The sequence below is a fragment of the Streptomyces sp. NPDC054794 genome (assembly GCF_053611585.1).
The window spans coordinates 1-57,671 of record NZ_JBSHAQ010000056.1; the positions used below are offsets into that span (position 1 = coordinate 1).

Below are 57,671 nucleotides of genomic sequence, written 5' to 3' on the forward strand. Positions count from 1 at the left end.
CCATCGCGCTGCGCGCGATGCAAGCGAACCTCCTTGCTGCGCAAGGAGGTTGCGCTCCCGCTCCGCGGGAGCGCACGCAGGACGCTTCGCGTCCTGCCCAGTCCTGGTTCATGGAACCAGGACTGACGCTCCGTCCGCTCCGCTCCCGGAGCAGCGGGGCAAAGCCCCGGCCGGCCCTCCGCTACGCTCCAGGCCTCACGCGGGTCCGCTCCGCTCCCCCGCACAAGGTCCCTTCGGGCCCGCACCAACCAGAGGCAGGGGGTGACTCCTGTTCTACCTCTGAATGATGCACTATGTAGTACTGGCAAAAATATGGGTACTCCTGGAAAGGATCCCGAGGCAATCCGATCAGAATTTTCCAAACAGGCCTGACGGTGATGTGAGATGCCCACCCTTGCAGGGGGGAAGACCGTGATTAGAGAAAATATCTTCTCGATTAGGGCGTCTGAGTTTCCGCTGTCGTATCAGAAGTCACTAGGAGAGTGTCAGGTCCGTCGTGATGGTTTCCCAGAGGGCGTCGAACCACTTCTGCGATTGCTCCACGAACGCCACGTCACGCCGGCCCCGCCGCTCCTCGAAGGAGAAGAGGAAGGACTCGGGGCCCACAGCGTCGTGCATCCCCAGCGTTCCGCTGCTGGTGGACTCCTCCCAGCGGGTGCCCATGTAGTACGCGAAGAACACCTCCGCGCCGTTGAGCAGGTACAGCTTGACCGCCAGGGTGAACTGCAGCGCGCGGACGGTCGTGTCGTGTGCTGGGGACAGCTGGCCGGTTCAAAGGAAACCAGGTGGGCGCTGCCCGTGGTCGGAACAGATCATGGGGCCCGGAAAGACTTGCATCGTTCAACCAAGTTGGCAACCAACTCTGACTAAGTTGTCTTCACTTGGTACCTCCTCATAAACAACTTTCACTCAACTTCCCTTAGCTGTGGTGGAGTTGTAGTGGTTGGTCGTGGCCGAGGAGGTCATCAGGCAGTCTCCGCACAACCGGCGCTGGCTCGTGACGAATCCCAGCCGGCGATGGTCGGCCTGGCCTCCGGCTCACAGGGGCCTTCTCGGCCCCGTACATGAGCATCTATGCGGCCTGCCTGACCACGGAGACCTGATGCTGGCGGGCAAGCGACCTCGCCTGCCCGGTCCCGGTCGGGGCCGCGGCAACGACGACCCCGTCCACCAGCGTTGGCTGGCCATACGCAACGCTCAGGACCAGCTCCTTCAGCACAATCTGTCGGGCCAGCGCTCCACCCACGACGTCGACGTGAGCGTCATCTTCCGCGCGCCGCCCTCACTGCACCAGCCAAGCTGTACCTGCTCAACGGCACTGAGGCCGGAAATCGTGGCTGCCTGGGTGCGTGAGCATCAGCTCGAACTCGCCTTCCTCCACGTTCAGCAGATTGATGTCGCTCCTGTCGAGCTCGCCGATCAGCAGCACGTGCGGGGGTGCCGGACGGCAGCAGCGCGGTGCCGAGCGGAGCGAGGTGGATGTAGCTGCCGATGGCTTCGACGGCTCCGGGACTGCCAGCTGCCGCCCCGTGCCGCCCTGCGCGGCTTATCTGGACATCCTGCAGTTGGGCAATGGCGTCGTAGTGGTACAGGCCGTCCTGGAGCGTGAAACGGCTGACGATGGACCAGCGCAGGACGTCACCCCGTCCGTGCTCGTACGCCACGGAATGGGCCAGCGTCCTCCTGCCCGCGCCGGGGCTGCCGGTGACGAGCAGAGGGCGGCGCAGGTACAGCGCCGCATTGATCATCTCCAGCTCCTCGGACAAGGGTCCGCCGACATGGGGACGCAACACCGCCTCGTCGAGGATGAAGAAGATCTGAACGCCGCCGTCTCGTTCTGCAGGGGACCAGGGACGACGTTTAACTGGTAGCCGCGGATGATGTCCGTCGCGCTCTCGTAGCCGAGGTGCTGCAGGAACGGTTCGCGGATGCCCTCGCCGAACTCGCACCGCCAGGACCGGCTCTGCTGCCCCAGGGGCCTGTTGCTGTTCCATGACGACGTGCTGGTTGTCGCCTCGTAATCCTGGAGCATCAGCCGGAGACGGGTGACAGAGACGCTGACCGCAGCCGTTTCGATGCGGATCAGCTTCGAGAGTGACCATTCCAGTGCTCCTGCGACCTTGCGCTGGCTGAGGCACAGCGGATCGGGGGCTCGCCTCGGTCCGCGATGTGCTAGATCAGCCGCTCCAGGTCACCGCAGTACACCGACGGATTGCGGAAGCCCTCGCCGACGCGGTACCGGTGGTCGTAGCTGCCGTCTCCGCATACGCCGACCATAGGGCACTCGCAGCACTGCCGGACGAGCCCATCGAGTTCCAACTGCCGGACGACAACGCCCGGATGCTCCAGGACGCCGCCGAAGAACCGCCGGAAGACGGCAAGGCCCGTCGTGACGCACCGGCGTAGGCCGCCTTCAGCCAGTCCACCTGCTCGATAGCACCGTCGGTCTCCACGACCACCGCGATCACCGGCGGTCTGCCCACCGCCTCATCTCATCCCGGCAGTCCCAGCAGCAGGCCGATGATCTCTCGGACGGCAGCAGCGCGCTGCCGAGTAGGCCGCGAACCTGACGCTGCACCGGAAGACCAGGGCCCCGCAGACGCGACGGAGGCGGACGGGGCCGACAAGGCGGGCGCACTGCCGATCCTCAGGCCAAGTAGCACGGCGAGTTCAGAAACGGCCCCGCTGGGTGTGCGATCCAAGTTGATCCACCACACCAGGTCGTAGTCGGTTCCGAGGCGGTAGACGTACTCCGCGGCGACCTGCGTCTTCCCGACGCCGGACATGCCGAGCAGGGTGCAGGCGGAGGCTCCGCGCCTGAGTCGGAGAGGCCCCATGGAGCTCGGTGAGCAGGTCGTTGTGGCTGGTGAAGTGCAGTTGTGGCGCAGGCCCCGCAGGTGCCCCCGGATTGCCGGCCGCAGCGAACTGCCCGCTGCGCTGCACCTGTTCCAGGACAGTCGGCGTCGCCCGCTCGGTTCGTCGAGCGCGCATGACCCTGCATGAACAAGGGTGTGCTGGGCGACGACGGGCCCGCCCCGCATCAGGGCTCGCCCTCCGCCGTTGGCTGCTGGTCCTCGACAACGCCGGGAGGCTGGAGGAACAGACGACGGGGTGACTGGTGACAGTCCCCGTGGCGGCCCGGCCTGCGTCGGCTGGGGTTCTCAAAAGGTTGTATGTGCTCCGCTGCGGTGCGCCCCTGGCGTGGTCCGGTGCTGGCCCCGCCGTCGTCGAGGGCGAGTAAGGACGTCCCTTCCCATTCCGAAGGCTCGTTGTAGGCCGTCTTCAGCGAGTCCGCCTGCTCGAAGGCGCCGTGGGTCCCGACCACGACCAGATCGCTCAGCGCGAGCCCCACCTCCCCAGTGAGGCTCGACCCGCCGCGCAGCGTGCCGAGCACCGGGTCGAAGACTGGCACCGGAAACCTGCAGTCCTGCTCCTCCCGCGCCTCAAAGGCCTCGAGCGGCAGGTCGGCGTACGGTGGCCGGGCGCCGGACAGGTTCGGGGCGTCCCAGACACGTCGACGTCCCGATGACGTCTGCTGATAGACGCAGCCTTGGTGTGAAAACGCAGATCGAGCATGGTGACGGGGCCTGGATGGGGGCGAGAAGCACGCCGATGCCCTGAACCAGGGAGGCCCCTTCCAGCAGGGGCTCGCTGCCGTGCAGGATCACGTGGACGGGCTCAAGGGCATGCAAGGCGGCGTGCTCCGCGATCCGAGCGGCGACGGAAGGTAGTTGGCGGCCGGATGAAGGTGGCCTCGACCGCCGCCTCTGATCGGCGTGCTGATACGTAACAGTGGTCGCACGATAGATCGCACCTGCTGTGGATCTCGAGGACGTGCTGACGGGGCGCCGCGTTCTGCGTGTAGACATGCGTCTGGCCTCAACCTCCGTGAATACTACGGAGGTTGAGGCCAGGGGGACTGCCTGCCTAGTGCTGTGAGGCGGGGTGGAAGCCGTCTTGCACCAGGCTGTCAGTCATCAGTCACTGCGCCGTTCGGCACGCTGCATGCGGGCACGGTGCATCCGCAGGAGCACGAAGCACCCCACCACTCCGCCGCTGGCCACCAGGGCCAGCGTCCCGTATGCGCCGGCGCCAGGTGCATGTGGATCCTTGGCCACCGCGCACAACGCGCACAGAGCCAGAACGATGACCGCCAGGACGAGGACGACGAGCGTCACGAGCAGGAGCTTCTCGAGAAGCTTCGCGCTACGCCGCTGGTCAGCGGGTGTCTGGAGGAATCGGTTCCAGCGCTTGAAGCCTCGTCCGCTGCTCAGCGCTTCCTTGATCATTTCCCGCAGGGCCGGGTCGTCGAGATCCACGGCGTGGGCACCGCTCATCCGCTCTTCTCCTCGCTACTGATGTCATCTGGCTGCTGAAGGACCAATCATTGGTTGTCGTGAGTGGACTGCGGGCGAGCTAACGGCATCCCATGCCGGGTGGAAGACCAGCACGGGACACCCGCTCCGCAGACCGGGATTGAAGGGGAACCTAGCGCACAGGACGGCTCTGCACCGCCTAGAGCGTGACGATCCCTCGCTGGAAACTCTAGCGGTCCAACTCACCATCGAGTGCTCACTTCTGACGCTGTCGCAGCATGACACAGGACTTCCCGCCGCGGGATGCCATCCCCCCGCGGCAGGTGTACTTCGTCAACCTTCTTCAGGGCGCACAGGAATATGCCGCGCTGTCGCTGACAAATAAATGCAGCACGACCTGAAAGACAGGCCTCTAATTTCTCACCAGATTTCGAGGCATAGGAAATTGAAGCACCTCAATTCCTCGCAAAAGGAAAGCGCTTACCTTCAGGTTCGTCCACTGCGCCACACACAGGCGGAGACCCCGGCCGCGAACGCCTTCCACCGCGCCCCGCCAGGGTCTCCGCAACGCCCTGTCCCAGACCATCGTTGAGCCTTCAGCAGCCAGATGACGCAGGGACGAGCACCCCCGACAATACAGCCCGCACAACCCCGAAGAGGCCCACTCCGAGGCCCCTTCGACCCCAACACCTCAGCCAGTCGCGAGTGGTTCGATCGCGATGGCTCACCGGACTACCTGCCGCGGCACTTGGATGCGCAGCGGCGTCCGGCACCGAGTGCTAGGGGTGCGCTACCCGAGTCTGGCCATGTGCACAGAGCGACGACACACAGGGAAAGACTGCAGTCGGTCATGGCTCTGGCACCAGTGCGGTGCGGTACCGGCACGTGATGATCATGCTGGCCTCGGGCGGCGAAAATCGGGTCCCCGTGATCGCACTCCTGGTGCAGGCCCGACGAAAGCCCCTCCGCGACGCGAGCACCTGTGCGAAGGACACGGACTCTGATGCATGGACAGGCCCGGTGTTCCCGGCATGGGAGAGATGTGGTCTGGGAGAATTTCTCCATGCAGGAGATTCAGCTGCGGGAGCACCAGGTGGATGCGGTCGCGCAGATCCGCACCTGGGCAGGCTTCCCGACGCGATCAACCGCTGGTGAGGAGGGGCGGCGGGCGACGCTGGTGTCTGCGACCGGGTCGGGGAAGACGATCACGGCTGCCGCGGCCGCGCTCGAGTGTTTTCGGGGCGGGCGGATCCTGGTGATGGTGCCCACACTCGACCTGCTGGTACAGACCGCGCAGGCGTGGCGGCGGACCGGCCATCACGGGCCGATGGTTGCGGTCTGCTCCCTGGAGGGCGACGCCGTCCTGGATACCCTTGAGGTGCCGACGACGACCAATGCGATCCAGCTCGCGCTGTGGGCGGGATCCGGGCCGGTATTGGTGCTGGCGACGTATGCCTCCCTGGTGGACCGTAACGACCCCGACGACCCCACGGGCCGGGCAACGATGCCGGGGCCACTCGAGACGGCTCTGGCAGGCGGGCCCCGGCTGTACGGGCAGCGAATGGACGGCTTCGACCTCGCGGTCATCGACGAGGCCCACCGTACGGCCGGGGAGATCGGCCGACCATGGTCGGCGATCCACGACCAGGCCCGCATCCCGGCCGACTTCCGGCTCTACATGACCGCCACTCCCCGCATCCTCGCCTCCCCCCAGCCCGTGCGCAGCGCAGACGGCCAGGAGCTGGAGATCGCCTCCATGACCTCCGACCCCGCCGGGCCTTACGGGGAGTGGATTTTCGAGCTGGGGCTGTCGGAGGCGATCGAGCGGGGCATCCTCGCCCCCTTCGAGATCGACGTCCTCGAGATCCACGACCCAGACCCAGTCTCCGAGGCATCCATGGGCTCGGAAGAGGCGGTGCGCGGCCGGCGGCTGGCGCTGCTGCAGACCGCGCTGCTCGAGCACGCCGCGAAGCACAACCTGCGCACCGTCATGACGTTCCATCACCGGGTCGAGGAAGCCGCCGCGTTCGCCGACAGCCTGCCGAAGACGGCTGCCGCGGTGTACGAGGCGGAGGTGCCGGAGCAGGCTCTGGCCGCGGCGGAGCGGATGCCGCCGTCCTCGATCGACGCCCGCTTCTACGACCTCGACGAAGGCCGGCACGTGCCGCCAGGGAGGGTGTGGTCGGCGTGGCTGTGCGGCGACCACCTCGTCGCCGAGCGCCGCGAGACCATCCATCAATTCGCCAACGGCATCGACACCGACGGGCGGCGGGTACACCGCGCCTTCCTCGCCTCTGTCCGGGTCCTGGGAGAAGGCGTCGACATCGTCGGCGAACGCGGCGTGGAAGCCATCTGCTTCGCCGACACCCGCGGCTCACAAGTCGACATCGTCCAGAACATCGGCCGCGCCCTCCGCCCGAACCCCGACGGGACGACAAAGACCGCACGGATCCTCGTCCCCGTCTTCCTCCAGCCCGGAGAAAACCCCACCGACATGGTCGCCAGCGCCAGTTACGCCCCGCTGGTCGCCGTTCTTCAGGGGCTGCGATCCCACTCCGAGCATCTCGTCGAAGACCTCGCCTCCCCCGCCACCACCAGCGGACAACGCACAATCCACCTCCAGCGCGACGCCGACGGACGCATCACCGCCACCGGCACCGAGGGCGGGGGCTCGGCCGATGAGACCGGAGGCGGTACACAGTCGGCCCTGCTGCACTTCTCCACCCCCCGCGACCCTGCCACCATCGCCGCGTTCCTCCGCAACCGCATGTACCGACCCGACTCCACCGTCTGGCTCGCCGGCTACCAAGCCCTCAGACGCTGGCGCGCCCAACACCACATCACCGGCCTGCACGCCGTCCCCTACGACACCGAAGTCACCGTCGGGATCACCGACACGTTCCCCCTCGGACGGTGGATCCACCAGCAGCGCAAAGCACGCCGCACCGGCGACCTCGACAACCACCGCATCCAGCAACTCGACACCGAAGGGATGATCTGGGAACCCGGCGAGGAAGCATGGGAGAACCGGCTCGCCGTCCTGCGGTCCTACCACCACGCCCACGGACACCTCGCCCCGCGACAAGACGCCCTGTGGGAAGGCCCCGATCCAGACGGACCGGACGGCACCACCGCGCCCATCGGCCAGCTGATGGCCAACCTCCGCAGGAACGGCGGCCTGGGCAAGAACCCTGAACGCGCCGCCGCCCGGGCCGCCCAGCTGGCCGGTATCGACCGGGACTGGGACTGCCCCTGGCCGCTCGACTGGCAGCGCCACTACCGCATCCTTGCCCTCCTGGCGGCCGACGAACCCGGCGGTCGGCTCCCCGACATCGCACCCGGCGTGACGTACGACGGAGACGACCTCGGGACATGGGTCCTGCGGCAACGCCGCAACTGGGCGCAGCTTTCCGAGGAGCAGCAGCAGCGACTGGCCGAACTGGGCGTCACACCCGCCCTGCGGCCCACCCCAGCCCCAACCAAGGACAGCGAGAAGACGTCCAGCAAGCTCTCAACCGCCTTCCAAAGGGGCCTCGCCGCACTCACCCAATACATCACCCGCGAAGGCCATCACCGCGTACAACGAAGCCACACAGAAGAGATCACGCTAGAGGGCGAGACCACACTGGTCCGGCTAGGGGTGTTTATGAGCAACGCCAAGACGAGGCGCGACAAACTCACACCATCCCAGCGGGCTGCGCTCGCTGAGCTGGGCGTCGAATGGGCATAGCTCACTTACTGCCAGGCGCCGGATCACCTGTCAGTGGAGGGGCCGGCCAGTGGACTGGAGCCCTGTGATCACCACCCTGGTAGGCGCTGTTGTCGGCGTGGGATCGACGACAATCGCGGACCGAGGCCGCTGGCGCCGCGAAGAACAGCGTCAGATGCGAGTAGCCCGTGGCGAGACGTACAGCCAGTTCCTCGCTGCCCTGCATGACGCAGGAGAGCAGCTCCGCGCTGTAGCGGTTGGCGATCTGCTCACCGATCTGCCACCAGCAACCGCCGCGCGCGAAGCATTCCGGGCCAGCAACCTCCCCGTGGCACTGGAGCGTATCCGCATAACCTGCCCGCCAGACGTAGCTGAGGCAGCAGGCGTCGCATTCCACACCATGCGCAAGTTACGAAACTGCGTCGCCAACGGAGCCACAGTCGGCACGCCTGAGCATCGAACGGCAGAGCTGGCCTGTAAGGAAGCAAACCGCCGCCTCAGACACTCCATGCGAGCAGACCTAGGGCCCTTCTGAAGGCCCTTGTTTTGCACGCTTAGCAACGACGTGTAGGGGATCTGGCACGATGGACCAGATCTCGCAGGCAAGGGGGCGATGTGACAGGGCGGGCCCAGGCATGGATCGGTGGCGCGACTTTTGTCGTGACCACGGTCGTGATGGCGGTGTACTTGGCCATGGTGAGCCTGGAGAAGGCTGCCACGTGGGCCAACATTTTGGGGCTGTTCGTGGGCTTGGCCTCTCTGGCGGTCGCTGTGATCGGGATCGTGCGTGACCGCCGCACGCCCAGCGGGCAGTCGGTGCACGGGAGTGCTGTGGGCGGAGGAATCGCCCAGGTGTCCGGGACGGGTGGGAACGTTCGTATCACCCGCCGCGGCCCCGCTGTCCCGCCCCCGGGTCCCGTGTCTCCCACCACGCCTTCCGGTGCGGTGGCACCGGAGTCGGATGGGCAGTCGGTGCGTGACACGAGCGCGACGGGCCCGGTCGATCAGGTGCAGAACACTGGTGGAAACGTCGACATCGAGGGCCCATGAACCTCCCGGCCCGTGTGCCATGGCGGCTGGCGCTTCGGCGTTCACGGGTCACGGCTGCTCCGGCGGCACCTCTGGAGCGCCGCCGCGGGCAGTGGGTGGCCAGTTCGGTGGTGCACGGCCCCGTGGTGCAGGTCGGTGACACGACCGGCGACGTGAACATCGCGGTCGGCACCGAGCAGGCCCTGTACAGGGTGGATGCCTTTCCTTTTGACCGCCCCTCGCTGACGGTGGAACAAGCCCGCGCGCAGCCGGGCCGACTGCTGCAGGCTCGCTACGCAGTGGCGGACTTCATCGGGCGCCGTACCGAGCTGGAGCAGCTGGCAGCCTGGCGCGACGACACGAGTACGGCCTCGATTCTCTTGATGCACGGGCCGGGCGGGCAGGGCAAGACCCGGCTCGCCTCCCACTTCGCCCGCCTCACGAGGCAGTGCGGCTGGGAGGTGCTCCAGGCCCGGCATACTGGCGGTTCCGCCCCGATTCCCGCAGGTCGGCTGGGCCCGGCGGCTGCCGACCTGGACGAAGGCGGACCTGGGGCTGGGGTGTTGCTGGTGGCCGACTACGCCGAGCGCTGGCCGACGGCGGAGTTGTTGGCGATGCTGGCCGACGTGACCTTGCAGGAGCAGCGGGCCCGGGTGCTGCTTTTGGCCCGTCCGGCCGGTGTCTGGTGGCAGACCCTCGCCTACCGTCTGGACCGCTTCGATCTGCCCGTCGCCACCTTGGCGCTGGGTCCGCTCGCCGATGCCCCGGACACAGATTCCGAGACGTTGTTCACCACTGCCCGGGACCGTTTCGCCGCAGCTCTGGATCTGCCTGGTAGCCAGAACGTCGCTCCGCCCAAGGCCCTACGGGATGGTCCCGGGTTCCGGCAGGCCCTGTCCATACATATGGCCGCCCTCGCCGCTGTCGACGCCCACCACAGCGAGGCGCCCGCCCTTCTGGATACCCCGGAGCGGGTCTCCGCCTACCTACTGACCCGGGAACGCGACCACTGGCAGACCCTGCACGCCAGCGGCGGTGTGCATACCTCCGCCGACACCCTCGCTCACGCCACCTACACCGCCGCCCTGACCGGTGCGATGTCCTACGACCACGGCCAGGACGCTCTCATGGCGAGTGGAACATGCAGCCCTGACCAGGCCGGCCAGGTCCTCACCGACCACGCGGTGTCCTACCCAACCGGGGCAGCAGACCTCGTGCTGGAGCCTCTGCACCCCGACCGGCTGGCCGAGGACTTTCTCGCCCTGTCCACCCCCGGCCACACCGTGGACAGCTACACCCCCGACCCCTGGGCCACCACGGCCCCCCAGCGTCTCCTCACCGCCTCATCCCCCTCTGAACTTTCGGTCGGCCCAAGTGCCACAGTGGAACCGCCCCCGTGGACTCGTGCCGCCCTCACCGCCCTGATCGCCGCAGCCGCCCGCTGGCCCCATCTCGCCACAGGCCAACTCGCCTCACTGCTCATGGCACACCCGCAGCTGGCAGTCCACGCCGGCGGCGCCGCACTGACTGCCCTTGCCGACATCGAGCACCTGCCCACCCACGTCCTTGAAGCGGTCGACGCCCACCTGTCGCAACACCGGCAGACCGGCCTCGACCCTGGTTCGGCCGCTGTCACCGCACGCCTCACCCCCCACCGGCTCGCCGCCACCAATGAACCCGCCGAACGCGCCCGCATCCTGGGTGCACTCGAAGCTCGCCAATGGCACGCCGGCCTCCACCCCGAAGCTCTTGCTACCGGCCAGCAGCTCGTCAATATCTGGCGGGACCTGGCCCGGACCGACCCCACCACCGAATCCAATCTCGCCACCACTCTGTCCAACTTCGGACTCCACCTGAGAGCAGTCGGACGGCACGCCGAAGCTCTGGCCACCGAGCAGGAAGCGGTGGCCATCCGCCACCGCCTCGCACAGGACAACCCCACCGCCCACGGACCAGACTTCGCTGAGTCGCTGATCAACCTCGCCTTGTGCCTGGATTCGACAGGGCGACGGGCTGAGGCCCTGGCGACCACCGAACAGGTCGTACCCGTCTACCGGAAGCTCGCCGAGACCGACCCCGGCGCCTACGAGCCTGGCCTCGCCACCGCCCTGAACAACTTCGGAGCCTACCTCGCGAAAGCGGGGCGACACGAGAACGCCTTGGCGGCCTTCGGAGAGGCCATCTCCATCCGCCGCCGCCTCGCACAGGACAACCCCACCGCCCATGAACCCGATCTCGCTGCGTCCCTGTCCAACATCGGCGGGGTCCGGGCTCTGGCCGGAGAACGGCAAGGAGCGTTGGAAGCCGAGCAGGAGGCGGTATCGATCCGCCGCCGCCTCGCCCAGGACAATCCCGCCGCCCACGGCCTCGCTCTCGCCGACAGCCTGATTAACCTCGGCATTCACCTGGCAGCAGTCGAAAGGCGAGCCGAGGCCCTCGCCACCGCCTCAGAAGCAGTGCGGATCTGCCGGCAGCTTACCGAGGCCAACCCTGCCACTTACGAGCCTGACCTAGCGACGGCGCTGCACAACCTCAGCATCCACCTCGCGGGGGCCGGGCGGCACGAGGACGCACTGCACGCCACCGAAGAGGCAGTCACCATCCGCCGCCGCCTCGCCCGACGCCTCCCCGCAGCATACGAACCCCATCTCGCCCGGTCACTGGGAATGTTCGCCGGTGTACGGGTGGAACTGCGGCGAGACCTGCCCGCCGCGTTGGAAGCCGCCCAGGAGGCCGTGGAGATCTACCGCCGACTAGCCCAGGGCGAGCCCGTCGCCTACGACACCGAACTGCATACCGTCCTAAACGTCCAAGCCGACATCCTCAACCAGCTCGGCCGCACCGAAGAAGCCGCCCACATCCGCCCAGCACAACCATGACCCACAGGGCTCGCCAGACGGTGCTGACACGCACCGCACTCGAGACGCCAGGCCTGCGCATGACGTACCACCCCGGCCCGGCAGGCACCGGCACGTACAGGCCAGTCAACTGCGACCGCTGTCGCAGCGATCGCCTCCATAGCGTGGTGGCCGTACCGACCAGTGGGTAGACAGCTGTGGGCTCCTTTTCGGCGCGGTCCGATGCACGGCATCAGCTCAACCCGACGGCGGCGTCGGGGTCTCGACTATCGCCCAGCCCCAGTCCGACTGTGATTCGGTGAGTTTCACGGCGTGCACGAAGGGCAGCCCCTGCAAATACTCCCGGCTCACACAGTTCACGCCAGCAATGGCTCGGATCACCCGCAGCAGATTCGTCTCTACCCGTTCCGGTTGGCGGATCGGCACTGATACCCAGGCGTCAACGAGAGCGTATCCGTGAACGGCCGCCATGCTTTCGTGATCCCCGATGCGCTGGCACCACTGATTCCTCGCGGCGGATGTGACGCCCTGGTGGATGGACGCCGCGCCCGACGGGATGAAGCCGCCATTGGGTGGTGCTGGACGGCGAGGCCGTGTTCGTCGTGGACGGGCGGATCAGTTTCGAGGCGGCCCAGTCTGGGGTGATCAGCCCTGTCCGCGCGGCGTCAGACCAGGCAGGCCCGACGGCAGACAGCGTTCCGGCCCTCACCGGACAGGCCGACCTGTAACGCCGGACGGCTGCTCAGCCCCCTCGTGTGCCTTACGGTTTGAACGGCGGTATCACCAGCACGTGGTATGCCTGCTCCAGGCGCTGGCGCAGGTCACGCCCGCGCAGGATCTGCTGCCGTATCCGGGGCTCGTCCACGAATGCCAGGTCGACGAGGCTCTTCGGCGCGACGCTCTGGTCCCGCGAGGCGGAGGTGTAGCCCCGGACCACTTCCCAGCCCTTGCCCGCGTAGGACCGCTCCCTGTCGAAGACGACCTCCGGCCACTCCCTCGCGGTGGGCGCCGAGGGGCTCGGCCGCGAGCCGACGCTGACCGTCTGGTCGGGTACGACCAGGCTAATCATGCCCTTGGCCGAAGTCGCACCGGCCGACTTGCGGACGGCCGCGCGGGCCAGTTGCGTGGCCTGCTCCGGTGTCAAGTCGTCCACGGTGAACGTGGAAGCCGCCACGCGTATCCAGCCGGGCACCCCGTCGAACTCTTGGACGCCGCGTCTGCCCGCCAAATCTTGGATGGCCGGGACCACTTGAGACGGCGGCGAAACGTTCAGCTCGACCGCGTCCGCGGTCGCGAATTCGGCCCTGCCGGTGGTCCGCGCCAGCGGGTTGCACATCAGCGCTTCCAGCAGTGCCAGCCAGTCGACGTACTGGTCGTCGGGTGGCGGGTCGGGGTCGAGTCGGCGCAGCATGGTGTGGACGATGACGTAGTGGGCCGCCGTCGCACAGGCTCGCTGATAGCCGTAGAGCCACTCGGACCCGGTGTCCTTGGCAAGCAGTGAGTGCGAGCCAACCCGATGGTCCGAGCCCTGCAGCAGCCGCTCGTACAGGAAAAGGTCCTTCGCCAGATACAAGGCGGAGTCTTGGGCGAACCCCAGGCCCGCATCCTTCGCCGTGTCGATGAGGACACCAAGGGGATTGGCGAGGAATTTCGCGACGGTGTCGATGGCCTCGTACACGGACATCGCGAGCTTTCCCACGGCGATCGTCTTCGACACGGCGAGGACGAACCGCGACAGCCGCGTCAGGATTCCCGCCGGCAGCCGCTTCAAGTAGGTCGTTCTAGCCAGCGTTTCGGCGACGACGGCTTGCCGCATGGCGGGCTTGGCGAGCGTTTCGAGGTTATCCCCGAACTTGTCCTTCAGCACCTCGATGACGCGGTTGTCCTCGTTCTCCGCCGCCTGCACGGGATCGCAGAAGATCTCGAGGACCGACTGCAGCCAGTCGTAGTACTCCTGCTCGACCCTGCTGAGATCCGTGGCCTCCACCGTCCGGAAGAAGTCCCCGACTTGGCGCCGCGGGTCCTTCCAGCCGATGCCGAGCACTTCCTCGAAGACATGAAGGAGGGAGACCACCGTGTCCTGAATGTCGAAGTAGCCGGTGACGACGAAGTCCTCGGTCGGCAGGGCGACACCGTCCCGCGCCCCCGGAACCCACCGCTTCAGCCGTCGGGCAAAGATCCCGGCGTCGCGGGTCTCGAACGGCTTCGGCAGATACTTCGGTCCGCTCGCCAAGGCGTGCAGTTCAACGAAGTTGGAGTGCGCGTAGAAGTCCTCGACCGCGTGCAGGAGATAGCCCATGCGGGCCAGTCCGACGGCGAAGTCCGGGTCCGTGCCGTCCACCGCGAGCTCGCCGCGGCCCACGGGCCGTGCCCAGTCGGCCTCGATCTCGGCGAATCCAGCGGCGAGGACCTCGATGTCGTCGCGCAGATAGCGGTAGAGGTCCGGGGTGCGGTACGCCTGCTGACCCGCGCGGGGGCCGCGGTCCAGTGAAGTCTCGTACGTGTCGGGGGACATGGGGACGCGCGGACGGTCGCAGTGCTCGTGCGGGAAGTACTGACGGAAGACGGCCTTGAAGATCGCGTCGTACTGCTCGACGGAGAACCGGTCCGGCTCGCCCTCCCGCTCCGCCGGGCCGAAGGCGAGGTAGCCCTTCACGAACACGGCGTCGGTGGAGAGGTCCCAGAGCGCCGACCGGGTGGCCGGGTCTGCGCCGAGAAGCACGCCGAGGGCGCCGTAGACCTTCTCGCGCACCGCCTTGACCAGGCGATCCTCCTGGTCGCCGGTCCAGGTCCGGTACCACTTCGACCCGGAACGGTACAGGGTCGTCGCGGTGATCAGCCGGACGAAGTCCTCGACCAGGGACTGGACTTTGGACGCCAAGCTCGCGTACGCGACGGGGTCGATGACCTGAGAGAGGTCGGTCAGCCAGTTGCCGAGGAGCACCGCCTCCAGGCCCTGTGCTTCCCCGCCGGCCCGGTCCTTGAAGGTCCGTTCGAGGAGCGGGAGCGCGCCCTGTTCGCCGACGCCGCGATGTCCCTTGGTGTTCATCTCACGGTCCGGGCGGTGCGCCGACGGCGATGTCGACGGCGCTGGTGGGCGTGTACTCGTACCACTGCCCGATCAGCGCGCCCTCCGCCCAGCTGGTGAGATCGCTGTCCGCGCCCTCGCCGCCGGGCTTGCGGTTGGCGCCGAGCGAGGACAGGTCGTAGTCGCCGTGCACGCCCGGACTGGCGTATTCGTACGGCGTCCCCCACGGGTCCTTCAGGGGCAGCGTGACATTCCTCGCCTTCGCCACGGCGGCCAGTGCCTTGAGGCCGTCACTCGTGGTGGGGTAACTGCCGTTCTGCTTGCGGTAGTCGCCCAGGAGCAGGGTGAGGAGCTGCATGTCGGCCCAGGCGGCCTTCTGCTTCGGCAGCAGCAGGGGCCGCGCGTCCTCGACGGCGTTGGCCGGCTGGATGCCGGGGTAGTTGGTGTTCGCGAACGCCTCCAGTTCCTGGGCGATGGTCACGTACGGCGCGGGTGGCACCGGAGTGCCGGCAACGAAGGCGAGGAAGGGTTCCACGAAGCCGGGGCGGATCGTCATCACGACGCGTGCCGCGCCGGAGCGCAGGAACGCGCGGTGCAGGGGGTCCGGGTGGTCGAGGAACTTGCGGAACTCCGCGCCCTCGAGGCCCGACCAGAAGTACGGGTAGACGATGTAGAGCAGGTTCTCCCACTCGACGGCTTCTTGCAGGAACCGGATCGTCGCTCCTCTGGCGAGCCCGTCGCGCCAGGTCGTGTCGTCCTTCACGGCGCCGGTCTGGGCGTCGTAGTAGTCCTTGGTGCCCGAGTAGGTGGTGAAGGCCGGCCCGATGAGCCAGCGCAGGACGTGCTTCATCATCTCCTCGCGCTCCATGCGGCGCAGCGTGAGGGTGTCGTTCGCCGCCAGCTGCTCGGTCAGCTCGGCGAGGCGCTGCTGCAAGGCGGTGCGCTGTTCGTAGTAGCGGCGCTCGGCGGCGTCCCGGATCGTCGACCACGCCTTGTTCTGCCAGGCACGGAAGGCCTCGTCCTTGAGCGTGAGGGTCAGGGTGACGGTGACCGCGTAACTGGCCGCGAAGCGCACGGAGTAGGGCACCGCGACGGATCCGGACCGGCCCAGGACGAACGGGCCCGCGTAGCCGTTGTCGACGACCGTCTTGTCACGGTCGAACTGGGTCAGGTATCCGGGCCACTCGAAGCCCTTCGACGTCGCCAGGACATCGGTGACCGTGTACAGCGTGTCCGCGTCCAGGACCACCGCGTACGCGCCGCCGCGCTGGCTCTCGTCGAAGGAGCTGAACGTCCTGGAGTCTGCGGCGTTGACCGACTTGGTCTCCGTCGGGGGCGGCTCGACGACCGCGCCGTACAGGGCGGCCTTGTCCGGATAGCCAGCCCGGGTGAGCTCATTCGGCTTCAGCGGGAAGCGGGCCCAGTCCGGTCCGTCGTCGGCGCCGAAGCCCGCCTTGAGTGCCGCCTCGATGGACCTGATCTCGATGATGCGGTCCAGGAGTTCGGAACCGGGCTCGGGAATGACCAGGTCGTACGTGAGGCGGATGCCGTAGCGAAGCAGGTCTACTGACCATTTGCGCATCATGCGGTAGTAGTCGATCCGCAGCGGCTTGTCGCGGTGCGGATTCCTGAACCGCTTGACGCTCTCGTTCTGCGTGCCGGACGCCGAGGCCACCCGGAAGCTGAGCTTGTGTTCCTGCACGGCCCTGCGGGACGCCTTCTTCGTGACGGTCCTGGACTGGGACCGGGTGAATTCCTCGGAACGGCTGGCCGAATCGGTGGCGCTCGCCGACCCGCCGGCCGCGAACGACACTCCGCCGTACGCCCCCGAGATGTTGACACTCGCGCTCAACTCGGTGGTGTGCTGGTACTGGTTCTCGGTCGACTGCTGGAGTTCGCTCTTCTCCGTGACACCTTCCTCGCTGAACTCGTCGAGCGTGTCGGTCTCCAGACGCTCGAACTCCTGGCTGGTGTTCGACCACTCGCGGAAGGTGATGTTCACCTGCTCGGCTGGGGCGAGCGGCACGGAGTACACGAGTTCGCCGCGCTCCACCCCCACGGGCGTGAACGCCAGTTTCTCCAGGTGGAGATAGCCGATCGGCTCCACGCCGAGTGATGCCCGGAACGCCGCGAGCTGGGCGCTGTCGGCGCCGACGCGCTCCGCGATGTCGAGCAGCACGCCGGCGGGCACCGTGGCGAGTGCGCTCAGCTCGGCCCCGGGATCGCTGCCCGCCGACGCCACGACCTGCCGGATCGTGTCGGCGTGCGCGGCGCTGACGGCCGGCTCGTCGAGTGCGCCGTGGACCGGCTTGTCCTGGGCCAAGTGCAACAGCAGCGAACGCTTCATCGGTCCGCGCAGAACTTCACGCTCCTGCTCGGTCACCAGGATGGGCGTGTGCGTCGCTTTGAGGATCGTGCGCCGCGAATTGGTCAGCTCTGCCATGGCCGCCCCCCCTTTGTTCACGGGCCATGTGCCGGGCTCCATTGGGGCGCGGCGCGGCAAGCCGCGTCAAGCCCGTCGATGGCCAACGCTGAAGCTTCATGCACAGCGACCGTGGAGCCTACGGGAATTGAGTGAGGTGAACCGCTCCGAGATCGGTGGAGGCTCAGGCCGGCGCGGTTCACTCTTGTTGTCGGGCATCAACCAGGTGTTGGGGCCATCGCGCGTGAGGCGCTTCACTGTGGCTTCGCCTCGCGGTCGGTTGAGCCCGTACGACGGCGAGGCCGCCATCGAGGATGTTCCCCTCACCGGCCATGGAGTCGCCACAGACAGTGAGGACGAACGGCTCTCCGGCCGCCACGAGCTGTCGGGACAGGGTGTAGACATCGTCGACATGCTGCTCCGCAGTGATCGGGGCGCCAGCCGCGATTTGGCCCACGAGCGGGGCTTCGATAGTCGAAGCCGCCTTCGCTGCCACTCGCTCCAAGAGGTCATCGCTCGGAGTGGGCTCAGCGTCCTGGGCCAGTGCATACTGACTTCGGCTCGTTAGGGTGATCTTCTTCGAAGTCCCTGATGGGTCTGGAGTGTTGTCTGTATCCCGTGGTGTATGAGGTATGCGGATGGGGGCGGCCTGACCCCTGTGGGACGTCAGCGCCGGGAGACGGTACGGATGCAGGCGGCCGAGCTGTTCGAGCAGAACATCAAGCCGCCGGAGGTGGCACGGCGGCTGCGGGTGAGCCCGAAGTCGGCCTACCAGTGGCACCAGGTGTGGCGGGACGGTGGCGTGCAGGCTCTGGCCTCTCGTGGCCCGGGTGGATCGCGATGCCGTCTGTCCCTGCGCTGTCTGGAAAAGCTGGCTGCGTACCTCGATGAGGGACCTGCCGCGCATGGCTGGGTGGAGGATCAGGTATGGACCGCGGCGAGGGTGGCCACGCTGATCGGCAGGAAGTTCCACGTCGCCTACAGCGTCTCAGGGGCTACACGGTTGATGCACCGGCTCGGCTTCAGCCCGCAGGTGCCCGCTCGGCGGGTGGCCGAGCGCGACGAGCAGGCCGTGACCGTGTGGAAGGAGGCGACCTGGGCCGAGGTAAAAGAGCCCGGGCGGCGTGCGGGGGCTACGTCTGCTTCGAGGACGAGGCGGGTTTCACCCGGCGGCCGACCAGAGGACGCACCTGGGGCCGGCGGGGCCGCACCCCGGTCGTGACGGTGAGCGGCCGCCGCTCGGGACGCCTGTCCGTGGCGGGACTCATCGCGATGCGGCCCGGCTCCCGCACCCGGCTGTGCCACCGCCTGCGCACCCACCCCGCGGGCAAAGGCACACGTCGCAGCATGGGCGAGCGCGACTTCATCGCGCTGATCGACGGCGTCCACCACCTCGTCAAGGCCCCGATCGTGCTGGTCTGGGACCGGCTCAACACCCACGTCTCCCACGCCATGCGTGAGTTGATCGCCGAGCGCGAATGGCTGACGGTGTTCCTGCTGCCCGCGTACTCGCCGGACCTGAACCCCGTCGAGTGGGTATGGGCCCATGTGAAGCGCAGCCTGGCCAACCTCGCCGTCGTCGCCCTCGACCAGCTCGAAGTCCTCGTACGGAACCGGCTCAAGCGCCTCCAGTACCGGCCCGACACCCTCGACGGTTTCATAGCAGGGACCCGCCTGCCCCTCGACTACCCAGAGTCACCCTGATGCGCTGAAGTCAGTAACAACCGTGATGGCGCACAACGACCTCCATCATCACTGTTGGCGCGGACACCTCTCACCCGAAACACGATCCACCCTGCATTGGCCAACGGTCCCCGCCAGCCAAGTAGCGACCCGAACCGACAACACCGCCACTGTCAGACTCATACGGGACAATCCCGCCATGGGTGAATCCCTCGCGACACAGTTCCTCAGCGCAGACCTCGAGACGGCCTGCCCCGCCTGCGGCTACCTGATATGGATCCGCTACTCGGAAGTCGTGGTCCAGACCGCCGTGACCTGCCCCTGCTGCTACACCCAGATCTGGCTGGTCGACGAGACCGGCAGCGCGCAGAACGCGGGCGATGCCGTCCAGCAGCAGATCACACAAGCCCTGAAAGGCCTCTTCCGGTGAAGTACCAACAGCGCCTCCAGGTCGCCGTACGCGAACGCCTACGCAAACTCATGACCGCCCCCTTCTCCAGCGCCGGCCACGAAGTCCACCTCGCCGTCACCTGGATCAGGAATCAACCAGCCCTTCGAGGCCTCCTCGAGGAAGCAGCCCGGGCCGAGCCGAACGTAGACCGAGAGCGTTTCAGCACTGGGCTGACACGCAGCGGCCAGTTCGTCTGGCCCAGCCGGACCGAAGAAGGACGCGCCACCCTGATCTGGGACCTGATGCAGCACATTGCTGAACAGGAAGCGGGCACTCCCGAGATCGGGTGGCAGACCGCTATTGGCTACAGCATCAGCGGTCGCCCCCAGGACAGCTGGCGGGAGTTCGCCGAGGACATCCTGCAGCCCCTGTTCGACTACCTGAGCGAACGCGTCGGCGCCGAAAGCAGCATCCTGCACACCCTCGAGCGCTACCGCACCCGCATCGAATGGTTCGACCGCGAAGAGCTGTACACCCGTTTCGACGCCGACCGCGCCAACGGCGAAGAGGTCTACAACCTCGACCTGCAGCGCTTCCTCTTCCTCGAAGGCGACCACATCACCCACGCCAAGCCCCGCTCAGCCTCAGGCGAAGCCGACCTCATCGGCGACCTCGACGACCGCGACCCCCTCGTCTGCGACGGAAAGATCTTCGACGGCCAAGGACGCGGCAAGGGCTACCTCGTCAAAGGCGTGCACCAGATCATCAAGTACGCCCACGACTACGGGCAGCACACCGCCTACCTCGCCATCTACAACATCACCGACAAACTCCTCGAACTCCCCACCGACGGCACCCCCGGCACCTGGCCCCCCTACACCGAACTCACGGGCGTCCGCGTCTACTTCATCCACGTCCGAGTCCTGCCACCCACCACCACCGCCAGCAAAGCCGGCAAAGCCACCCGCGTCACCCTCACCCACAACGAACTCACCAACCCCGACACCACCTGACGTCCGATTCAGCAGGTACCTTCGGCGGATCCATACCTCAGCCACCCGCCACCCGATAGGGAGCACCGTGAACAGCCGGGACCGCATCCCGTACTTCCGCTGGCAGCGCCACTTACCGCGCCTGATCCAGGACCGAACCGCGGGCCTGATGATGGCCGCGGCGGCGGTCATCGCCCTCTCGTTCAGCGTCATCGGCGGTCTCGCTGAACTGTCCAGCCCATCATCAGATCCGTGCCAGCGAGCACGCGAGATCGCCGACGAAGCCCGCCCCGCTGACGGAAAAGTGGACTCCGGCATCGAGCGCGAGCAGGCCATCGAACCAGCAGGTGATTGGCTCGACGCTGCAACGGAATGCCGACAGGCCGGCGGCGACCCAGGACCCGGGTTCTAGCCACCCACACAGCAAGCCTCCGCCAACACCTGCCGCAGAACGCGACACGGGATGCCTCTTTCGGAACAACCGGCTCTCAGTCGCGCGGCTGGGCATGGCTGCTGCACTGTCCGTCCCAGACGCCAGATCAGGGCACCCCAGGCCACCCCACACGACACCTCAAGTAGCGACCCAGGGAAACTGCACTACGCTCGATCAACCTGCACACACCGCATACGCGCAAGTCAGACAGTCACCGCCACGCTCAGCCCCGCACTCCGAGCACCCCACCCACCACGAAGACCACCCACAAAACTGAGAAACCCCAGCTCACACTCACCACAGCCGCGCAGAACAACTGGGCGACGACAGAATCCAGCAACTCGACGCCGAAGGCATGATCTGGGAACCCGGCGAGGAAGCCTGGGAAAACCGGCTCGCCGTCCTGCGCTCCTACCACCGCGCCCACGGACACCTCGCCCCGCGGCAGGACGCCCTGTGGGAAGGCCCTGATCCGGACGGCCCGGACGGCACCAGCGTGCCCATCGGACAACTGGTCGCCAACCTCCGCCGTCCCCACGGACTGGGCAAGAACGGCAAGCGCGCCGAGACCCGGGCGACACAGCTCGCCGCCATCGACCCGGACTGGAACTGCCCCTGGCCGCTGGACTGGCAGCGCCACTACCGCGTCCTCGCCGCCCTCGCCAGCGACGAACCCGGCGGCCGGCTGCCCGACATCGCGCCTGGGGTGATGTACGAAAACGACGACCTCGGCACATGGATCCAACGCCAACGCCGCAACTGGACAGAACTGTCCGAGGAACAACAGCAACGACTGACCACGCTCGGCATCACGTCCGTATCCCGGCCCAAGCCTGCGGCAGGTCCAAGGGTCGTCGGGAAGACGACGAGAGTGCCTTCACCGTCTTTCCTGCGCGGCATCGCCGCCCTTGCCCAGTACATCGCCCGCGAAGGCCACCACCACGTGCCGCGAACGCATACAGAGACAGTCGCCGTGGAGGGTCCCGGCCGGGGAGAGAGCGCACCGGAATCCGTACGGCTGGGCGTATTCATGAGCAACACCCGCAGCCGCCGCGACAAACTCACCGAACCCCAGCGCACCGCACTCACCGAACTCGGCATCGAATGGGCATGAGGGGGTGCAGGACGATCGGCGGGTCAGACCGACGCGTGGGAAGCTCCGGGCTGAAACGGTGCGCGGGGTCTCAGCCTTTTCATTGTTCCCATGGTGGGGTGTCGGCCGGATCGGTCTCTTCGAGCTCGCCATGCGGCATCACGAGGACATCGGGGATGAAGCCTGAGTAGCTCGTCTGCGCCCCGCACGCGGGAAGCAGACGGCCCCGATGCCGGGCAGGATCGGGGCCGCAGTGCGATGCGCGTGCGGCCCGCCGCGAGGCGCCGGACCGTAGATGCGTCGCCGGGGTAACGCCCCCCACACGCCCAGGTAACGCCTCTACTCAGCCCCCCGCCCTGCCCGGCAAGTCCGTTGGCTCCAACTCGCCCGCCGGGCTGGTCGTTCCAGCGCCCGCGAGTGGCAGGGTGGCTACGGCGATGTCATTTGGCACCAGCGAGGCGTCTCAAGGTGGCCCCGATGGGTGAAGGTCAGGGCTCCCGAATGCGGCCTGGAATCGCCCTCCTCGGTCCTCCGTGCTGGCCACTGGTGGGGCCCGGATTCAGGTCGCCGCAGCCGGGCTTCACAAACCGTAGCCCGGTGGCGGCGCCCCGGTGGAGCCGGAAGAAGCTGCCGTAGCCGCTTCTGCACTTTCCAACCCGTCGCTGAACCCTCCGGCGAGAGTCACGCGGTTTACGCTGTAGCTGTGGTGGAGCAACCGACAAGTGGCGTATCAGAGGTGCGAGTTGAGACGGTAGAGCTCAACGGACACGGAGCCCGGCAGATCAGCAGCAGGACACGGCAGTCCGCTTCATTGGCTGACCGCTCGGAAGAACTGCAAGAGGCCATCCGGCAGGCGTCGACGATCGCGCAGGACTCCCTGGCCCAGGTTCCCGAGCGGCACGGCTGGTCCGTCACCGGCATGGAGGTCAGCTTCGGTATTACCTTGGCCGCCGAGGCTGGCGTAATCCTTTCCAAGGCGTCGGCGGAGGCTTCTTTCGAAGTGACCCTCACGGTGGAGCGGACCAGCGAGGCGCGATGACCGGTCACTCCTGGGTGCGTATCAACGAAGCTGGCACACATCTGGGCGCAGGCTTCCTAGTGACACGGGTGTACGTGATCACCGCGCAGCACTGTCTTCGGTACATGACTTCCGAGGAGGCCCGCCTAGACCTCGAACTGCCCGACGGGCAAGTCCTGACGGGGCGGTTGTGCGACGCGGACGAGAGCGCGGACCTCGCGCTTATCCTCGTGGAGAAGGCTCGTTCACACTGGCTGCCGCCCGCACCGCATACGGACTGGGCTCGGCCAGGGGTGAGGTGGCGGGGGACGTACAGCCCACCGGGCGAGAACCTGCAACTCGACGGGGTCGTGTCGCACGCTCCGATCACATACCGCCGTGGTGGCGACGGTGAGGAGGGAACGTTCACGGGACTTCAGCTGACCGTCGAACAGGACGTGCGTGATTTCTCAGGGTACTCGGGCAGCCCGGTGGATACCGATCCCGTGGAAGTGGCGGAGGAACGCCCTGTGGTAGGCATCCTCATGGAGCAGATCGACAGCCGTGTACACCCCGATCTGGGTAGCAACGTGCTCATTGCCGCATCGGTCCGGCATGCGATGGCACTGTTCCCTCACTTTGGCGTCGACTGGCTGCGCTCCGGCGGCCAGGGCACCGATGCAGGTCCGTCGCGTCCCGGGGGTGAGAGGCCCGCGGAACCGGCCTCACGGAAGGCGGCGCGGGACACCGAAATCGTCCTGAGGTCGTTGCGGGAATGGGAGCAGACCGGCCTGATATCCGAGGCGGAGTCCCAGGAACACCGTGGGCAAACCCTGCGGGACTTCCGTGAACGTGCCCTGGGGGATGATGAGGATGCCTGACGCCATGTCACCGTGGCAGGGCAGGATCCAGGCCGCCGAGGCGGCGGTGGAGGGGTCCGAGCCGGCTCTGGCATCACTACCGGACGTGGTCGACGGCATGCGGTGCGATAACCGGCTCCTGAGCACTCCGGGTGACGCGAGCGAAGCGTCCTACTTCCTGTCGCTGCTGCGTGAGCTCGGGCAGACGGCCGAGCACGCGTACCACCAGGCCGAACACCACATTAGTCGGTGGGTCCGCGATCGCCTGGTCCCGGAAGAGCACCAGTGTGCCGTGGGTAACCGGATCGGCACTGTTCTCGCCGAGAGCGGACACCACGATTCGGCTCTCCAAGCACTTCGCGCGGCTCGGGAAGCTGCCCGCACCCCGTTGGAGACGGCTTACACCCTTGCGCAACTTGCCCTCCTGGAGGCCCGGAACGGCTCCTGGACCGACGCGCGAGAGCACGGCTTGCAGGTCCTGCGGGCGGAGGAGAACGACGGTTCGGCGGTGTGGCTGGACGTACGCATGCGGGCGAACCGTGCCTTGTTCGTCGCCGACTTCGGCAGCGGGCAGCTTGATCGGCGCCGGGCCAGAGACCACATGCGGGTTCTCGTGGAGGTGTGCGGCGAGCAGATCGAGCGCTGGGGCAGCGATCACCCCCGGGCGCTGGAAGCTCTCATGGTCATGGCAGAGGCGCAGCACGCCGAGGCGTGGACACGCGGCGACGCGGCGGAGATGGAGCGGCTCACTGATGTCCTCGCGGTCGTGACCCAGCGCTCGGCGACATTACTCGGTGCGCGTCATGCCCAAGCCAGGGCAGCGCGTTTGGCACTTCTCCAAGCGCACCAGGCGACCGAGGACATGCGCGAGGGACAGGAACGGCGAGAGCGGGAGCAGGAACGCGAGCGGGCGAGGGAGCGGGAACGAGAGCGGGCGAAGGAACGGGCCCAATCGGCGCGGAATGACGCACCATCGTGGTCGCAGACGCCGCCTGCCGGTGCCGCAGCGGAAGCAACCTCGGCCTCCACCAGTCCGTTGGGCACAACTTTGATGGACGAGGGCTTCTCGACACCTCACGACCCGTTCGCATGGCTGCGGGAGATGGTTGCGCAGGCCCGTGTCGTGATGTGGGATTTCGACGGGCCGATCTGCCGCCTGTTCGCCGGGTACCGGTCGGAGCAGGTGGCCACGGACCTGATGGACTGGCTGGCGACGCGAGGCCTTCGCGGTTTGCTGACGGATGAGGAGACGGCGGCGCACGACACTCATGTGGTGCTTCGCGCCGTCGATCGGAGGCACCCCCACAGCAACCTGGTAGTGGAGTTGGAGGAGCGGCTCACCTCGGCCGAGCTCAAGGCTGTGCGGTCAGCGATGCCCACCGCATTCGCGGATCCACTGATCCGTACGTGGCAGGCGCTGGGCACCCGGCTGGCGATCACCACGAACGTCTCCGCGCAGGCAGCGCGGGACTACCTCACGAACCGCGGCCTCGATTCCTGCTTCGCACCCCACATCTACGGACGCACCCAAGACATACACCTCCTCAAGCCGAACCCGCACAGCCTGAACCGCGCACTCAACGCGATGGGGGCAGCGCCGTCCCAGGCCCTGATGATCGGTGACTCCCCCGCGGATGTCGCGGCAGCCTCGGATGCCGGAGTCCCGTTCCTCGGGTATGCCCGCAACGAACGCCAGGAGAAGCTGCTGAGGCAGGCAGGCGCCCAGTCGATCGTCACGTCGTTGGAGCAGGTGCTCCAGATCCTTCGCTCAAGCGCCTGATAACCCGGCAGTGCGGAGGGCCAAGTAAGGAGATTCCAAGCCGCATTCGGGAGCCCTGACCTTCACCCATCGGGGCCACCTCGAGACGTCAAGTTGACAACACCACCCACCTGCCTAGCAAAAGCCGCGCGGGGGAAATTCAGGGCCGTTGGCGCGCGCCAGCCCGCATTCGTCCTGGCCATAGCCCATAATCTCTCTGAGGAAATATGTGCTACTTGAGGAAATCGCATGTCTTTGCTCGATCGCTCTAGCGGCGAACCGCGAAGGTTCGACCTTCTTATGCTCGACTACCAGATGGCGCGGGATGATGAGCGGACTTTCGTAACTATTCAAGCTGCGGTAGCCAGCCTTGCGGTGGCGTTTCTGGCTGCCGTGGCTTCTGCGGTTAGCGATGCCTGCGACATCAACGGAAATCAACCCGGATGCAAGCATATCCCCCGCGAATTCCTTGCAGGTGCACCTGCCATCCCCCTGGCCGCCTTGGCTTTTATGCAACTCTTTGGCATGGTCGCCGCACTGCGAAGCTATTACATCAGAGCGGTGGAGAGCGAGTTGAGGATGTACGCAGATTCCCCGCTGACAGAACTCAACGAAGTAGGCCCCATCAAGCCAGTATCCTATTACGGCCTGATCACAGAAGTCCTCACCTTGCGCAGGGGGCGGGCCGGCTACCGCACTCTTGCAACGATGATCATGCTGATTAGTCTCGCCGCATTCGGCGGACTCACCCTGTTTATCGCGATTAAACTGGATGATTCCTATCGAAATATTATGCTGATTGGCTACGGAGTAGCGTTTACCGTGTTGGCGGCAGATGTGGCAGCCGCGACCTTTGGCGCTCGCTCCACATTTGTACGGATCGCACTGAAGTTTCGCGATAGACAGCACCGTTCATTGCTAAGCGGGGTATCGAGCGGCGTCACAAACGACCGGAGCCTAACGTCATATCTGCTCTTGCCGCGGCCAGAGGACTGGATTAAATGGCTCTTTGTGCCGGGTGCATATTTTGTCGCCTCATGGGTCAAAAATACAGCTGTAGGGTGGGGGAAGCTTGCGCTCGCAGTCCTGATCACAGAGTACTTGGTCTACTCTGCACGCTATCAGTGGAACGACATCCGCGGAATGTCGGATGACGCGGTCCATCCTCAGTCAGCAGCCCGGCTGCGGTTGCCCGCTTCGCAGGATAGAGAGCGGAGGCGCTTTGTCATTACAGTTAGCTTGATCGTTGCCCTCCTGCGTGTGGCGACAGCCATCGCGCTGGGGGCCATCATCGGTCAGACGACATGGGTGCTGAGCCTTGTGGGGCTGGTCTTCACAATTGCCGCCATCTACGAGTTCCTGAGAACCAAGGAATCCTCGGACGCTCGGGAAGCGGTACGGAAACTAGCCGCCGTGACGCTTTGGGTGGCTGTAGGTGCAGGTTATGCACTGCGCTACCTGGTGGGCCTTCACACTGCTGATGTCCCACTGCAGAGTGGACTGGCCGCCAGCGGAGCAGTTTTCATGTTTACTTTCGGCATCATGTTCGTCCTTCTCACTTGGACACTGGAGGCAAGTAGTTACTGCTACCGTCAAGCCGAAAGACCATCTCAATCTACTGCCAACTCTCCCAAAGGCGCCAAGCCTTCTTGGTTCACAGATGACCGACTGGCCTGCAAGCCACACTTGAGGATCCTCCTGAAAACTCTTGCTACCGTGAAGGTGCGTCACGGGTGGAGTGGTGAAATGTCCATGGAACCGTGCGGCGATAAGCCCGTCCTCCGGTACAGGGTCCCTATTCACTCCCCCTGGAACATCGCCTACTGGTCAGCCTCTCTAGCGGGAGTGTGGCTGGGTATCAACCTGTGGCAAGAAGATACCGGAGGCTACAAGCTAATCTGGCTGGTGATCAGCAGCTTGGCAGGAGCCGTAATTGTCTCTTATTCCCTAAATCCCACCAGTCGAGCAATGATCGCAATCATCGCCACCGTGGTCCTGTGGGGCGTGGCAGCGGGCGCCAGTAAAGACTTTGATCCATGGAGTGCTGCCGCTTCGGTAATCCCGTGGACACTTGCCACAACAACCTACCTGAGCTTTCGGTCGCAGACTTATGAACGCCTTAAGAATCTCGCGAAAGACCTGAGTAGACTGTCCGCCCGTCTAGCGCAGAATGTGGTCAAGGTAATTACCGGGCCCCAGACTTGGGAGACGATCCGATAGGGCGGCTCCTGATCGCGGCTGGCACCAAGCAGCTGTAAGACCGCAGCGCAGCCGCACGCCGGGCTCGCCCGTCTTACGGGTCGCGTATTCAGCCATCGCGGCGCCCATAGTTTGGCGAGTCGAGCTCGGTGTCCGGACTGTTTGGTTCCCGTGTGCCACGCCCGCTCGAGGCGGATGGCGTCCTCGGGGCTGGAAAAGGACCCGCCCGGCGGCTCTGACGACAGCCAGCGAATCGCGGATCCGCTTCCGTCACAATATGTGAATGCTTTGGCTACGCTGCGTACATCAGCCATGGCGAGCCCTGGGGGTACCTGTGACACAGATCCGGATTGCCACGTTCAACCTGGAGAACCTCGACGAGACCGCGCCGACCGCGCATCCGTCACTGGCCGAACGCGTCAAGCTGATGAAGCCTCAGATCAGCCGACTGCGTGCCGATATCGCCTGCTTCCAGGAAGTCCACGGTCAGGAGCGCCCCGGCCAGCCCCGTGCGCTGCTGGCGCTGAAGGAGCTGCTCGCGGGGACCAACCTCGACGGGGCCGCCCTGGTCAGCACCAAACCCGAGGACGACGCGGTCTTCGACATGCGCAACCTGGTCGTCGCCACCCACCTGCCGGTCATCAAGCACCAGCAGCTGAAGAACGACCTGGTCGCCGAGCCCCACTACCAGCGGCTCACCGCCACACCCCCCGACCCGGCGCCGATCCCGATCGGTATCGAGCGGCCCATCCTGCACGCACAGATCGACATCGACCACGCCGAACCCGGCCGCCTGCTGCACATCATCACCGTGCACCTCAAGTCCAAGATCCCCACCGAGATCCCCGGCCAGGTACTCGACTCCCAAAAGGGCATCTGGCGCACCGCGGACGCCTGGGCCGAAGGCAGCTTTCTGTCATCCATGAAGCGCATGAGCCAGGCCCTGGAAGTCAGGCGCCTGGTCGACCAGATCCTCGGCGAGGACCCGGACGCGCGCATCATCGTCGCCGGCGACTTCAACGCCGAACCCGAGGAAGTCCCGGTCCTGGCGATCTGCGGCAACGTCGAGGACACCGGCAACGGCGACCTCGCCGCCCGCGTCCTGGTCCCCATCGAGCACACCATTCCCAACGAGGCCCGCTACACCCTCTTCCACCACGGCCGCGGCCAGATGCTCGACCACATGCTCGTCACCCGCAACCTCCTGACGCACTACCGCGGTTCAGAGATCCACAACGAAGTCCTCCACGACGAATCCCTCGCCTTTGCCACGGACGTCAAGTTCCCCGAGTCCGACCACGCCCCCGTCGTCGCCACCTTCGACTTCGACTGACCTCACCTGCGATGAACCAGCCACGGCACCGTCATCGCCGCCTCCGACGCGGGCTCACAACCGCCCGTTGACGTATCGCCAGACGGCACCCCCAGCAGCCAGGTGCGCCGACCGCTGGGGGTAGCCACGAGCGATAACACCGTCGAAGCTCCCACGCCGTGCCCCCATTGGGGTAGCCGAGCCTCCGACGAGACAGCCCCGATGAGGCAAGGCCGCGAACACCCAGCACGCCGAGAAGACCATTCAGAGCCGGCACGAGCCGAGCGGCCGTCCCGGACCCGGACGCGATGGTTTGGGTGCACGGGCCGGCAGGCCAGGTGGGGGCGGAGGCACCGAAACCCCCGGCGGAACGGGGCGCGCTTGGCGTGCTCCTGCTGCGGGTGCCGGGCTGACGTCGGCTCGGCTACGGCCCAGTGCGTGCCGTGTCCGCAAGCTGGCTGAGGCGATCCAGATCCGGGATGGTGATGGATCGGGGTCCGGTCTCCACCAGGCCCTCTTGGCGCAGTTCACGCAGTACTTTGTGGACTTGCGGCTCGCGAATGCCGGCGAGGGCGGCCAGCTCTGAAGCGGTAAACCTGTAGACGATCAATGCCCCTGGAGTCCGGGAAGATCCGTGTGCCCCGGCGAGTTCCACGAGCAGCCGGGCCAGGCGTTCCTTTGCCGGATACGAGAGGAAGTCGAGCCGCTGCTGGTCCGCCCGGCGCAGCCGGTTGGCGAGGGTGGCGGTCAGGGCCTCGGAGACCTCAGGGCGGCGGGCCAGCAGCCTGTGCAGTACATCCTGTGGCAGTACCCGGGCTGTCAGCGGACCGGCGGCGGTGACCGTCGCCGAGCGCGGGGTCCCGTCCATGGCCGCCAACTCACCCACCGTGTCCCCGGCTGCCACGACTGCGAGGAGTGCAGTTGTACCGTTGTCCGCGGTCGCCGTGACCTTGGCGAAACCGGACAGCAGCAGCAGTACGTGACGATCCGTGCTTCCTTGCGTCAGCAGCTCAGCGCCCGTATTGAACCGGATCTCGGTGCCCAGGGTGAGCAGCTCCTGCCGGGCCCGCGGCGACAGCCTGCCCAGCAGACTGTGCGCGGGCCACTGCTGGGACAGCTGCTCGTGGGCCGGGGTGGTCAGGCTGCCGGAGCGGGTGATGTTCTGGGCAAGAAGTGCTGCACTGCGCAGTTCGTCAGGGATCTCGCCTTGCGTGCGGTAGCCGTGGTCTTCAAGGAGTCGCAGAAGTTCGCGAGCGGCTTGCACAGCACTTTGCGGATCAGCGTTGGGGTGTGCGATCTGATTTCGGAGCTCGGTGATCCTGCGTACCGTGCGGGCCCGGCTGAGTAGGGTTCGCTCGCGCAGCTGCCGGGCAGCCGGGCTGCCCAGGGACGACTGTTCCAGCAGTGCCTCGAAGTCATCGTCATCCCGGTGGCTGGGCATGCTGGTCACCTTCTCCCCCGTCTCGGTTCTTCTTCTGCTGCTTGGTCCGCCACCGGTAGAGCATTCCTTCGATGGCACGCACGGATGCCTCGTCAAGGATCTGGCGGATCTCCTCCTGGGAGTAGCCGTCGATGGTCAGGGCCACGATCGCCCTCATCCGCAGGTGCTGGGTTTGGTCCAGGTGTTCAAGCACGCTCAGGTTGCCCAGCACTTCCTCGGCCACGCTGAGCGGGCTGACAGGATCCTCGTACAGTGCCTGCTGCCTCTGTACGGCGCGGCGCTGTCGTTCTTCGCCGGCACGGTATCGGCGGAACTCGTTGGGGAAGTCGTACGCGCAGGCGCCCATGAAATAGGTGGCGATGCTCGCACCGCCGTCGTAGGTCCAGCCGCCTTCGATGAGTGCGCGCTGCCGGAAGCGGGGCAGAGCGTGGGCCACGGTCATGGTTGCCAGCTCCTCCCTCAGGTCGCTGTTCGAGGCCAGTTCTTCCAGGTCGAGCTCGTGGGGGTTGAGTCCGAAGCCGCGGTCGGCGACCAACTGGAAGATGAACCCGGAGTGCATCCACCCGCGCAGCACCGAGATGCCGTAGCGGACCAGCTCGTCCACGAACTGGTCGTACCGCAGCCCCTCGAAGCCGTCCCGGGCCAGCACTTCCAGGATCCGCTGGTCGCCCATCCTGCGGTCGATGCTCTCCTGCAGCCGTCTGGCCTCCCGGCTGTGACAGCCATTCATCTGGCGCAGGTCGTCTTCGGACACAGGCGCGCCCAAATCATGCGCCCCACGCCGACCTGGAGGTTGTAGGTCCCGGGCGCGCGCGACCGCGGACTGCCCGCCCGCGTCGTCGCCCTGCATTCCCTCCCCTTCCGGTCGTCGTCCGGTCTACCCTCACCTCACGTTGAGTGGGGGTCGCCTGCATCGCCCCCTTGTAGGTGCGCTGTTTCAGAACACCCCACGAGGTTTCTCAAGATTCTTTAGAGGGCTTACGAACCTCGAATCGGGTCCGTGGGGTACCGGGCCGGATGCGACGTAAGAGCGGGCGCCCGACACACCAACCTCCTGGAGCAGCACATGAGTTCCGCACCCGCACCCACGCCGCCGAACCCACCCGAGCCCTCCCAGCCCGGTCCGTTCATGACCCAGCACACCGCCGTCATCCTCCTGGCGGCGATCGTCATCGGCCTGGTCGTTGGGGGCCTGACGTTCCTCAGTGGTACACCGTCCGCAGGTGCGGTACTCGCAGGTCTGCTCAGTGCCGGAGGCAGCGTGCCAGTGCTGCGCACCCTCATCGGATGACACCGTCAGCGGCTGGCGAATACCTGGAAACGCCGAGATCCACTCCGCTTGCCGCTCAGACCAAGCCGTTGCTGGTACCGCAGGAAGGACCCGCCGGATCCCACGTGCGCGCACCTCTGTTTCGCGGGTTAGACCCGCCATACGCCACGACCACGACGATATGAAGTACAGGACACGCACGGACTCGACGTCATCGGCGTACTGGCGAAACTGGGGGCCAAGGCCGCAGTGCCGCAGGGAATCGGCTCGACGGCCTCCGGGGCGTGACGCGCTGTCCACGGCACACACTCGGCGAGACCGCTGTGCAGGGGGCGCCGGACAGCCGTCCACTTCGTGGCACACGGCACAGCTGTTGCTGCGGTGGCCGTGATGTGCGGGGCGGTGGTGAGCGTGGTGGCGAGGACAGCGGCGGCCACCGTGACGAGCAAGCGTCGGCTCATAGGCACCTGCCGTCAACCCCGGTGATCGCAGGGCCGGTCACGGCCGCACGCCGAAGATCACCCGCCCCAGGCCGCCGGGCAGCTTGTCTGCCCGGAAGCGTGCGGCGGCCCCGCCGACGCGCAACACCCTGGAAGGCCGCCCGATCCCCCGGCCGCTCCGCCACCACACCCCAACCTCCCCTCCCCTTCTTCTTTCTTCCTGGGATGGGTCAGTTGGTGGGGGTGCAGAGGGGGATGTCGGGGTCCCCGACTATGCCAAAAGGGCGTGGTGACCTGCGGATACGCCGTCAGGCGCAGGATGGGCGCGGACGGTTGTCGGTGGGGTTGTCGGGGAAGTCCCCGGTGGGGTTGCGGGCGTGGTCGGGGGCGGGGTTATCGCATCGTGACGCTGGTCGGGCCTTCACGGTCGGGGTTCTGGTCGGGGCCGGCTGCTGCCGTGGACGTACGAGCGGCGCCGGAGGAGACCGGCGCGGCAGCGTAGGTGAAGGGCAACGATGTTGAACGTGGACGCCGGTGGCGGGGACCGGCTCGCCTTGGCAGTGCTGGCGCAGTACCGGATGACCACTACGGAGCAGATGCATCTGACGATTGCGCCCGGGGTGCGGATCGAGCAGACCCGGCGCAGGCTGGCCAAGCTCCGTGGTGAGGGCCTGGTCGACCGCGTCACCCTGCCGCAGGCGGGCCGGACGCGGGTGTGGTTCGCCACCCAGTACGGCGTGGACGTCGCCTCCGAGTGGCCCGAGCTGCGGGAGCGGCGCCCGCCCCGGCTGATCGCGGACCGGACCGCGGCCCGGCTGCGGGCGGGGCATGCGCTGACGGTGACGGAGACCGGGCTGGCGTTTGTGCAGGATGCGCGTCGCCGGGGTGATGAGTGCCGGCCGCTGGACTGGATCCCCGAGGTGCACCACCCTCTCGGGGGCGGCGAGGCTGTCATCCCGGACGCGCTGCTGTACTACCGCGCCTGCGACGACGGCGGGTCGATGCTGCGGGCTTTCGTGGAGGTCGACCGGGCCACCATGGGGCCCGAGCGCCTGGCCGCGAAGCTGACCGCTTACGCCCGCCTCCACGACTACGTGCCCGCACCTGTGCCCGGGCGTCCCCGGACCGCTGCCGGGCAGCAGCTGCTGGAGGAGGACTGGCGGCGGCGCTATCCGCTGTTTCCGCGGCTGCTGTTCGTCCTGGACGGCACCGGCCCGGCCGGTGTCGAGAACCGCATCCGCGCCCTTCGCGCAGCAGCCTCGCAACTGCCCCCGTACGGCTTCCTACGCGACGTGCCCGTCCTGGTGGCCCCTCTGGTCAACCTGCTCCAGGACGGCCCGTCAGCGCCCGTGTGGAGTCTCGTGCAGGCCCCCGGCACCACAGTAGCCTGGACTCACTCCCGGCACCCGTGAGCTGGTTCTGGTCACCGAGGCCAGACAGCACTGGTGACCCTCTCAGGGGGGCGGACGATACTGAACATATGACGCGCGGTGACGGGTACGGAGACCTCCCCAGCCAGCCCGGGGACGGACAAGGATCACCGCAGGCGGTCGAGTACGCGCAGGACGGGGCCTGGGTCATCGCCGTCCCCGGCGCCTGGGACCTCAACTCCCTCGCCCCGCTCACCGCAACGATGGAGAAAGCCGCGGCAGCCCATGCGCTTCTCGTCGTGGACGCATCAGCCGTCACCTTCGCGGACTCCTCGTTCCTGAACCTGCTGCTCAGCATTCACAACTCCGGCACCACCACCCTCCGCCTGGCCGCAGCCGCACCACAGCTGCAGCGCGTCCTGCAGCTCACCGGAGCCGACACCGTCCTCGACATCCGAGCAACCGTCCACGACGCCACCACCCCCCAACACCCGGCCCTGCGCAGTCGCAGCGCACACCGCACGTGCAGCGACTGCGCACATGCGAGAAAGGGCCCCACCACGGCTCCCGGCACCCCGACCACAGACCCGACCACAGCAGCTCACAGCGTTACGCAGCCCCATGCACACCGCCCGGCACCTGATTGCGCAGCCGCCGCGCAGTCCGCGCGAACGAGTGCGCAGCCGCCGCGTGCAAGACCGAGCCGGTGACCTCGGAGCCTTGCACGGGTCATCGCCCTGCGCTCTGGACGATCCCGAACACCACAGCGGCCAGAACGCCGGCACCCGCCAGACCGACCGTCAGCGGCATCCCCAACGCCGGGCGGCGGTAGGCCAGGTACGCCAGACCGGCAACGTAGACCAGGCCGACCAGGACCAGGAGCAGCACAACGAGCAGCGCCAGCGCAGACATGGGAGATTCCCCCTCGGGATCAAGCACACGGGGAATCCCGCGTGCGGATGGATGGCAGGGCGCAGCGCCCTGGTAGCCCTGAGGTGCCGGCAGGGGTGTCGGACAGGGCGAAGACAGAGTGCGGGCTGCGGGGGTTAGCCCCGCAACCGGCTCTGAACTGCGCATTCGCCACCGAGGTGATCCCGCGTCTCGCCGACAAGGCGGAAGGAAGGAGGCTCGGGGCGCTGCGGCTGTGCCGACTCTCCGCGGCCTCGAGCCCGTATTCAATAGTTCCCGGCATCCTCGAACGCGGGTCCCGTGCCCCTGGGTGTGCGCCGCCGCCCTGCTACGGCCCCGGAGAGGATCAGGCACCTCCCTCCGGCTACCTGCGGAGAGAGGTGTCGGCGAGGCCGAGGGGCTTGCCCACAGCACCCCACCTGCACAAACAGGCGTCCGCGCGATGATGGGGCTGCAACTCTCGGTGCATCTGAAGGCGCAACGGTGGAACCAACCCTCCAGCCCCCTATGGACCCCACCTAGGAAGCAACCCGCCAGGGCCAGACAGAGGCTGCTGGCGCGCCGTGCCCAGTAGAGCTCGGCACGCCTGTCCGGTGCTGGGCAAGCCCCCGGTTCGTCGGGCTTGCCCAGCTGTTGCGGGACCCCGACCACGGGATGCCAGGGAGACGTACCACGGGCCCGACCAAACCCCGCAACCCCCGACCAAGACTCGTCACGACCCGACCTTGAGCCTGACCGCGGCAGGTCACAGCCTTGCGCAGCCCGATGCACACCGCACAAGCCCCGCCTGCGCAGCCGCTGCGCAAGACGCGCGGAGAGCGTTTGCCGAGAGCCAAACGCTTCATGGCGCCACGACCGGCTCCGAGCCCCCTCGGCCGCCCCGCTGTATGGGTGTTGAGCGGCCGTGAGTGCGCGCGCTTTCAAATCAGGACGTTATCTCTCACTACGCTCCGTGCGGGTAACCGAGAGTGACGGGGCTGTGCGATGCGGTGGTGGCGACAAGGTATCTGGCTGGGAGCGGTAGCCGTTACCGGCGGCGTGCTGCTCGTTGCGGTGTTCAGGCGAGAGGCGGGCGATGTAAAAACTCTGACAGCCGTCCTCGGCCTGGGGGTGTCGGTCACCGGATTGGCCGTCAATCTCTGGCGCAGCGGTGCAGCTGCTGAGGAGTCCGCCGAAGGTGCCTGGTCGCAGGAGCGGCTGGAGCGGCTGGCCGAACGGCTTGCGGCCGCGGTGCAGGAGCAGTGGCAGGCGGAGTGGCGGCTGCGCCGGCTGCAGGATCCGCACCCGTTCCAGGTGCAGTGGTCAAGGGCTGAGGCGTGGCTCGCCGACGTCCCCGAGAACGACGGTCCGTCCGCGGAGCCGGGCGCCGGGCTGGAGAGCATCTGGACGGCGCTCGACAGCGTGCCCTCGCGGAGGCTCGTGGTTCTGGGTGAGCCGGGCAGCGGGAAGACCGTGCTCGCCGTTCATTTCACACTGGAGCGCCTTGCACACCGCGTGGCCGGCGATCCCGTGCCGGTCGTCTTTCCTCTGGCCGGATGGCAGCCCGAACGGGAGCGCCTGCGGGACTGGATGGCCGCCCACCTGCGCGCCACCTATCCCGGCGCGCCGTGGACCAAGAAGCTGTTGGCGGCCGGTCTCGTGCTGCCCGTGCTGGACGGCCTGGACGAGCTGCCTCAGTCGTCGTGGGGCACGGCCATGCACCGGCTCAACGCCGAACTCGATGCCGGACAGCCCGTGTTGCTGACCTGCCGCACAGCGGCGTACACGAAGGCCGTGGAAACGGGAGACGTGCTGACGGCCGCAGCGGTCGTCGAGCTGCGGCCACTCACGTTCGAGGTAGCCAGCGCCTATCTCGTAAAGACCGCGCGGCCGGTGCGAGGGACGGACGGGCAGCGCGCCACCCTCTGGGACCCGGTCCTCGCCTACCTACGCGCGCACCCCCACGCGCCGGTCTCCCAGGCCCTGCGCCAGGCGCTCGGTACGCCGTTGATGGTGGCGATGGCCCGGGCCGACTACGGCGACACCGGCAACGACCCGGCCGAACTGCTGGAAGACCGGTTTGCCGACCCGGCCGCGCTGGAACGCCACCTGCTGGAGGCGTACGTGCCGGCGGCCTTCGCCGACAGCCCCCGCATCGAACAGGCCCACCGCTGGCTGCGCTTCCTCGCCGGCCACATGCAGCGGCAGACCACCCGGCAGCTGGCCTGGTGGCAACTGCGCCTCGAACTGCCCTGGCTCCTGCGCAGACTGGGGCCCGTCCTGCTGCTGGGGTGTGTGGCTGTTGCGGTCAGCTTGGGGCTGCCTTCACCCGCGACGGTCGAGACCGGTGGCTTCGTGGTCGGTGTGTGCCTGGGATACGTGATCCTCTCTCGCAGCCACTCCAACACAGCTGGAACAGCAGACCGTCGGCAACTCACGCAGCAGGCCAGGCTCGTCACCATGGCCGCACTGCCGGTGGGGGTGCTGGTCGGCTGCGCAACCCGCCCCGGCCTCGCCTGGTTTTCATCACTGCCCCAATCGGACCCGGTCGTGGGACGGCTCGGCCCGGCCGCGCTTGCCGTCGCATTCGGTCTGGCCACCGTCACCGCACTTGCCGTCATGGGAGTCGTCGGCGCACCACGCCCCTCTTCCACGCCCTTCGGAAGGCGCCGCCTTCTCACGAACACCGTGATCGTGCTGCTCGCCGCAGGCATCGCCTACCTGGCCATGGCGATCTTCCTCTCGGCTTTTTCGCCCTTCACGATTTCCCATGCCCTGTACTGCGGCCTGGCCGCGGTCCTGACCGGCGGCCTGGTCCTCCTGGGGCTGCGCGGCAAGTCCCGAGCCACCGGGGCTGCGTCCCCACGGCCCTCCAGGCATGCCGTGCGCCAGCGATTTGGGCGCCCCCTGCTACGAGGGCTCCGGGCCGGCCTGGTATCCGGGCTTGTCCTAGGAGCCGCCTTCGCCATCGCCGACACCGCGACACTGAGCGTGCGCGCTGGCCTCAACCAGGGCCTACCCCACGGCACGCTTCACCGCCTGGCGGACGGCACCCGCTATGTAATCACCCCGGACGGATGGCTCCACGGCCAACACCCCAACGGTGACCGCTACCTGCAGACACCCGCACCGGTCGACGGTGTGGCCAGAGAGTACGACGGCAGCCACTATGCGTTCCTCACCCACTCCGCCAAAGACGCCCGTCAGTATTGCCAGGACTATGGACCATGCACGCCCTTCCACAGCCGCGTCGAGTTCCACTTTCATGTGCGCCTGCTGAGATTCTTTGATCCGTGGGGCAGGCAAACCATCCAGGACTCTCTTGAGGTCCGGCTCCCGAACAGCCCATACGCCACATATACCTACGCCGACCCCATTGACGTGTTCAGCCCACTACCCGACCGCGAGGCCGGATGGCTGACCACGCTGCCCCCGATGGCTCTCTTCGGCCACACCCTGGGACTAAGCCTGACGATCGGCCTCACACTCGGCCTGGTCAGCGGCCTGGCCGCCGGCCTCCACGCCTGGCTCGTCTTCCCAGCCGACACCGCCCGAGCCGTCAGCCCCCTTGCCAGCCTGCGCACCGACCGGGCCACCGTCATCACACGAGGCATCACCCTGTTGACGTCAGCAATCCTCGTCACGCTCCTCCTCACGCTCCCGGATGTATCGATTACGGCCCTAGCGGACTACTTGTCGATCACTATCCTGGCCTGGCTACTCGTCAGCCCCTTCGCCGTCTTTCTCAGCGCCTGGGGCTGGTTCCTCACCACCCGGCTGTGGCTGTGCACTGCCGGACGACTCCCCTGGCGCCTCATGGCCTTCCTCGAAGAAGCCCACCAACGAGGAGTCCTCCGACAAACCGGCGCCGCATACGAATTCCGCCACGCACGCCTCCAAGAACAACTCGCCACCTCCGCACCTCAAGAACAGCCGCAGTAGGACTGAAGCGGAAGAGGAAGACGTCCCGGCCTCCCCGACGATGACGAGCGATCCCAGCCAACGGGTACTGCCGATGGGCCGGGCGACGGAAACCTGGAGCAGCCCCGCAACAGCCTCTTCCACGACCGGATTTGCGCCCACAACATGTCGGTCCAGGGTGTGTACCGGAAGTGGATCTTGATCGTGGGTTGGCCTCGACTTGTGGCCCTGACCCGATCCGGAGCCGGCAAACCCGGGCCACGGCTTCATCGCGCGATTGGCTGACGCACGTCCAGATAGCAGCGCAGCCGGACTCCTGGTTCGCCCGGCTCGCGGGTCGTGCGGTCCGCCTCTGCGGTTGCCCAGCGGGAAGCGAGTGCTTGCTGGACGGCGAATGCGGTCGCATCGTCGGCCGCTGTAACCTCCACAACGGCCAGGCCCTGTTCTGCTACATGCGCTTCGTTGATCGGCCTCACGCTCTGATCGACGCCCTCTCGCGGTGCTGAGGTTCGAGCGGGAGGGCTTCTTCACCCGTCCGGGTGCGGTCGCGGCTCCGGGTTGCCGCCGGAGGCGGAGCGGGGCTGGTTCAGGCTTTGCGGAGGGCGCGGATCTTCTGCTGGGCGGTGTTGACGGCGCTGTGGAGCTGAATGCGGGCGTGTTCTTGTTCCATGGCCCGCTCCATGGCGTTTTCCATGGCCTGTTGCATCTGGGCCACCCGCGATCCGCTGGAGGCGGCGGGCAGGGTGAGGGCCTTGCCGAGGTAGGTGTCGAAGCGTTGTACGACGGTCTCCAGTTCGGGGCGGATCATGTCGAGCTGCTCGGCGGAGGTGTGGATGAGGTTGCGGAGCTTGCGCAGGGGGGTGAAGTCCTCGGCTCGGCAGGGCTTCTGCGCGAACTCGCACAGCTTGTCGACGGCCTCCTTGAGGTGAGCGGCGACGTCGTCGAGGTCTTTGGCGTTGTCGTCGGTGATGCGGGTCTTGTTCATCCACGCGAAGGCCCTGGCGCCCTGGCGGTAGATGAGGAAGCTCAGGAGGACGGTGGCAGCGCCGACCAGCGCGGCCACGGTGAGGGACCCCGCCGCGGTGCCGATGGCCAGGGTGGTGGTGCTGCTGAGGTTCATCGGGGTGGTTCCGTTTCGTCGGAGCGCTGCGCGACCTCCCCCGCGGGGCCTGCGGACGCTGCAGGGTCAGCTTCGTGCGTGTCGTTGGGCCGGGGCCTGGATCATGCGGGCGAAACGATCTTGTTGAGCCTGGGTATGTCGGTGACGACGAGCTGGCGGTACTTGCAGTCGAGGACCCGTTTCCGGCGCAGGCCGGCAACCACGTTCTCGACCGTCGACTTGCCGAGCAGCAGGGCCCGGGCCAGGTCGGTCTGGCGCGGCCCCATGATGGTGACCCGGCCCGGGTCGCCGGGGTCCTTGGTGCCGGCGACCTGGGCGAGGTGCAGCAGGAGGGTGCCCACGCGTTCCAGCGGGGACCGGTCGGCGGTGCAGTAGATCATCTCGTCGCTGCGGTTGCGTGCCTCAAGGCTGCGCAGCAGCGCAAGCTGGATGCGGCGGTTCCGCTTGAGTAGAACGTTCATGCTGTCGATGGGGCAGGGCATGGCCCAGGTCGTCGACAGGCACACCGTGCGCACCGCGGAGGCGGGGTCGATGAGCTTCGCCTCGCCCAACAGCTGGCCAACACCGCGGAAGCGGACCACGGTCGGGGCGCCCTTGCCGGTGCCGAAGGGGAAGCGCTCCTGGACCACGCACCCGCCCAGCACTATCTGGACCATGCGCCCGTCGGTGCCGAGCGGCAGGTGCTGGCCCTGTGCGTAGGTGCGGGCATCCAGCCCCCACTCCTGGACAAACATGGACCAGGTGGAGGCCGGCAGGTAGTCGAGAAAACTGCCCTCGGGCATCGGCTGACGCCCCGTGAGCACCTCGGCCGGGTGAAACGCGTCGACCTTCGGGGCGGGTGAGGCCATCGCCCTAACCCCCCGCCCGCACCCGAGCGCTGGCCCGCGCCGCGGCGAACCGGGCGGCCCCGCAGCCGTGGTGAGGGCAGGCCAGCACGGCCGTGACGCACTCCGGCATGCGAGAGTTCCGCAGGGCAGGCAGGACGACGCCGTACACGACGGCGGTGATCATCTGGTCTGAGCTCCTCTTCGGTGCGGCAACGCTTCCAGTGACGGGTCCAGCGCCCTCGACGCCCGCGCGCTCCCGGGGTTGGTCAGACCCCATGCGGTATCCGATGACGCTTTGAGGACAGTCACGTTACTCCGTCACCCCAGCGAATCCCAGCAGCTCCAGCCGGGGCGAAACAAATCCCCGTGAGCGGGGATTCTCAAGGCGCCGATTTGCCTCACAACCGGACACTGTGCCGCAGATCACACCCGATTCGGAAAATAAATATTCCGCAAACTCGCTTTCCGAATTTGCACCCACGGAAAGGAAGGGAGTCAGGGGCGAACAATGCCCGGCATCGCCGTAAACGGTGCAGGACAGGACGGAGGCCCCTGGGAACCACCCCAGAGGCCTCCGTAATGGGCCTGGACCCGTCATGGCTCAGACCGTCTTCCAGTTAACACCAAGAACTACACAGGCGGCGTCCGGACACTGGGACAGGAGGCAAGTCACCCTATAGGGAGGGGTTTTCCGTGCCCTATGTCCTCCAACCAGGGCGCCACATGTGACGGACGCCATGCCACTCACCCCTGAACCGTTCGCCCCATGTGCACCTGTATGCGCTGACCGAGCTCCAGCGCCCCCCAGCCCAGCCATGCCGCGACGTGCGGCATGATCCGCACGGGCCGTCCGCGGCCATCCCGAGGACCGTAACTCCAGGGCACATATATCTACGCTGACACACGCATACACGATGCGAACAGACGTCCGACGCCCACCCCTCGACAGCAGCATCGCGGATAAAGCAATTTCCAGCGGGCGGTAATGAATTCCTCACACAGGAGGACCTTCGATGCATTCCCATCCCGCCGTCCCGTCAATGCACGGACGAATTCTCTGATCAATTACGCGCCGGTTGCTTGTGTGCGATTCCTGTTCATATCGGCCGCAACATCATGTCGACTAAGCGTTAAAATAACCCCTGCCCCAACAGGTGTTCCACACCTATCCGCGCACCCCGATCACCCGTCAACTCGCCACAGAGGCAAGCGAGTCGCCGCAGAAAGCCAGCCGCCTTGGGGGCGCATGCGCCGACGCGTGCGCCCCCGTAAGTGCCCCGACCGCACCACCTCGCACCTGCCGCACGGCGACGCCACACGGCCATCTCCGCCGAGCCAGTCCCCATCACCACAGGACCCCCGACCAGCCCAAACAGGGATCTCCACGCCGCCCCCACCCGCCAGTAGCGCACCAACCGTCGAAGAGGCCCGCCGACAGGACGAACTCCAGCGGGCCGCCCGCAGGCCGTACCACTCAAACAGCGACACGCCGGTTTTCACCCACAAGGGTGAGCACGGCAGCGCAACTGCGGAGCAATGGGCGTGTCGGATCAGGCGCGGGGCAACTGACAAGCGGCTGCCCCTTGTCGGGCCGCGCCGTGAGCATCGCGGCCACGAGTGTCGCTCGTGACGGGTCCCCGCCCAGTAGCCCGGACCGGGGCGCGCTCCAGCGGTAGCGTCGCGCCCGGATCGGTCTGGCCACGAACCAGCGTCTGTGCACCTGCCGCGCTTCAGGCACTTCGCGGCTTACGACCCGCCGCCTTCTTCGCGGTCGTCTTTTTGGCCGTGGTCTTCTTGGCCGGCTGTTTCCTCGCGGCCGCCTTCTTCTTCGGCTTCGGCAGCTCGTGCACCTCGGCCGGCTCTCCGCGGGTGGCCTTGGCCTGCTCAACGCTCGCGTTCAGCGCGGCCATCAGGTCGAGCACCTGGGCTGGCTGCTCCGGCTCCGGCACCTGCGGCAGCGGCCTCTCCTCCCGCTTCGCCTCGATGATCCGCGCCATGGCCTCCGTGTACGCGTCGCGGAACTCCTCGCCTTCGAGGTCGTCGCGGGCCAAGGTGTCCATGAGGGCAAGCGCGCCCTCTATCTCCTGCTCGTCGACGTCGACCGGCGGCGGGTACAGCTCCTTGGGGGAGCGGATCTCGTCCGGCCAGCGCATGGCGTGCAGGACCAGCGCGCCCTCCCTCACACGCAGCAGGCCCAGGCGTTCCCGGCCGCTCCACGCATACTTGGCCACAGCCACCTTGCCGGAGCGGCCGAGGGCCTGGACGAGCAGCTTGTACGGCTTCGCCGCGACCTGCCCGCTCGGCTGCAGGTAGTACCCCTCCCCGATCCGCAGCGGGTCCACAGTCTCCAGTGGCACGAAGCCCTGGATCTCAATCGCCTTCGCCGTCGGCAGCGGAAGGTTCCGCAGTTCCTCGTCGGTGATCGGAATGACCTGGGTCCGGGTCAGCTCGTAGCCCTTGCCGATCTCGTCCTGGGTGACCTCGCGGTCCTCCAGCTCGCACACCTTTCGCACCCGGACCCGGCCCATGTTCTCTGGGGGTTTCGGGACCGTGGTGTGACGTCGTACGGCACCTCCTCGTTGAGGTCGTAGGACAGGTTCTCCGGGGGTGTGGCTCTGCGGTGGATCGTTGCGATCGACTCGTGGACTAGGGGTACAAGTGCGTGCATTTCCTGTACGGATGCCTTCGGGCCTTCGGTACTGGACCGTGATGGATGACGATTTTGAGGTCGTCGAGGACGCTGACCGCTTCCTGCGCGAGATTCGGCTGGCGCGAGGGCGGGCGGAGCTGACGACGAAGGCATACGCCGAGGGCCTTGTCCTGTTCTTGCGCTGGTGTGTGAGGACGGGGCGGGACTGGCGGACGGCGGCTCGCGAGATGGGACTGTTCATCCTCTGGCTGAGGTGGACGCCCGGCAACGGCGGGCAGCGCCAGGTCGTGGTGCCCGGGCCCGGGACCAAGCCGGTCCGCGGGGACACCCGGATCAACAAAGTGCTCTCCGCCGTGCGGATGTTCCTGGTCCACGCGGTCATCAACAAGGCCGTGCCGGCCTCGGTGTTGGAGCAGATCTACGAACTGAGCGACGACCACGACCTGCCCTTGGCGGCCCGCGGTGAGAGCGGCGCGATGCGCCACCGCCTGCGCGCCCATCACCGGCTCCAGGAACCCGAGACCGAGGTCGACCGGGCCAGCGATGAAGAGGTCATTGCGATGTTTCTCGCGTGCCGCTCGGCGCGCGACCGGCTGATCATGCTCCTGCTGTCCCGCGTGGGCCTGCGTCCAGGGCAGGTCGCTGGCCTTCGTCGCCGTGATCCTCACCTGCTGCTGGACTCGCGGTCACTGGGCTGCCACGTCGAAGGCGCCCACCTGCATGTCGTCCGGCGTCAGAACGAGAACAACGCGTGGTCGAAGTCGAAGAAGTCGTGGGTGATGCCCGTGGACTTCCTGGTCGTGCAGGCATTCGACCAGTACGTGCTGGAACGGCATGAGCGTCTGGGGTCCGACGGCAGCGACTTTCTGCTCGTCAACCTCTTCCGCCGCCCTCTGGGTGCGCCGGTCTCTGCAGACGCAATCGGGGAGCTGTGCGAATCGTTGTCTCGCCGGGCGGGGCTGGGCCGCAGGGTGGGGCCGCGGATGTGCCGGCACACGATGGCCAGCAACGTTGCCGACGCCGGCGGCAAGTTGGACGAGGTGCAGATGCTCCTGGGCTACAAGCATCCCGAATCCGCGCGCCCCTACTTGCATCCGGCGGCATCACGGCTGCGTGAAGCAGTCAACCGTGTCCCCTCGCCGCGAGAACTGGGCTGGGAGGGCGCCCGATGACGGTTACCACTGCTCCGCTCCGGCCCACAGCGCGCCTGGAGGAAGAAGAGGACGGCAGCAGGACCGCGGAATTGCGGGCCGCGGTGGATCAGGAACTTCTGGACCTGCTGGGCTGGTCGGACGAGGTTCGGATGCTGTTCTTCCCTTACGACCACCACCTCCTGGGCATGCCGATGTGCAGGGTGACGGGCTGCTTGCAGGCCAGTGTCGCCCGGCAACTGTGCGAGGGGTGCCGGCTGCGATGGAGGCAGGCAGGGAGGCCCGACGTGGACGAGTACGTGGAGCATGCTCGCCCCGGTATGCGCCGGACCGGGGTCGAGGACTGCTTGGTGAGGGGATGCCCGCGGCCGTTCCGGTCATGGAGAAACCCGGTCTGTTCGACCCACTTCGGCCAGCTCACCCGGCTTCAGGTGACGTTGGAGGAGTTCCTCGTACGTGATGACGTTGTCCCTCTGCCGGCCTTCGGGCACTGCGAGGTCCTGGCTTGCCACCGCAAGCGAGATGGCAACTCCCCGTACTGCCATGGCCATCGTGTCCGCTGGTCCTGGGCCGCCAAACGCGGCCTGAGCACACACGACGAAGCCCGATGGCGGCGTACTGCCGCGCCCGTCTCGGCAAACAACGAGGTCAGCCTGCGCGGACTGGCCGACCGGGTGGTCGCGGAAATCCTCTACGGCATCCAGGCACGTACCCGAGAGGGGCTGCACACGACGCAGCCCGTGCTCCGGACGCTCACCAACCGGCTGCGCGAACTCGAACTGCCCTCGCTGACCGCAGTAGACCTGGACCAGGTATCCCGCGGCGAACGGGGGTTCTGCAGCAGCCTGGTCACCCAAGTCAGCCGCTTCGGGCTCACCCCGGAGGGCGAACGGGCCAAGGACGTGTGGAACGGCGCCGTCTTCGGCCATGCCGGCTATCTGCGCTTCACCGGGATCCACCAGCCATGGCTCCGCAGTGCCGCTAAAGAATGGGCGTTCTTCTCCCTGCCTCAGCGCCGCGGCAAGGCCATCGCCACGTGCCAAGAAGTCGTCAGCGCTTTCGCACTCCTCTCCGAGAGCCTGCAACTGCAGCGCGAGGACTGCGGCAACGACATCCGGGCCGTGGGCCGCAGGGACATCACCGCCTTCGTCAACCGGCTGAGCTACCTGCGCACAACCGGCGTCATCTCGGAGCGCAGAACAGTGGTCATCAGCCGCTATGTACGCAGCAATCTGGCCCGGATGCGGTCTCTGGGCCTGACCCGGCCCGGCGAGCCGCTACACGGCCTGCCGGACGACTTCGCCCTCCTAGCCGAGGACATCCCCGACGACCCCGAGGACACCGAAGCAGGCAAAGACCTCCCGCCCGAGGTCATGCGGCAAATCTGCGAGCACCTGCCCTCACTCGCCGGCAAGAAGCGGAACGGCAACGAGAACCTGGTGGCCACAGAGCTGCTGATCGACACCGGCAGGCGGCCCATGGAGATCTGCCAACTGCGGTGGGACTGCCTCCAACAGGACACCACTGGCCAGAACGTCCTGATCTACGACAACTACAAGTCCGGCCGCAAAGGACGGCGCCTGCCGATCTCCGAGGCAACGGCAGGAGTGATCACCAGGCAGCAGGAGCTGATCCGCACCGACTTCCCCCGGACTCCCACCGCTGAGCTGATGCTCCTGCCGACACGGGTAGGCAACCCCCACGGCCGCAAGCCGCTCGGGGCCGGCTGGCTGTCCGGCCGCCACCGCGAATGGATCCAGTCGCTGCCCGAGTTCCTGGTCCCCACCCGCGTTGAGATCAACGGGCAGCAAATCACCAAGATGCTGCCCTTCGACAAACCCAAGATCTTCCCCTACGCCTACCGGCACACCTACTGCCAGCGGCACGCTGACCAGGGCATCCAGCCCGACGTCCTCCAAAGTCTGATGGACCATCGCCAACTCGCCACTACTCAGCGTTACTACCGGGTAGGTGAGCAGCGTAAACGCGAGGCCGTCGACCGCGTATCGGCGATGCAGTTCGACCGTCACGGCAACCGCATCTGGCGGCAGGCCAAGGAACTGCTGGACGACGAGTACGCCCGCCGCGCCGTCGGCGAAGTTCAGGCACCCTACGGCGTCTGCGTCGAGCCGTCCAACGTCGCGGCCGGCGGACACGCCTGCCCTGTCCGATTCCGCTGCGTCGGCTGCGACCACTTCCGCACAGACGCCTCCTACCTCCCCGATCTGGAGGCATACCTCGCCGACCTGCTGCGAAACCGAGAACGCCTGGCCGCGTTCACCTCCGCTGACGACTGGGCAAAGGTCGAGGCCACACCTTCCGATGAGGAGATCGCCCGGGTCCGTCGTCTTGTGCGGCGCGTCCGGGAGGACCTCGACGCCCTCACCGACGAGGACCGCACGCAGATCAAGGAAGCCACCACCGTCCTCCGCCGCAGCCGCCAGCACATCGTCGCCCTCGGAATGCCCCGCGTCGGACCGCCCATGCCCGACTTTCGCCCCGGCAGAACAGCATGACCAACATGAGTGACGGGCGGCGGGCCGACTCGGCCCGCCGCCGGGAGCGCGTTCTCAAGGCCCTCGACACGATGCTGCGAAGCGACGCCGACATCACCGTTTCGGCTCTCGCCCGCACAGCGCGAGTGGACCGCACCTTCCTCTACCGGCATCGGGACCTGCTCGAACGTGTCCATGCGGCTGCGGCCGCCCCTCCCCAGGAGGGGCGGGCCGCTGCCGTCAGTCGGGCCTCCCTGCAGGCCGACCTGGCCAACGCGCTGGAACGGAACAAACGCCTTGCCGCGCGGGTCCGGCAGTTGGAGAAGCGCCTCTCCCAAGCCCTCGGAGAGGCCGCCTGGGCCGAGTCCGGCCTGGGGGCGCCAGCCGACATCGACCAGCTCCAGCAACGCATCAAGATGCTGGAGCAGAACCTCGCCGACATCCAAGGTCAGCTCGATGACCGTGCCGATGAACTGGAGGCTGCCCGAGCGGCCAACCGCGAGCTGACCCGGGCCCTGAACCAGCGCGAAACTGCCCACCGGTAGGTCTGACGGGCCACCTCCGCGTCGTCTAGACGTGAGCATATGATCGCCAAGCGTGAGCTTTGCTGTTGTCTGACGCATTGAGGGGGAACGGTGCCGGGGAGACATACTGCTCAGGTCCTGAGTGTGGCTGCTGCGATCGCGATGTTGTCCGGGTGCGAAGGAGCAGATCGGCCAGGGCCGGAGGCCCCGACCAGGGTCCCCTCGTCGGCTAAGGCCGATGTCGTGCTTGGTAAGGAGCAGCTGCGGGTCGTGCTGCCTGGCGCAGCCGATGTGCCCCCGGGATGGAAGGCAGCAAGTTCCTACCTCATAGAGGGCGAATCGGGTACCGATGGCCGCGTTGCCTTCGGTAGAAGGGGTTATAGCGCGCCAGATCTCAACGGTCACGTCGTTGGGTTCGGGCTTAGATCGTTCAGGAGTCGCTCACAGGCCGAGGCCGACTACGGCAAGTGGAAGAGGCGTACTGCCGGCACGCAGCAGGCAGCGGCGCAGATAGACGGTGCGGACACGGCATACACGATGGTCTATTGCCTCGGCCGGAGCTACTGCAGCAGCTCAATCCAGATGCAAGTGGGGCCCGTCAGCGCGTACGTGAACATCAACACTGATGGGCCGCCGGCTGCAGATCCAAAGGTGCTCAACTCCGTGGCACGCACCTTCGTGCTGCGCATCCGCCAGGCAGAGCAAGGCCAGAGGCCCACCGCGAAGGCCGGCTGAGGCTGCGGCGGCTGACGAAGGCTTCCGCAGCCTGGGCGCCGGGAGCCGTACAAGAGCGCGGCGCTTCCATTACACCGATCCGAAGACGATTGGCTCGATTGGCTGCCGCGCAGCGGGCGCAGGAGGGATCCCGCGTTCGCTCGATTCAGCGATGGCGCCACACCTGTTGCACCAGATACCGTCGTCCGCACCGACGCTGAGCTGCACGAATCGGCGCATTTGAGAGTCGCAGCACTCTTCTCCCTCAGAGAACCCATGTCCTCCAGGTGGTACTGGTGGAAGTGGATGCTGTGGTCCTCCGTCGCGCTGACCACATTGATCGGCACCGTGACCAGACCGAACGAGATGGCGCCAGACCAGATGGTTCGGGGCATGGCAGACCTCCGCAGTACGCCCCGAGCACACTCAGCCTAGAAGCCGGGCCAGCACTGGGCACCCCAAGGGCCATCCCGGTGTTCTGGTGCCTGCTTCGGGGCTGTTAGGACTCGAATGTCAGGGCGTCACTGTCGTTGCTTCGGGAAGGCGCCGCCGGGATCATCGTCCGTCGGCTGACTTGCCTCCCGTGTGCCGGACAGGCCAACTGCTGGGGCTGTGGTCGCGGAAGTCGGCGATCGCGGTCCTTGTCTTGTCCGCGGCGTCCCACTCTGCGTGGTAGTCGCCGGTGGGTGTGCGCCAGTCGCGCACCAGGCGTTCGGCTACCTCGGCGACGTCGTCCGGGCGCGCGAAGATCCGGCGCAGTGGGGTGAGCGGCCGGTGCGGTCCTTGGATGCGGGGGTTGGCGCCGAGTGGCGTGTAGGCCCAGCCGGTCTCGTCGGTCCAGGTCATCCGGATGCCGCCGATGCCGTGGGTCCGGCTGACGTCCCAGGCGAGCATCAGGTACATCGTCTCGCCGTGCTCACGGCCCATTGTGCCGGCCCGGATCTTGCCCGGCGGGATGCCGCGCGTGGTGAGGGCTTCGTCGACGGCTTGCGCGTAGGGCCAGTGCGGCAGTACGGGGCTCGTCCCCGGCGGATCAAGCAGCATCTCTTCGCCTTCCCGGGGCGGACCGTGGGGTCATGACGCGTGGGGGAAGGTCGCGGCGGGGCCGACCGCGGTGGGCCGAACTTGGCGCGGATGCGGTCGATTGCGGCTTCGGCGACCAGGCGGGCCTCCCTCGCCTGGTCGAGGCTGATCTGTTCGGCGACCTGGCCGGCGTCGATGAGGTCCTCGCCTTTGAGGGCGAGGCCGGTCAGGCGGCCGCGCTGCAGGCCGGCGGCGTCCATCAGCTGATAGGCGAGGGATCGCAGGTCCTCGTCGTGCGCGGACGCCTCTCGCAAGCGGCGGGTCTTCTCCCAGCTGGTACCGCCGGCGAACCGCAGGGTCAGGGTGAGCGCGCGGGCCGCCTGGTCGCGATTGCGGAGCAGCACGCCGAGTTGGACGACCAGGTCGAGCAAGGCGGCGCGGACGGCGGCCCCGTCCAGGGTGTGGCGGTCGAAGGTGTGCCGCACGGTCGCGGAGGCGGGCAGGGCGCGGGCAGCCGGGCGAGCCAGTCGGCGGCGTGCTCGGGCGCAATCGCGAGGACCCCGCCCGGAGCGGTTGATCTGTCCGGAGGCAGTCGCCGCGACCGTGATGGTCGGGCCGATGCCCACGCGGACGTCGACGCCCAGGCGGGAGATGGCCCGCACGCGCAGGACTTCGCCGAGCCGCCGGCCGTCGACACCGTGGTAGCGCAGTGCCCCCTTGAGCTGGACCAGGGCCGCGGACGGCGGCAGCGCCTGGACGACCGGGGACAGGTCCGCCAGGAGCTCCAGGACCTGCCGGTAGGTCTCCTCCGGCAGCCGGTCCGGGCAGCGCACATGCATCACCGACGGCTGCCCGACCTGCGGCGTCTCCACGTTCACCAAAGTCCACCTCCCACACCTCACGTTATCGAACATAAAATCGAGCACGCGAGTGCGCGAGCGGTTGATCATGGGCCTAGAATCAAAAATGTGTTCGACGACCTGCCGCCCGACCTGGACCGCCTCCACACGTTGCGGGTCTGGCACGCCATGTGGCTGGCACGCATCGACTGCAAGATCGCCGCGATCGTGAAGCAGCAAGCCGAGCAGGAACAGGGCCGACAGCGACGGCCCCGGCCACCGGAGTGGATCATCGAACTCGGCATCGGCACCGGAAGCCCACCCACACGGGTCCACGCAGGCGACTGCCACATGGCAGGCAAGCGCCGCCGCCCCATCAACCAGGACGAGGCCCGCCGGCTACTCGTCGCTGGCACCACAGCCTGCACCCACTGCCACCCCGACCAGCATCTGGGCATCCTCGACTTAGCCACCGCGCGCTGCGGCGCGCGAGGTCAGTTCTGCGACGGAATCCGGGCGGTGATCTCCCGGTCCATACGAACTCCCGCAGGCGACAGCGAACCGTCCTGGGCCGCGCCCTCCTGGCACCGCATCAGATCGAGCACTTCCCCCAGGTCCACACCGCCCGCCAACAAAGCCGTGATCGAAGCGCGTCCCCCTGCCGACCAGACAACGACCACAGACTTCTCTCGGCGTCGCTCAGCCGTCTCGCCCTTCACACCAACGGGTCAACGCGTCCCCTGCACAAGAAAAACGGCATGCGACATGATGGAGGCGGCCCACTGCAGGACCGAAACGACCTTCGAACACACCGGGCCGACGAGTAGAAGGACGCACCGTGATCGACATAACCCGTGAACAGGAAGACCTGCTCACCATCTGCGCCCTGCGAGCGCAGAACAAATCCGTGGACTGGAACCTCATCGCCCGTACGTGCCAGTCCCGCGAGGCCTTGGACGTCGTCCTCGGCGGAGACCTGCCCGAAGACTCCGCCATCGCACGACGCAACCAGCCCCTCCTGCGCGAGGCCCTCCCCTATCTCGACGACGCCCGTGCCCGGGTCGCCGCCGAGCGCGAAGCCGCGGAAAAGGCAGGCGCCCGTCTCGTCACCGTCCTGGACCCCGACTATCCCGCCAACCTGCGGGTCATCCCCAACCTGCCGCCCTTCCTCTTCTACCTCGGCGACCTCCAGGAGCGTGACGCACGATCAGCCGCCGTCGTCGGCACCCGTACCGCAAGCGAGGACGGCCTTCGCCGTGCTGCCCGCATGGCCCGGGAACTCGTCGAGCATGACGTCGTGGTCTTCAGCGGCCTGGCCAAGGGCATCGACACCGCTGTCCACACCGCGACCGTCGAGGCCGGCGGCCGCACCGTCGCCGTCCTGGGCACGGGCATCGCCGCGCGGATCTACCCCGCCCAGAACAAGCTGCTGGCCGCGCAAATTCTCGACAGAGGCGGAGCGCTCCTTTCCCAGTTCTGGCCCACCTCCGCAGCCGCAACCTGGACCTTCCCCCGCCGCAACGTGGTCACCTCTGGATCGACCATGGGCAGCATCGTCATCGAGGCGTCCTCGACCTCCGGCGCCAAGATGCAGGCCCGCATCGCTCACGAGCACGGCAAGCACGTCTTCCTGCTCAAGTCCCTGGCCACGAAGGAACCCTGGGCGGCGAAAATGATCGACGAGGGCAAGGCCGTGGAAGTCTCCGAGCTGAGCGACATCCTTGAACGTCTGGGCAACGCCAGGCGCGTGCAGCAGGCAGGACAGCAGCGTCTACAGCTCGCGCTGGCGGGCCTGTGACCAACGCGTCTGACTTACCTCAGCCGCTCGGTTTTCCCAAATGCCCCAGGTGCGCCTACCGCTTCATCGGCGCACCCCACGTCTGCGCGCAGTGCGCAGCCGAAAAAGTGCGCCCGCTCGCAGAACACCACTGCGCTGTCTGCAGCCAGAGCCTCAGCAGCGCCGATACACGATGCCGGAACATCATCTGCAGCTGGCCGTCCGAGCGCCGGTTCTTCACGAGGGTGGACGCCGTCGCCCTCTACGCGCCGCCACTTGAGCAGACCATCTGGAAGTTCAAGTACGACGGTGTGGCCGGCTGGGGCGTGGTCTTGGGGCGTCTCATCATCGGCTGGCTCAACGCGCACACCGACGACTTAGAAGACATCGACCTCATCCTCGGCAATCCCACGGCCCCCGATCGCGCCCCACTCCAGCACGTTGAAACCATGCTGGAAGCCGCGTTCGCCGAGGACGCCCTGGGGCAGTGGCCCATCGCCGATCCCGACAGCCCCGTACTCATCAAGCAGCACGAGACCGGCAAGTCCGCTCGCAGCAAGGGATGGCAGGGAAAAATGGATGCCGCCCGCGAGCACGCTGCCGCCCTCAAACTCCGTCAGAGCGTCGAAGGCCAGCGCATCCTGCTGGTGGACGACGTCTTCACCACGGGCGCCACCTTCCACACTGTCGGCAGACGGCTGATGGCTGAATGGGGAGCGGTGGAGGTACGAGGCCTGGTCCTCGCCCGCGTGCCCTTCGGCACGATCTAGCAGCCGTTCGACCGGCTGACTGCCGTACGGAGCGTCTCCGATCGCGCGGAGAGGACAGCGACCCAAGCGACCGAGCACGGCGATCCTCCACTCCACCGGGGAGGACACACGCATGTACCTGGCGTGCATGTGAAACGACGGGCCCTCCACCTTGATCGTGGACACCTCGACACTGGATCTTGAGTCCAGGGAGAGGAGTCCCAGGTGGGGACCTACAAGTACTCGGCGGAGTTCCGGGCCGACGCGGTGGCGTTGGCCCGTTCGTCGGGCCGACCCGTCTCGCGGGTGGCTGCCGAACTGGGTGTGAACCACGAGACGCTGCGGCAGTGGATCAAGACGGCGGAGAAGGCGGAGCGGCCCGAGGCCGTTGTGGCATCGGCGAAGGACGCGGAGATAGCGGCCCTGCGCAAGCAGGTGCGCGAGCTGGGGATGGAGCGCTGCCTCGCAGGCATCTCTCGGTGTGAGGTCATCTCTGGTGGTACGGATGTTGGGAGCCGCAGTTCCTCCGGTTGGTCAGCGCGGAGACTGACACAGCAACGCGACACCCGTAATTTCCTCCGCCGAGTTGTGCAGTCAAATACGGCGCCGCAACCAGCCGCTGCCGCGGCGCGGCCCGCGCGAAGGGGTGGCTACGCGTGATCCGAAGGCGTGTGAGTCGGCTGGCAGGCGCGCGGACACGCCGTCTGCCGGACGGCATCTGATCGCCGATCAAGCAGTCCTGTGGAGCCCGGAAAGGTCGCCGCCGCGGCGAGTATCGTTCGTGACCGGAGGTCCAGAATGAGCGACAGTCCGGGTGCCGCGCTGACTCCGATGCATCCGATTACTTTCAGCGGGTCCGGATCAAGGAAGAGCTGTGGCTTCGTGAGCATGCGCCCGTGACGCAGGCGGCCCTGGGTCCGGGCGCGAGCGCAGAGGAGATTGCAGCCGTGGAGGCGGCGTTGGGGGTCGCCGCGCCGGCGGAGCTGCGGACGCTGTGGGGACTCGTCTCGGGCGGCAACGTCAACGGCGGCGGCTTCTGGCTCGATAATCGCTCCCTGATGCGTCTGGACGACGTCATAGAGGTGTACCGGCGCAAGATGGAGTTCCAGGCGGAGACGGAGCAGGAATACGCGACACCTGGTGTCCCGGGCGAAGAGGACATCGTCGTATGGCAGCGGCCGTGGATCCCCGTCTTCTCCTTCGGTGAGGAGGACACCGTTCTGGGCACATATCTCGACAGCGCGTCGGGGCTGATGTGGAACTGGTCCAAGTACGAGTACCTCTTGCCGTACGGCACCAAGCCGCAGCACTCCCTGGTGACCTACCTCGAAGAGATCGCGGACAGCTTGGAGACTCCGGCGCTCGCCACCGGGGGGACGCCTGGTCTGCTGGACGGCCGGCTCGTGTGGCTGGACAGTTCCCTGGACGAGGACGAGCAGCGTCGGTGGCGTCCGCTGGCGTGAGTGGCTGCAACGCAAAGAAGGGGCCTACGACGGGCCCCTTCTAGCGTTCGCCGGCTATCCGATCTTCTTCCAGGTGCAGGTTTTGTCCGCGCCCTGGCAGTGGGCGTAGCCGGGGAGGTTGACGAAGTATCCGTCGTTGTCGAGGGTGAGCCCGCGCCCAGACGACGCCCCCATACCTGCGGCATCGGCCCAGACCGATCCTCGTCAGTTCCGGTCAGTGAACAACGTCAAACCGCCGGTGTCGGCCAGTTGTTCGTCGACACCGGGGAGATCCTCCGGCAGGAGACTCCAGACAATGACGTCGGTGCGCACCTCAGACCACTCGCCATCCGCGGTCCTGGCGCGCGCCGTCCAGGCGTTGCGCAGCACACCCTCGGAGATGCAACCGACCTTCTCGGCCACCTGCTGGGCGGCGGTGTTGTCGGCACCGATGCGCAGCTCCAGTCGCTCGAACTTCTGGTCGTGGAAGAGCCACTTGGCGATGCCCAGGACCGCCTCGGAGGCGTAGCCCTCGCCGCGTGCCCAGGGGGCGATGACGTATGCGATCTCGGTGGAGCGGACGCGCCAGTCGGTGTTGCGCAGATGCACCATTCCGACCAGGCGTTGGGTGAGGAACTCAGTGACGGCGAAGACGATGCCGCGGCCCTGAGCGCGTTCGGCCGGGGCAACGTCTGCAATCCAGGTGCGGGCGTCGGCCTTGGTGTACGGCTGCGGCGCGGACGTCCAAGCAGTGACGGACTCGTCGTTCATCATCTCAGCGAACGCCTCGATGTCCCTCTCATCGAGAGGGCGCAGGACCAGTCGCTCCGTGCTGATGTCGAGGCTGGGGAAGGTGCTCGTCATGGCTGGAGTCGTCGCCGTTTGCACGTCGGCAACCCGGCCGGCCCCTTCCCGGGCTGCGGCCCGGCGTCGGGCCTCGAACGTTACCTGTTCGAGCGCAGCCGCAAGGGTTTCCGGGGCGGAATACCGTGCGACGAGTCGGTCGTAGGCGGCATCCTGATCGGCCGACTCTGACTCGCCGATGTGCGTCGGATCCATTTTCATGCCTCCTTGTCCATCCGCATCGCGTTCCTCAGGGTCCGCCGCGCGTGAGCGAGGTTGGCACTCGCCTGCGCCGGAGTGCACCCGAGAATTTCGGCGATCTCCGAAGGAGTCATGTCAACCAGTGTCAGCGTCATTACTTCCTGCTGCCGTCGGGGCAGGGCGCCGATCGCGGTGCCCGCGACCAGCGCGAGCTCCGCTGCGACAAGGTCCTGCGCGGACCTCTGGTCAACGAGCTCCCATTCCGGCAGTCCGGCATGCTGACTGCCTGCCAGCTGGCAGGCCACGCGGAACGCAACCGTTCGGACCCAGGCCTGAGGTGCCTGTACTTTTCCCCAGTACTGGATCAGTCTGGTCATCGCTTCGGCGGTCGCGTCTTGCGCGATTACCTCGGTGAAGCCGCGGTGGGTGACCAGCATGGCGATCACCCGGGGGTAGTGGTGCTTGAAGAAGGCCGTGAAGCTGTCGGACTCACTGTCCACTCCGATCGTCCCTCCGGCCCGGGCGGCCCTCGCGCCCGCTCCTGCGCTTCACGATGACAATCAGCAGGACCAGTAAAGCCGAAATGAGCGTGACGGGCGCTGATTTGGTGGTCATATACAGGGTTCCCAGGCCTCCGAGAACTGTATTGATCAAGAGCACCAGGCCGGCTGTTTCGCTGTGTCCCACGCCGGGATCCGATCCGGACGGCGCGGGGTTTCGCGCTTCTGTGCCGGGAAGCGGCTCTGGCCGTTCGGGGAGCTGCGGGTGGCTTTCTGTCATGCTTACCCAGAGCTCCCAGAGCCCCCTCACATGAAATGTGACCCGAGTCACAATCAAGGGCCACGTCGGTGCGGACATGCCGCCGCTGCTTACGCCTATGGCTCGTACAGCCGCCGCTCGGGCGCCGTGCCGCACTCCTGCGACGTCGACAGCGGCCGCCACACGCTGCCGGCACTCGCGGGCAGCGCAGGCCGGAGGGGCGTCGTACCGGGATCGGACCTCAGTGGTGCGTGATCCACCAGTTCAGGACCGCGACGGCGGCGGCTCCGACGGAACCGGCGAGGCCGAGCACAGCGCGACGGCCGGCTTCCCGCCACAGAGGCTGCGACGGCGTGGTGTCGTGGGATCCGCTGCGCCGGGCTACGGGGCTGCTTTGGGTGGGTGGCGTGGTGGTGGGCTTGCGGCGACGGACAGCCATGATCGTTTTCCCTCGGTTGCGAGACGATGTGGTTCGCCGGGCCCGGCGTTGGTTCGAGACTCGCTCGCGCAGGGTGCAGTAATCCCAATTGCGGGGTGAGTGAGGCGGATTGGGCACTAACCTGCAGGTCGACCCCGTGCCGTGCGGCTGCCTGATCTACCCGTTTCAGGCGCCCGAGGTGCAACGGATAGCTGGTGCGGGGTGCGTACGGGACGGGGAGGCGATGGGAGTTCACCGGCAGACGCTGCACCGGCGGCTGCGGAAGCTACGCACCGACGCGGAGGCCGCACACCGGGCCCGGGACGGGTCCGCCGGGGGGCTGCAGAAGGCGCTGGAGAAGCAGGTGCGCCTGACCAAGCTGCCCGGTGCTTCCTCGTTCGAGGGGAAGGTAGCCAGCCGGTGGGCACCGCAGCGTCTGGAGGACTTCAGTGCCCCGCGCCCGGACAGCTTCGAGCAGGTGCTGGCCGTGGTCGCCGTCTGGGAGTCCTGGATCGGCACCCCAACTCTCACCCCTGAAGGCCAGGTCCGTCCGCTCTGGCTACGAAGTGAGGCGTGCAAGGACTGGAAGCGGCTGCTGGAGGATGCCCACCAGGAGACCATGGGCGCCCGCCGCCGCAGCGAAACTGCTTCCGGTGCCGAAGCCGAGGCGGACGCAGCCGTGGCGCGCTACCGCACGCGACTGGTGCAGGCCTACGGCCGGCTGAACCTCGACGTCCTCGGACCGGACGAACGGGCCGGTGAGCAGCCCTCGATCGGGCTGCGCCAGGTGTTCGAGGCACCGCTGCTGGCGTGGGATCCGCCGCGGCCGGAGCTGCCGGCCCGGTTATGGCGAGAACTCGTGGAGCGCGGCGAGATGACCGAGGAGGACCTGCCACCGGGACTGCAGCTGGAGCAGGTCGACAAGTGGCGCAGAACCCGTACCGAACGGCCACCGCAGCCGGTACTGGAAGCTGTGGCCTCACCGGAGGGCCAGCGGCTGGTAGTGCTGGGAGATCCGGGAGCGGGGAAGTCGACGCTCGCGCGATACCTGGCACTGGCACTGGCTGGGGGCCTGGATTCGGTACCGGACACGCTGGAGGCTCTGGCGGGGGCGGTTCCGGTGGTCGTGGAGCTGCGTCACCTGGCCGCCGAGCGCTGGCAGGGGCGGACCGTGGAGGACTTCTGGGAGGAGTTCAACGCCACTGAGCGGATGTTCCTGCCCCGCAGCGTGCTGGAACACCTGATGCACACCGCACAGCGGCCAGTGATCATGCTCTTCGACGGCATGGACGAAATCTTCGATCCCGCACGGCGCGCCGATGTCGCCGGGCAGATCGCCGCCTTCGCGCAGGCCCATCCTCACGTCCGGGTGGTGGTCACCTCCCGCGTCGTCGGCTTCACCCCCGGCGTCTTCACCACCGCGGGCTTCAGCCAGGCCAAACTCGAAGACCTCACCCGGACGCAGATCGAGTCGTTCATCCGCCACTGGTACACCGCCGCCCACCCCGACGACCCGAACGAAGCCTCCCGCCTTACCGAACGCCTGACCGGCGCCGTGCGCGGCTTTGCATCAGTGGCCGAACTGGCCGGCAACCCACTACTGCTGACCATCCTGGCCTCCATCGGCCTGGGCGCCACCATCCCCCGCGACCGCCGCGAGGTCTACCGGCACGCCGTCGACGTCCTGACCGGACGCTGGGACCGCGACGCCAAGAAACTCCGCCTGCC

Annotated in this window: 47 protein-coding genes and 3 pseudogenes (1 of these 50 running past the window's edge); 28 read left to right on the forward strand and 22 right to left on the reverse strand. The window is 67.1% G+C overall.

The features are described 5' to 3' along the window. Positions 1-474: 474 nt before the first annotated feature. From ACWGKT_RS39260 to ACWGKT_RS39280, 5 genes and pseudogenes are all read right to left on the reverse strand, one after another. A pseudogene (locus ACWGKT_RS39260) lies at positions 475-741 on the reverse strand (GntR family transcriptional regulator); the annotation flags it as partial. 616 nt (positions 742-1,357) lie between these two features. Further along, positions 1,358-1,769 (reverse strand): annotated as a pseudogene (locus ACWGKT_RS39265) (AAA family ATPase); the annotation flags it as partial. A 403-nt stretch (positions 1,770-2,172) separates the two neighbouring features. Continuing rightward, entirely contained in the window at positions 2,173-2,319 is a 147-nt protein-coding gene (locus ACWGKT_RS39270; protein ID WP_453277427.1) for a hypothetical protein, read from the reverse strand. A gap of 721 nt (positions 2,320-3,040) precedes the next feature. Continuing rightward, positions 3,041-3,412 (reverse strand): hypothetical protein, encoded by a 372-nt coding sequence (locus ACWGKT_RS39275; protein ID WP_453277428.1) that lies wholly within the window; start codon positions 3,410-3,412, stop codon positions 3,041-3,043. Positions 3,413-3,977: 565 nt separating this feature from the next. After that, positions 3,978-4,337, reverse strand: a complete 360-nt coding sequence (locus ACWGKT_RS39280; protein WP_453277429.1) for a hypothetical protein — start codon at positions 4,335-4,337, stop codon at positions 3,978-3,980. A gap of 257 nt (positions 4,338-4,594) precedes the next feature. On the opposite strand from ACWGKT_RS39280, the gene ACWGKT_RS39285 reads away from it, so the two are divergent. From ACWGKT_RS39285 to ACWGKT_RS39300, 4 genes are all read left to right on the forward strand, one after another. Beyond that, entirely contained in the window at positions 4,595-4,717 is a 123-nt protein-coding gene (locus ACWGKT_RS39285) for a hypothetical protein (protein WP_453277430.1), read from the forward strand. A gap of 662 nt (positions 4,718-5,379) precedes the next feature. Further along, positions 5,380-8,046: a Helicase associated domain protein gene (locus ACWGKT_RS39290; RefSeq protein ID WP_453277431.1), complete on the forward strand. Its 2,667-nt coding sequence runs from the start codon at positions 5,380-5,382 to the stop codon at positions 8,044-8,046. A gap of 1,151 nt (positions 8,047-9,197) precedes the next feature. Then, complete coding sequence (locus tag ACWGKT_RS39295; RefSeq protein WP_453277432.1) at positions 9,198-11,933, forward strand: tetratricopeptide repeat protein; 2,736 nt, start codon at positions 9,198-9,200, stop codon at positions 11,931-11,933. 551 nt (positions 11,934-12,484) lie between these two features. Then, on the forward strand, positions 12,485-12,640 hold the full coding sequence (locus tag ACWGKT_RS39300) for a hypothetical protein (RefSeq protein ID WP_453277433.1): 156 nt from the start codon (positions 12,485-12,487) through the stop codon (positions 12,638-12,640). Positions 12,641-12,672: 32 nt separating this feature from the next. On the opposite strand, the gene ACWGKT_RS39305 is transcribed toward ACWGKT_RS39300, so the two are convergent. The 3 genes from ACWGKT_RS39305 to ACWGKT_RS39315 all read right to left on the reverse strand — a co-directional run bounded on the left by ACWGKT_RS39305 (position 12,673) and on the right by ACWGKT_RS39315 (position 17,858). Beyond that, on the reverse strand, positions 12,673-14,961 hold the full coding sequence (locus tag ACWGKT_RS39305; protein WP_453277434.1) for a hypothetical protein: 2,289 nt from the start codon (positions 14,959-14,961) through the stop codon (positions 12,673-12,675). Position 14,962: 1 nt separating this feature from the next. Next, entirely contained in the window at positions 14,963-17,383 is a 2,421-nt protein-coding gene (locus ACWGKT_RS39310) for a type II secretion system protein GspG (protein WP_453277435.1), read from the reverse strand. A 178-nt stretch (positions 17,384-17,561) separates the two neighbouring features. Beyond that, a complete protein-coding gene (locus tag ACWGKT_RS39315; RefSeq protein WP_453277436.1) occupies positions 17,562-17,858 on the reverse strand; it encodes a LexA family protein in 297 nt (98 codons plus the stop codon). A gap of 129 nt (positions 17,859-17,987) precedes the next feature. On the opposite strand from ACWGKT_RS39315, the gene ACWGKT_RS39320 reads away from it, so the two are divergent. The 10 genes from ACWGKT_RS39320 to ACWGKT_RS39365 all read left to right on the forward strand — a co-directional run bounded on the left by ACWGKT_RS39320 (position 17,988) and on the right by ACWGKT_RS39365 (position 29,102). Next, positions 17,988-19,066 (forward strand): IS630 family transposase gene (locus tag ACWGKT_RS39320; protein WP_453277437.1). Its coding sequence is split into 2 segments (ribosomal slippage): positions 17,988-18,486 and positions 18,486-19,066, totalling 1,080 coding nucleotides; the frame shifts between segments, so codons are not numbered across the junction. A 178-nt stretch (positions 19,067-19,244) separates the two neighbouring features. Next, a complete protein-coding gene (locus ACWGKT_RS39325) occupies positions 19,245-19,475 on the forward strand; it encodes a hypothetical protein (protein WP_453277438.1) in 231 nt (76 codons plus the stop codon). Between the two features lie 50 nt (positions 19,476-19,525). Next, positions 19,526-20,449, forward strand: a complete 924-nt coding sequence (locus tag ACWGKT_RS39330) for a hypothetical protein (RefSeq protein ID WP_453277439.1) — start codon at positions 19,526-19,528, stop codon at positions 20,447-20,449. Positions 20,450-20,516: 67 nt separating this feature from the next. Next, positions 20,517-20,840 carry a hypothetical protein gene (locus ACWGKT_RS39335; RefSeq protein ID WP_383229125.1) on the forward strand — a complete coding sequence of 108 codons (324 nt, stop codon included), beginning with the start codon at positions 20,517-20,519 and terminating at the stop codon, positions 20,838-20,840. 376 nt (positions 20,841-21,216) lie between these two features. Then, positions 21,217-21,975 (forward strand): helicase associated domain-containing protein, encoded by a 759-nt coding sequence (locus ACWGKT_RS39340; RefSeq protein ID WP_453277440.1) that lies wholly within the window; start codon positions 21,217-21,219, stop codon positions 21,973-21,975. Positions 21,976-22,657: 682 nt separating this feature from the next. Next, the gene (locus ACWGKT_RS39345; protein ID WP_453277441.1) at positions 22,658-22,993 is read left to right on the forward strand and encodes a CU044_2847 family protein; all 336 of its coding nucleotides are present in this window, start codon (positions 22,658-22,660) and stop codon (positions 22,991-22,993) included. Next, positions 22,990-23,832 (forward strand): S1 family peptidase, encoded by an 843-nt coding sequence (locus ACWGKT_RS39350; RefSeq protein ID WP_453277442.1) that lies wholly within the window; start codon positions 22,990-22,992, stop codon positions 23,830-23,832. Before ACWGKT_RS39345 ends, ACWGKT_RS39350 begins: the two co-directional genes overlap by 4 nt. A gap of 1,081 nt (positions 23,833-24,913) precedes the next feature. Further along, a complete protein-coding gene (locus ACWGKT_RS39355) occupies positions 24,914-25,591 on the forward strand; it encodes an HAD family hydrolase (protein ID WP_453277474.1) in 678 nt (225 codons plus the stop codon). Between the two features lie 228 nt (positions 25,592-25,819). Then, positions 25,820-27,790, forward strand: coding sequence for a hypothetical protein (locus ACWGKT_RS39360; RefSeq protein ID WP_453277443.1), 1,971 nt, complete (start codon positions 25,820-25,822; stop codon positions 27,788-27,790). Positions 27,791-28,103: 313 nt separating this feature from the next. After that, positions 28,104-29,102, forward strand: a complete 999-nt coding sequence (locus ACWGKT_RS39365; RefSeq protein WP_453277444.1) for an endonuclease/exonuclease/phosphatase family protein — start codon at positions 28,104-28,106, stop codon at positions 29,100-29,102. A 403-nt stretch (positions 29,103-29,505) separates the two neighbouring features. On the opposite strand, the gene ACWGKT_RS39370 is transcribed toward ACWGKT_RS39365, so the two are convergent. Beyond that, positions 29,506-30,522: a Crp/Fnr family transcriptional regulator gene (locus tag ACWGKT_RS39370; RefSeq protein ID WP_453277445.1), complete on the reverse strand. Its 1,017-nt coding sequence runs from the start codon at positions 30,520-30,522 to the stop codon at positions 29,506-29,508. Continuing rightward, entirely contained in the window at positions 30,503-31,276 is a 774-nt protein-coding gene (locus ACWGKT_RS39375; protein ID WP_453277446.1) for a hypothetical protein, read from the reverse strand. Before ACWGKT_RS39375 ends, ACWGKT_RS39370 begins: the two co-directional genes overlap by 20 nt. A gap of 312 nt (positions 31,277-31,588) precedes the next feature. Here ACWGKT_RS39375 and ACWGKT_RS39380 point away from each other — a divergent pair, with 312 nt between their 5' ends. The 3 genes from ACWGKT_RS39380 (at position 31,589) to ACWGKT_RS39390 (ending at position 34,312) form a co-directional block, all read left to right on the forward strand. Continuing rightward, entirely contained in the window at positions 31,589-31,813 is a 225-nt protein-coding gene (locus ACWGKT_RS39380) for a hypothetical protein (protein ID WP_453277447.1), read from the forward strand. Between the two features lie 934 nt (positions 31,814-32,747). Then, complete coding sequence (locus ACWGKT_RS39385) at positions 32,748-33,644, forward strand: replication-relaxation family protein (protein WP_453277448.1); 897 nt, start codon at positions 32,748-32,750, stop codon at positions 33,642-33,644. 68 nt (positions 33,645-33,712) lie between these two features. Next, on the forward strand, positions 33,713-34,312 hold the full coding sequence (locus ACWGKT_RS39390; RefSeq protein ID WP_453277449.1) for an STAS domain-containing protein: 600 nt from the start codon (positions 33,713-33,715) through the stop codon (positions 34,310-34,312). Positions 34,313-34,331: 19 nt separating this feature from the next. Here ACWGKT_RS39390 and ACWGKT_RS39395 read toward each other — a convergent pair whose 3' ends face one another. Continuing rightward, entirely contained in the window at positions 34,332-34,514 is a 183-nt protein-coding gene (locus ACWGKT_RS39395; protein WP_453277450.1) for a hypothetical protein, read from the reverse strand. 1,035 nt (positions 34,515-35,549) lie between these two features. Between ACWGKT_RS39395 and ACWGKT_RS39400 the strand changes: the two genes are divergently transcribed. Continuing rightward, positions 35,550-38,432, forward strand: a complete 2,883-nt coding sequence (locus ACWGKT_RS39400) for an NACHT domain-containing protein (protein ID WP_453277451.1) — start codon at positions 35,550-35,552, stop codon at positions 38,430-38,432. A 245-nt stretch (positions 38,433-38,677) separates the two neighbouring features. On the opposite strand, the gene ACWGKT_RS39405 is transcribed toward ACWGKT_RS39400, so the two are convergent. The 5 genes from ACWGKT_RS39405 to ku form a co-directional block, all read right to left on the reverse strand. Then, entirely contained in the window at positions 38,678-38,887 is a 210-nt protein-coding gene (locus tag ACWGKT_RS39405) for a DUF6207 family protein (RefSeq protein ID WP_453277452.1), read from the reverse strand. Positions 38,888-38,997: 110 nt separating this feature from the next. Further along, positions 38,998-39,531 (reverse strand): hypothetical protein, encoded by a 534-nt coding sequence (locus ACWGKT_RS39410; RefSeq protein WP_453277453.1) that lies wholly within the window; start codon positions 39,529-39,531, stop codon positions 38,998-39,000. 101 nt (positions 39,532-39,632) lie between these two features. Continuing rightward, positions 39,633-40,379 carry a Crp/Fnr family transcriptional regulator gene (locus tag ACWGKT_RS39415; protein WP_453277454.1) on the reverse strand — a complete coding sequence of 249 codons (747 nt, stop codon included), beginning with the start codon at positions 40,377-40,379 and terminating at the stop codon, positions 39,633-39,635. 4 nt (positions 40,380-40,383) lie between these two features. Continuing rightward, on the reverse strand, positions 40,384-40,542 hold the full coding sequence (locus ACWGKT_RS39420; RefSeq protein ID WP_453277455.1) for a hypothetical protein: 159 nt from the start codon (positions 40,540-40,542) through the stop codon (positions 40,384-40,386). 1,546 nt (positions 40,543-42,088) lie between these two features. Further along, the gene (ku, locus tag ACWGKT_RS39425) at positions 42,089-42,886 is read right to left on the reverse strand and encodes a non-homologous end joining protein Ku (RefSeq protein ID WP_453277456.1); all 798 of its coding nucleotides are present in this window, start codon (positions 42,884-42,886) and stop codon (positions 42,089-42,091) included. Between the two features lie 181 nt (positions 42,887-43,067). Here ku and ACWGKT_RS39430 point away from each other — a divergent pair, with 181 nt between their 5' ends. From ACWGKT_RS39430 to ACWGKT_RS39445, 4 genes are all read left to right on the forward strand, one after another. Further along, on the forward strand, positions 43,068-44,180 hold the full coding sequence (locus ACWGKT_RS39430) for a tyrosine-type recombinase/integrase (RefSeq protein ID WP_453277475.1): 1,113 nt from the start codon (positions 43,068-43,070) through the stop codon (positions 44,178-44,180). Next, positions 44,177-46,675, forward strand: a complete 2,499-nt coding sequence (locus ACWGKT_RS39435; RefSeq protein WP_453277457.1) for a tyrosine-type recombinase/integrase — start codon at positions 44,177-44,179, stop codon at positions 46,673-46,675. The genes ACWGKT_RS39430 and ACWGKT_RS39435 overlap by 4 nt, the downstream gene beginning before the upstream one ends. Before the next feature lie 5 nt (positions 46,676-46,680). After that, entirely contained in the window at positions 46,681-47,199 is a 519-nt protein-coding gene (locus ACWGKT_RS39440) for a DUF6262 family protein (RefSeq protein WP_453277458.1), read from the forward strand. A 222-nt stretch (positions 47,200-47,421) separates the two neighbouring features. Next, positions 47,422-47,913 carry a hypothetical protein gene (locus ACWGKT_RS39445; RefSeq protein WP_453277477.1) on the forward strand — a complete coding sequence of 164 codons (492 nt, stop codon included), beginning with the start codon at positions 47,422-47,424 and terminating at the stop codon, positions 47,911-47,913. Between the two features lie 221 nt (positions 47,914-48,134). Here ACWGKT_RS39445 and ACWGKT_RS39450 read toward each other — a convergent pair. The 3 genes and pseudogenes from ACWGKT_RS39450 to ACWGKT_RS39460 all read right to left on the reverse strand — a co-directional run. Continuing rightward, positions 48,135-48,287: pseudogene (locus ACWGKT_RS39450) on the reverse strand (Ku protein); the annotation flags it as partial. A gap of 160 nt (positions 48,288-48,447) precedes the next feature. Further along, positions 48,448-48,819 (reverse strand): hypothetical protein, encoded by a 372-nt coding sequence (locus ACWGKT_RS39455; RefSeq protein WP_453277459.1) that lies wholly within the window; start codon positions 48,817-48,819, stop codon positions 48,448-48,450. Beyond that, positions 48,786-49,793, reverse strand: coding sequence for a DinB/UmuC family translesion DNA polymerase (locus ACWGKT_RS39460; RefSeq protein WP_453277460.1), 1,008 nt, complete (start codon positions 49,791-49,793; stop codon positions 48,786-48,788). Before ACWGKT_RS39460 ends, ACWGKT_RS39455 begins: the two co-directional genes overlap by 34 nt. Before the next feature lie 90 nt (positions 49,794-49,883). On the opposite strand from ACWGKT_RS39460, the gene ACWGKT_RS39465 reads away from it, so the two are divergent. The 5 genes from ACWGKT_RS39465 (at position 49,884) to ACWGKT_RS39485 (ending at position 53,743) form a co-directional block, all read left to right on the forward strand. Continuing rightward, the gene (locus ACWGKT_RS39465; protein ID WP_453277461.1) at positions 49,884-50,612 is read left to right on the forward strand and encodes a DUF6233 domain-containing protein; all 729 of its coding nucleotides are present in this window, start codon (positions 49,884-49,886) and stop codon (positions 50,610-50,612) included. Next, positions 50,593-51,552, forward strand: coding sequence for a DNA-processing protein DprA (locus ACWGKT_RS39470; protein WP_453277462.1), 960 nt, complete (start codon positions 50,593-50,595; stop codon positions 51,550-51,552). The genes ACWGKT_RS39465 and ACWGKT_RS39470 overlap by 20 nt, the downstream gene beginning before the upstream one ends. A 224-nt stretch (positions 51,553-51,776) precedes the next feature. Continuing rightward, positions 51,777-52,301: a ComF family protein gene (locus ACWGKT_RS39475; protein ID WP_453277463.1), complete on the forward strand. Its 525-nt coding sequence runs from the start codon at positions 51,777-51,779 to the stop codon at positions 52,299-52,301. 204 nt (positions 52,302-52,505) lie between these two features. Further along, positions 52,506-52,940 carry a transposase gene (locus ACWGKT_RS39480; RefSeq protein ID WP_453277464.1) on the forward strand — a complete coding sequence of 145 codons (435 nt, stop codon included), beginning with the start codon at positions 52,506-52,508 and terminating at the stop codon, positions 52,938-52,940. A gap of 236 nt (positions 52,941-53,176) precedes the next feature. Continuing rightward, positions 53,177-53,743 carry an SMI1/KNR4 family protein gene (locus tag ACWGKT_RS39485; RefSeq protein WP_453277465.1) on the forward strand — a complete coding sequence of 189 codons (567 nt, stop codon included), beginning with the start codon at positions 53,177-53,179 and terminating at the stop codon, positions 53,741-53,743. Positions 53,744-53,947: 204 nt separating this feature from the next. On the opposite strand, the gene ACWGKT_RS39490 is transcribed toward ACWGKT_RS39485, so the two are convergent. The 3 genes from ACWGKT_RS39490 to ACWGKT_RS39500 all read right to left on the reverse strand — a co-directional run bounded on the left by ACWGKT_RS39490 (position 53,948) and on the right by ACWGKT_RS39500 (position 55,964). Then, positions 53,948-54,586, reverse strand: coding sequence for a GNAT family N-acetyltransferase (locus ACWGKT_RS39490; RefSeq protein WP_453277476.1), 639 nt, complete (start codon positions 54,584-54,586; stop codon positions 53,948-53,950). A 197-nt stretch (positions 54,587-54,783) separates the two neighbouring features. Beyond that, entirely contained in the window at positions 54,784-55,266 is a 483-nt protein-coding gene (locus ACWGKT_RS39495) for an RNA polymerase sigma factor (RefSeq protein ID WP_453277466.1), read from the reverse strand. Between the two features lie 500 nt (positions 55,267-55,766). After that, on the reverse strand, positions 55,767-55,964 hold the full coding sequence (locus ACWGKT_RS39500; RefSeq protein ID WP_453277467.1) for a hypothetical protein: 198 nt from the start codon (positions 55,962-55,964) through the stop codon (positions 55,767-55,769). A gap of 223 nt (positions 55,965-56,187) precedes the next feature. Between ACWGKT_RS39500 and ACWGKT_RS39505 the strand changes: the two genes are divergently transcribed. After that, on the forward strand, positions 56,188-57,671 hold part of the coding region annotated (locus ACWGKT_RS39505; protein WP_453277468.1) for an NACHT domain-containing protein (this coding region is incomplete at its 3' end). 1,316 nt of the annotated region lie beyond the right edge of the window; 1,484 of 2,800 annotated nt are visible.

Bases quoted from the DNA above. Each gene is read 5' to 3' on its own strand.
- ACWGKT_RS39435 (WP_453277457.1), top strand. From the start codon at position 44,177: ATGACGGTTACCACTGCTCCGCTCCGGCCCACAGCGCGCCTGGAGGAA.
- ACWGKT_RS39370 (WP_453277445.1), bottom strand. From the start codon at position 30,522: ATGCCCAGCCACCGGGATGACGATGACTTCGAGGCACTGCTGGAACAG.
- ACWGKT_RS39290 (WP_453277431.1), top strand. From the start codon at position 5,380: ATGCAGGAGATTCAGCTGCGGGAGCACCAGGTGGATGCGGTCGCGCAG.
- ACWGKT_RS39490 (WP_453277476.1), bottom strand. From the start codon at position 54,586: ATGACGAGCACCTTCCCCAGCCTCGACATCAGCACGGAGCGACTGGTC.
- ku (WP_453277456.1), bottom strand. From the start codon at position 42,886: ATGGGCCGGGTCCGGGTGCGAAAGGTGTGCGAGCTGGAGGACCGCGAG.
- ACWGKT_RS39440 (WP_453277458.1), top strand. From the start codon at position 46,681: ATGAGTGACGGGCGGCGGGCCGACTCGGCCCGCCGCCGGGAGCGCGTT.
- ACWGKT_RS39330 (WP_453277439.1), top strand. From the start codon at position 19,526: ATGACCGCCCCCTTCTCCAGCGCCGGCCACGAAGTCCACCTCGCCGTC.
- ACWGKT_RS39430 (WP_453277475.1), top strand. From the start codon at position 43,068: ATGGATGACGATTTTGAGGTCGTCGAGGACGCTGACCGCTTCCTGCGC.
- ACWGKT_RS39385 (WP_453277448.1), top strand. From the start codon at position 32,748: ATGTTGAACGTGGACGCCGGTGGCGGGGACCGGCTCGCCTTGGCAGTG.
- ACWGKT_RS39340 (WP_453277440.1), top strand. From the start codon at position 21,217: ATGATCTGGGAACCCGGCGAGGAAGCCTGGGAAAACCGGCTCGCCGTC.
- ACWGKT_RS39395 (WP_453277450.1), bottom strand. From the start codon at position 34,514: ATGTCTGCGCTGGCGCTGCTCGTTGTGCTGCTCCTGGTCCTGGTCGGC.
- ACWGKT_RS39500 (WP_453277467.1), bottom strand. From the start codon at position 55,964: ATGGCTGTCCGTCGCCGCAAGCCCACCACCACGCCACCCACCCAAAGC.
- ACWGKT_RS39415 (WP_453277454.1), bottom strand. From the start codon at position 40,379: ATGGCCTCACCCGCCCCGAAGGTCGACGCGTTTCACCCGGCCGAGGTG.
- ACWGKT_RS39285 (WP_453277430.1), top strand. From the start codon at position 4,595: ATGACACAGGACTTCCCGCCGCGGGATGCCATCCCCCCGCGGCAGGTG.
- ACWGKT_RS39360 (WP_453277443.1), top strand. From the start codon at position 25,820: ATGTCTTTGCTCGATCGCTCTAGCGGCGAACCGCGAAGGTTCGACCTT.
- ACWGKT_RS39305 (WP_453277434.1), bottom strand. From the start codon at position 14,961: ATGAACACCAAGGGACATCGCGGCGTCGGCGAACAGGGCGCGCTCCCG.
- ACWGKT_RS39355 (WP_453277474.1), top strand. From the start codon at position 24,914: ATGGTTGCGCAGGCCCGTGTCGTGATGTGGGATTTCGACGGGCCGATC.
- ACWGKT_RS39380 (WP_453277447.1), top strand. From the start codon at position 31,589: ATGAGTTCCGCACCCGCACCCACGCCGCCGAACCCACCCGAGCCCTCC.
- ACWGKT_RS39310 (WP_453277435.1), bottom strand. From the start codon at position 17,383: ATGGCAGAGCTGACCAATTCGCGGCGCACGATCCTCAAAGCGACGCAC.
- ACWGKT_RS39325 (WP_453277438.1), top strand. From the start codon at position 19,245: ATGGGTGAATCCCTCGCGACACAGTTCCTCAGCGCAGACCTCGAGACG.
- ACWGKT_RS39410 (WP_453277453.1), bottom strand. From the start codon at position 39,531: ATGAACCTCAGCAGCACCACCACCCTGGCCATCGGCACCGCGGCGGGG.
- ACWGKT_RS39350 (WP_453277442.1), top strand. From the start codon at position 22,990: ATGACCGGTCACTCCTGGGTGCGTATCAACGAAGCTGGCACACATCTG.
- ACWGKT_RS39280 (WP_453277429.1), bottom strand. From the start codon at position 4,337: ATGAGCGGTGCCCACGCCGTGGATCTCGACGACCCGGCCCTGCGGGAA.
- ACWGKT_RS39390 (WP_453277449.1), top strand. From the start codon at position 33,713: ATGACGCGCGGTGACGGGTACGGAGACCTCCCCAGCCAGCCCGGGGAC.
- ACWGKT_RS39420 (WP_453277455.1), bottom strand. From the start codon at position 40,542: ATGATCACCGCCGTCGTGTACGGCGTCGTCCTGCCTGCCCTGCGGAAC.
- ACWGKT_RS39455 (WP_453277459.1), bottom strand. From the start codon at position 48,819: ATGGGCCGTGAGCACGGCGAGACGATGTACCTGATGCTCGCCTGGGAC.